This window comes from Streptomyces sp. NPDC040718, from assembly GCF_055593565.1.
Genome location: NZ_JBVIXO010000002.1, coordinates 500,586 through 556,076, shown reverse-complemented (window position 1 = coordinate 556,076; position 55,491 = coordinate 500,586). Strand labels below are relative to the sequence as shown.

Below are 55,491 nucleotides of genomic sequence, written 5' to 3'. Positions count from 1 at the left end.
CGGGGTGCGCAGCTCGTGGGAGGCGTCGGCGACGAACTGCCGGACCTGCGTCTCGCTCTGCTGGCGGGCCGTCAGCGCGGACGAGACGTGCCCCAGCATCCGGTTGAGGGCGGCGCCGACCTGCCCCACCTCGGTGCGGGGGTCGGCCTCGGCTTCCGGGACCCGCTCGTGCAGGGCGGGTTCGCCGCTGTGCAGGGGGAGTTCGGACACCCTGGTGGCGGTGGCGGCGACCCGGCGCAGCGGACGCAGGGCGACCCCGACCAGGGCCTGTCCGGCGAGGGAGGCGGCGATCAGTCCGGCGAGGGTGACGCAGACCTCGACGGCGATCAGGGTGCTCACGGTGGAGTCGACGCCCTGGAGCGGGAAGGCGAGCACGAGGGTGCCGTCGGGGGCCGCCAGCACCCGGTAGGCGCCGAGGCCGGGCAGGTCCGCGTCCACGGGTCCGGTGCGGCCGTGGCCGGCTTTGCGGGCGGCGGCCGCGAGGGCGGCGGTCTGGGTTTCGGTGAGGGACTCTCGGTGGTCGAGGCTCTGGCCGGACACGGGGACGATCCTGGCGCCACCGATCACCGTGCGCGCCGGGTCCAGGCGGATCCCGGCGGCGCCCATCGGGGAGCCGGGGGCGAAGACGAAGCCGAGGCCGCTGTCGCGGGCCGACTTGGCCGCGCCGGGGCCCCGGACTGCCATCTCGACGGAGGTGGTCAGCTGCTTGTCCAGCTCACCGACCAGGCGCGAACGCATGGCGAGGGTGGTGACGGTCCCGATGGCCGCGCCCACGACCGCGATCAGCGCCACCGCCGAGACGACCAGCCGCGTCCGCAGCGACCAGGGACGCCGGAGCGCCACTAATCCGCCGGCTTGATCAGGTAGCCGGCGCCGCGCCGGGTGTGGATCAGCGGAGGCAGGCCGGTGCCACCCTCCAGCTTCCGGCGCAGGTAGGAGATGTAGAGCTCCACCACGTTCGCCTGGCCGCCGAAGTCGTAGGACCACACCCGGTCCAGGATCTGCGCCTTGCTGAGCACCCGGCGCGGGTTGCGCATCAGGTAGCGGAGCAGCTCGAACTCGGTGGCGGTCAGGTGGACCTCCTGACCGCCCCGGACCACCTCGTGGCTGTCCTCGTCGAGGCGCAGATCGCCGACGGTCAGGACCGAGCCGCCGCGGGCGGCCTGCGCGGCGCCGGAGCGGCGCACCAGCCCGCGCAGCCGGGCCACGACCTCCTCCAGGCTGAACGGCTTGGTGACGTAGTCGTCGCCGCCCGCGGTCAGGCCCGCGATGCGGTCCTCCACGGAATCCTTGGCGGTCAGGAACAGCACCGGGACCTGCGGGATCTCGCGGCGCAGGCGTCCCAGGACGGCCAGCCCGTCCATGTCCGGGAGCATGATGTCGAGCACCACCACGTCCGGCCGGAACTCCCGCGCGGCCCGCACGGCTCCCGCCCCGTCGCCGGCGCTGCGGACCTCGCAGCCCTCGTAGCGCAGGGCCATGGAGAGCAGCTCGGAGAGCGAGGCCTCGTCGTCGACGACGAGGACCCGGCAGGGTCCGCCGTCGGGCCGCCGCAGGGCCTCCGGGGTGCCGGTGGACGTGGACGCGTGGGAGGTGGTCGTCGCGGTCATGACCCCACGCTGGCGGCCGCCTCTGAGAGCGTTCTTGCCCCTGCCTGTGAATCTCCTGAGAAAGGGCGGTGCCCGGCGGGTACTCGGAGAGCGCTCAGGGGGCGAGGCCGAACAGGCGGGCGGCGTTGTCGTGGCAGACCGCGCGCAGCCAGTCGTCGCCGAGGCCGAGCCGTTCCAGTGCGTCCAGCTGGTGCTCGTAGGGGTAGGGGATGTTCGGGAAGTCGGTGCCCAGCAGGATCCGGTCCCCGAGTCCGGCGAGGCGCCCCAGCTCTCCGGGCGGGAAGGCGCTGAGCCGTTCCGAGAAGTCGGTGAAGGCCATGGTGGTGTCGAGGCGCACCTCCGGGTACCGGTCGGCCAGGTCGAGGAAGTCCGTGAACTCGGGCATCCCCATGTGCGCGATGACCAGCGGCAGCCGAGGGTGGCGGGCCAGCAGCCGGGCGACCGGCCCGGGTCCGGTGTACTTGCCCGGGGAGGGCCCCGAACCGCAGTGGACGACGGTCGGGATCCTCGCCTCGGCCAGCAGTCCCCAGACCGGGTCGAGCCGGTCGTCGTTGGGGTCGTAGCCGCCGACCTGGAGGTGCGCCTTGAAGACCCGGGCCCCGTCGGACACGGCTTGCGCGGTGTACGCCGCCACGTCCTCCTCGGGGAAGAAGGTCGCGGTGTGCAGGCAGTCGGGGGTGCGGGCGGCGAAGTCCGCGGCCCATGCGTTGAGCCATGCGGCCATCGCGGGCTTGTGCGGGTAGAGCATGGAGGTGAAGGCTCGGACCCCGAACTCCCGCAGCAGCGCCACCCGCCGCTCCTCCTCGTGGCGGTAGGTGATGGGCCATTCGACGCCGGTCAGCGGGCCGACCGCGTCGAAGTAGTCCCAGACCTTCGCCAGCACCCGCTCCGGCATGAAGTGCGTGTGGACGTCCACCAGTCCCGGCAGGCCGAGCCGCTCGCGGAAGGCGCGGACAGCCTCAGCCGTTGCGGGCAAAGCCGTGGCTCCGCTCGACGGTCGCGACGTGCAGGGTGTAGCTCTCGTACCAGTGGGCGCGGCCATGCTTCATGGCCGCCTGGTGCTCCATGTCCTCCCGCCAGACCCGAAGGGACTCGTGGTCGCGGAAGTACGCGACGGTGATGCCGAGACCGCCGGGGGTGCGGGCGGATTCGTAGCCGAGGAACCCGGGGTTCTCCTTGACGATCTCGTCCATCCGGGCGTTGCTCTCCGGATAGCCGCTCTCGTCAGAGGTGCGGACGTTGGTGAATACGGCCATGACGTAAGGCGGTTCGAACGCCGGAACGGGCTGAATGCTCATGCCCCCACCCTCGGCGGAAGGTCCTTGGCATGTCCATCGGAATCAGCCCCGGGAGCCCAAAGGGATCCAAGTTTTGACCTTGCTCCCGGGTGCGGCCCGGGCCGCCGGGCCGCACCCGGGCACCTTGCCGCGCCCGTCCGCTCCCGGGGTCAGAACAGTCCGCCCTGCTCGGCCCCGGGCGCCGCCGGCGCGATCACGGTGACCGGTACGTCGGTGAGCGCCCCGTCGGGGGCGGCGGACAGCTCCCATCCGGCCAGCAGCCGGGTGTCCACCACGAGCCCGTCCGCGAAGTGCAGGTCGGGCCCGGCGGCCCCCGCCAGCCGCCCCACGACGGTCCCGCCGGGCACCAGCTCCGCGACCACCCGGACCGGCTCCGGCAGCCCGGCCAGCCCGAACGCCCCGGCGTGGTCGGTGATCTCGCACCCCACCCGCTCCAGCGACTCCGGCCACCCGGGCAGCGCGGCGGCCCGCGCGTGCAGCTCGGCGACCTCCCGGGCCCGCTCGGGCTCCGACGGCAGCCGGGCCCGCACGGCGCGCTTGCGGGCGTACGCGATCCGGTCGGGCACCCCGAGGGCGGCCCGCAGCAGCTCCTCGGTCCGGCGCGCCGCCATCAGCGGCCCGCGCCCCAGCCACGCCCAGGTGACCGCACCCTGCTCCAGCAGCCGGACCGGACCGCGCTCCTCGGCGGTGATGCCCACCTTGACCATCCCGGGCCCGAACCACGCCAGGTAGACGCGATAGGTGCGCGGGTCGGCCGCGTTGGTGTCCGCGGCCACCGAGAAGGACCGGTCCAGCCGGGCGCACTCGGGGCACTGGGCGCTCCCCGCGCGACCCGGCACTGACCGGGCCGCCGGGCACGGGGTCCGCTTCCCTGCCCGCCACACACCCAGGCAGTGCCGCTCGCCGCGGGCGCTGAAGGCCAGCAGCTGCCCCGGCGCGAGCGCGCTGCCGCGTTCCCCGCGCCCGCACCATCCGATGGCGGGCCCCCGCACGCTCCACCGGATCCCGGTGCACCACCAGCTCGCGGCGGGGGCGGTCACAGGGGGAGCGGCCGCTCGAAGAAGGTCTCCAGGACCACGGTGGCCTGCGTCCCGCTGACCCCGTCGATGGCGTAGAGCCGCCGCAGGACGTCCTGGAGCTGCTCGGTGGTGGCCGTGCGCACCTTGACCAGCACCGAGGCGCTGCCCGCGATGATGTGCGCCTCCTGGATCTCGGGGATTGCCGCGAAGTCCTCCGCCGACTCGCCCATCCAGGCGTTGGAGTCGACCATCACGTAGGCCAGCACCCCGCTGCCGACGGCCGCCGGGTCCACGTCGACGGTGGTCCGCCGGATCACCCCGCGCTCGCGCAGCTTGCGTACGCGCTCGTGGGTGGCCCCGGCCGAGAGCCCCACGGCCGCGCCGAGGGCGGCGTAGGACTGGCCCGCGTCCTGCTGGAGGCGCAGGACGAGCGCCCGGTCGATGTCGTCCACGCCGTCTTCCTCCCACGGGCCCGACGGCCCCTCGGGCCCCTCGGGCCGGTTGAGCCCGTCGGCTCTTGCGAAGACGGTACCTGATCCTGCAATCTCACCATCACGCCGAACATCATTCGGCGCTTCACCAATCTGGGGGAATCATGTTGGGCACAGCCGACCTCACCTTGTACGAGATCCTGGACGAACGCTTCCGGACCGGACGCTGCGCCAACGGAGACGCCCGCCTGGAGCGGCTCTACGACGACTGTCGCTGGGCCGAGGGCCCGCTGTACCTGCCCGCCTGGCGCCAGCTCGTGTGGAGCGACATCCCCAACGACCGGATGCTGCGCTGGGACGAGGCGACCGGAGCGGTCTCCGCCTTCCGCTCCCCGGCCGGCCACTCCAACGGCAACACCCTCGACCGCGAGGGCCGCCTGATCACCTGTGAGCAGGGCAACCGGCGCGTCACCCGCACCGAGCCCGACGGGAGCCTCACCGTCATCGCCGACCGCTACGACGGCAAGCGGCTGAACAGCCCCAACGACGCGGTGGTCCGCTCGGACGGATCCGTCTGGTTCTCCGACCCGGACTTCGGGATCACCAACGACTACGAGGGCCGGCGGGCGCCGAGCGAGATCGGCGCCTGCAACCTCTACCGGGCCGAACCGGCCACCGGCGAGGTCCGCCTCGTCGCCGACGGCTTCCTCGGGCCGAACGGCCTGGTCTTCTCCCCCGACGAGAGCGAGCTGTACGCGGCCGACACCCGCGCCGGCCACATCCGCGCCTTCAAGGTCGGCGACGACGGCACCCTCAGCGGCGACCGCGTCTTCACGGACTGCCCCTCGGTGGACAACATCCGCTTCGACGACGAGGGCCGGCTGTGGGCGGCCGCGATGACGTCGGGCGTGCACTGCTACGCGGCGGACGGAGACCTCATCGGCCGCCTCCGCGTCCCGGAGCCCGTTTCCAACATCGCCTTCGGCGGTCCGAAGAACAACCGCCTCTTCATCACCGCCACCACCTCGCTGTACTCGCTGGTGCTCTCGGTGACCGGCCTCCCGCGCGTCCTGCCCGGCCGCCCCTGAGGCCCCGGCCCACCCCGCCCGCCGCCGCTCCGGCGGGCGGACGTTCAGCCGGACGGGTCAGCCCGCGTCCCGCTAGCGCGCGACGAACTGCGTCAGGATCGCCTGCATCTCGTAGATGTCGACCCCTTTGGTGAAGGTCTTCTCGATCGGCGCCGGGCTGCCGGATATCCATATCTTCAGCTCGGCGTCGAGATCGAAGTGCCCGGCCGTCTCCACCGAGAAGTGCGTGATGCTCCGGTACGGGATGGAGTGGTACTCCACCTTCTTGCCCGTCAGCCCCTGCTTGTCGACGAACACCAGCCGCCGGTCCGTGAACAGGATCGTGTCGCGCACCAGCAGGTACGCGGCGTGGACCTGCTCCCCGTTCCCCAGCAGCCGCGCGTAGTCCCGCTGCGCCGACGACGGGTCGACGGTGTGCGCGTTCCCGAACAGTCCCATGAGAGCCCCCATCAAGGTTCGAACGATCTTCGAAAACCGTAACCGGGGGGCCGCCTGGTCCACGTCCCCCTCAGGAGCCATCCCGCCCCTGAGCTCTTCCGGGGTACCCCTCCCCCCTGAGTACCTGACCGGACATACGAAAGAGGCCCTCAGGACTGGTCCTGAGGGCCTCTCGGCTGTGCACTCGGCAGGATTCGAACCTGCAACCTTCTGATCCGTAGTCAGATGCTCTATCCGTTAAGCTACGAGTGCTTGGGCTTCCCGGGTTTTTTTCGCCCCGTTGGCCTTGCGAGAACAACAATACATGGACCTCGCCGGGACGCGAAATCCATTAGCCCCAGGGCCTCTGACCTGCGAAAACGCCCTGGAAGAAGATCGTCCGGAAGGATCCGCGCCATGGGTCCGGGCCCGGCGGGCTACCCACGGCGGGCCATCCGAAACCCCTCCAAGCCCTGAACGCACCGGTGCGGCACGCCCGGCACCCACTCGTCCGGCCCACACCCCCGCCCGGCCCCCGAACGCACCGAAGCCCCGGTCCATCAGGACCGGGGCTTCGGTGAGGTGCGGAGGCGGAGGGATTTGAACCCTCGATGGGGTGTAAGCCCCAAACCGCATTAGCAGTGCGGCGCCATAGACCGGACTAGGCGACGCCTCCAGCACACCCTCGCGTACGAAGGTGCGTGCAGATGATGACACAGGCGCGGGGCCGGTCACCAATCCGCTCCCAACGGTACAAGGAGCCGGGGCCACAGGGCAAAGGCTTAAGCACGCAACGTCCGAGCGGGAAAGTCGTTGGTGAGGCGTACGACGTACGGACGACCTGGAGTGCCCCATGCTGCGTCTCGCCGCCTTCGCCGTCACCTCCGCCCTGGCCGCCGCGGCTGCCGGACCACTGCCGCCCCTGCCCCTGGGGCGCCTGCTGTCCGCACCCGACCGGCTCACCATCGAGATCTCCAAGAGCGGCAACCGCCTCGTCGACGGCACGCACCGGCTGGAGTGCCACCCCGCCGGCGGCGACCACCCCTTCGCCGAGGAGGCCTGCGCCCGTCTCGACACGCTGGCGAAACAGGGAAAGGACCCGTTCGCCGAGTCGGACGCCAAGAACTGCTCGTTCCAGTACGGCGGGTCGGCCGTCGCCCGCGTCACGGGAACATGGCGCGGCCAGAAGGTGGACAGCACGTTCCAGCGCAGGAACGGCTGCGACATCGCCCGGTGGAAGAACCTGGAACCTGTGCTTCCGGGGGAGCATTCCTGACCTGGGACGATACGGCGGATGCACGTTTTCCCCCGTACATCCGCCACCTCGCGGCAGGACCGTGCCCTTAGACTCCTCCCGTGACATGCCGGTAGTCGTGGTCAGGGAGGAAGCTCGTCGTGAGCAGCAGGCCATCCCGAGGCGCTGCTCGCCTCGCAGCAATACTCGACGCGCTCCCGGACGCGCTGTTGCTCGTCAACGCCAACGGCACGGTCGTCAACGCCAATTCGATCGCCCTCGAAGTCATGGAGAGCCCCGGTACCGGGCTCGTCGGCCGCGGGGTGCTCGACCTCCTGCCGGAGTTCGACTCCAAGCAGATCCCCGGTTCGATGCGCCGCCCCGGCGACCGCGAAGAGGGCCGCTCCCGGCCGAAGCGGATGACCGCGCGCCGGACCGACGGCAGCGAGTTCCCCGTCGAGGTCACCAGCGCCCACCTCGACGGCCGTGACGCCTACCGCGAGCCCCAGCCGTACACGGGCGACGAACTGCTGATGCTCGTCGTCCGGGACCTCTCCGAGACCGTGGACACCGAGGCCGAGCTGGCCCGCTCCCAGCGGCAGACCGAGATGATCCTGCGCGCCGCCGCCGAGGGCGTCGTGGGCACGGACACCGAGGGCCGCGTCGTCCTCGTCAATCCGGCCGCCGCGCAGATCCTCGGGTACCGCGCCACCGATCTCGGCAACCGTGAGCTGCACGGACTGATCCAGCACTCGCGCGCCGACGGCTCGCCCTTCCCCTTCGACGAGTCCCCGCTCGCCGACACCCTGCGCAGCGGGCGCAAGCACCGGGTCCGCGGCCAGGTGCTGTGGAACAAGGCCGGCCAGTCCGTCGCCGTCGACCTGACCACCTCACCCGTACGGGACGGCGAGCTGCTCGTCGGCGCGGTGATGACCTTCACCGACCGGCGCCAGTACGACGCCCTCGCCGCGCGCCACGCCCAGCTGCTGGCCGTCCTCGGGGACTCCCTGCGCGGCCCTCTGGAGGAGCTGCGCGGGGAGCTGGCCACGCTGGCCGCCGACGACGGGGGCCAGCTGTGGCCCGAGGCCAACCAGCTGCTGCACCATCTCGCCGCCGGCTACTCGCGGATGACGACCCTCGTGGACAACGTGCTGGAGTACCAGCGCCTGGACGCGGGCAGCGACAAGCTCAAGAAGAAGAACGTCCTGATCAACACGGTCGTCGCGGCGGGTGTCGACGGCGCCGTCGACCTGATCGGCCCCGGACGGGTGCAGTTCGCCGTCCACGCCCCGACCATCGAAGCCGAGGTGGACGAGGGCCGCATCGCGGCCGCCCTCGCGCACCTGATCGCAGACGTCGCCGGGGTGGACGCCACCGGCAAGACCGCCCAGGGCAGCGGGTACGGTGACTCCACGATCGTGGTGGCCGCGGCCCAGCGCGGCGATGTCGTACGCATCGAGGTGCGCGGCCCCTACGACGGCGGCGACCCGGTGCACGAGCCGATCGTGCGGGGCATCGTCACCGCGCACGGCGGGGTCCTGCAGACGGTCGAGGTGCCCGGTGCGCCCGGCGGGGCGTACGTGCTGGAGCTGCCGCTGGGTTCGGGCGCCGGGACCGTGACCCTGCCGGAGCCGGAGGAGCAGCCCGCGCCGGAACCCGAGGCCGCCCCCGCGACGGTCTCCGGCGGCCGGCGGGGCCGGCGCGGGGTGGACGCCTTCCTGGAGGACGAGGCCGCCGGGCCGAAGGCCCCCGGGGCGCGCGAGGGCGGGGGCGCGCTGGCGCTGCCGTCCGGACGCCGCAGGGCTGAGGGCGAGGCCGCCGCGCCCGGTCCGGCGGAACTGGCCCAGTCCCCGGTGAACCCGGCGGGGCTCGGTACCGGGCGCCGACGGGGCCGCGACGGTGACGACGCCCCGTACGACCGGCCCGTACCGCCGCAGGGCACCGCCATGCCCGCGCTGCCGCCCGTGCCGTCGGTGCCCCCGGTTCCGGTGACCGAGCACCCGGCGGGCCGCCGCAGGGCGCTAGGGCCGGCCGGGGCGGCCGCGCAGCCCGCCGGCCCGGTGCCGGCGGCCGGGCTCCCGGCGCCGGCCGCGCCCCGGCCCGTCGCCCCCGAGGGCGGATTCGCCCTGCCCGCCGGGCCCGCCGCGGGTTCCGGTTCCGCCGAGGCCGACTCCGATGGCCCGGGCGGACGCCGGGGCCGGCGGGTGCTCGGCGCGCCTGCGGACCCCGAGCCGCCGCACCCCGCGGACGGTGCGGAACCCGCGCTCCCGACCGGGCGGCGCCGTGCGCTGCCCGCGACCCCCGCCTGGCCGGTGCCCGCCGCCCGCACGGCCCCTGAAGACGGCGAGACTGCCGGGCAGCCCTCCGTCCCCGGTGCCCGCCGGCCCGGCGAGGCCCCGGCGGCTGCGGGGCAGCCGATCAGCGTGCGCGCTCTGGGGACCCTGGGCCAAGGCATCGCCGTGGACCCGGGCGCCGCGGGCGCGGAGGGTTCCGGTTCCGGCCGGCGCCGTCGGCTCTCCGAACCCGTGCCCCAGGGGCGGGCCTTCGCCATAGGGGCCCCCGAGGCGGGCGCGGCCGAAGGCCCGGAGCCGCTGGACGGCCCCGGGGGAGCGGTCGAGGTGGTCAACCGGCCCGTGCCGCAGCCCGTGGACGACGAGTTGCCTCCGGAGCCGCTGGACAACCCGCGCCGACTCCTGGTGTGGCCGGCGCCGGACGCGCAGACCCAGCAGGCGCTGAGCGACCGCGGCTACCGCCCGGTGATCGTGCACTCTCGCGAGGAGGTGGACGCGCAGATCGCCGCGTTCCCCGCCGCGCTGTTCGTCGACCCGCTGACCGGGCCGATCACCCGGACCGCCCTGCAGTCCCTGCGCCAGGCCGCGGTGGCCGCGGAGGTTCCCGTACTGGTGACGGCCGGGCTGGGGCACGCCACGCGCGAGGCGGCGTACGGTGCCGATCCGGCCGTCCTGCTCAAGGCGCTCGCGGCGCGCGACAGCGAGCAGCACCCGTCCCGGGTCCTGCTGATCGAGGAGCACGACGAGATCGCCACCGCGCTGACCGCCGCGCTGGAGCGGCGCGGCCTCCAGGTCGCCCGGGCGGGCGCGGACACCGACGCCGTGGAGCTGGCGAGCCGGATGCGGCCCAACCTGGTGGTCATGGACCTGATGCAGGTCCGCCGCCGACGGGCCGGGATCGTGGACTGGCTGCGCGCGAACGGGCTGCTGAACCGCACTCCGCTGGTCGTCTACACGACCGCCGGGATCGTTCCCGCCGACCTGCCGCGGCTGGCCTCGGGCGAGAGCGTGCTGTTCCTCGCCGAGCGGGCCACCACGGCCGATGTGCAGGGCCGCATCGTGGACTTGCTGGCCAAGATCGGGACCAACTAGCGATCCTGGGCCCCATGGCCATCACCGACACGTCCGAGCACACCGTTCCCGCCGACAACGGGGAGGTCAACCTCCTCATCGCCCGGCAGGTGGAGCCCGGCCACGAGGAGACCTTCGAGGCCTGGGCCCACGGGATCCTGGAGACGGCCGCCGCCTTCCCCGGGCACCTCGGGTACGGGCTGTTCCGGCCCGCCACCGAGGGCGGCCCGTGGTTCCTGGTGCACCGCTTCCGCGACCAGACGGCCTTCCAGCGCTGGCAGGACTCCCCCGAGCGGGCCCAGTGGTTCTCGAACTGCCTGGGCCACCACCACACCGAGATAGCCCGGCGTGAACTGCACGGGATGGAGACCTGGTTCGCCAAGCCGGGTACGACCCGGCCCGCGCCGCCGCGCTGGAAGATGGCGATCAGCTCGGGGCTGGCCATCTTCCCGATCTCGCTCGCGGGCAACGCGCTGCTCGGGCCGTACCTGGTGGACCTGCACTTCGTGGTGCGGACGGCCGCCTTCGCGGTCGTCTTCAGCACCCTGATGACCTACGTGGCCATGCCCGCCGTCAGCAGGCTGCTGCGGCCATGGCTCACGCGCGGGTGACGCCCCTAGGCGAGGGTGGTGACCTCCAGCTGGCCGTCCGCGTACTGCTTGCGGATCACCTTCTTGTCGAACTTGCCGACGCTGGTCTTCGGCACGGCCTCGACGACCGTCCAGCGCTCCGGGAGCTGCCACTTGGCGATGGACTCGCCGAGGAAGGCGCGCAGGCCCGCGTAGTCCACGGTGGCGCCGTCCTTGAGGACGACCGTGGCCAGGGGGCGTTCGCCCCACTTCTCGTCCGGTACGGCGACGACCGCCGCTTCGGCCACCTCGGGGTGGGCCATCAGGGCGTTCTCCAGGTCGACGCTCGAAATCCACTCGCCCCCGGACTTGATGACGTCCTTGGCCCGGTCGGTGAGGGTGAGGAAGCCGTCAGGGCTGATCACGCCGACGTCCCCGGTCTTGAGCCAGCCGTCCGCGCTGAACTTGTCCTCGGGACGCAGGGCTTCGCCGGACGCTCCGTTGTAGTAGGAGGCCGCGATCCAGTTCCCTCGGACCTCCAGCTCGCCCGCCGACTCCCCGTCCCACGGCAGGACGTCGCCGGCGGGGCCGATGAGGCGGGCCTCGACGCCTGCCGGGAAACGGCCCTGGGTGACCCGGTACGGCCACTCCTCCTGGGCGGTCAGACCGGCCGGCGGGTGGGCCATGGTGCCCAGCGGGGAGGTCTCCGTCATGCCCCACGCGTGGCAGAGGCGGACGCCGAGCTTGTCGTAGGCCTCCATCAGGGAGGGCGGGCATGCCGCGCCGCCGATGGTGACCTGCTTCATCGAGGTCAGGTCGCGCGGCTTCGCGGTGACCTCGGCGAGCAGGCCCTGCCAGATGGTGGGGACGGCCGCGGCGTGCGTGGGCTTCTCCTGCTCGATCATCTCGGCGAGCGGGGCCGGCTGGAGGAACCGGTCCGGCATCAGCATGTTGATGCCGGTCATGAAGGTGGCGTGCGGCAGGCCCCAGGCGTTCACGTGGAACTGGGGCACCACGACCAGGCTGGTGTCGTGGTCGGTGAGGCCCATCGACTCGGTCATGTTGACCTGCATGGAGTGCAGGTAGATCGAGCGGTGGGAGTAGACGACGCCCTTGGGGTCCCCGGTGGTGCCGGAGGTGTAGCACATGGCCGCGGCCTGGCGCTCGTCCAGCTCGGGCCAGTCGTAGCGCTCGGGACGGCCTTCGAGGAGCTCCTCGTACTCGTGGACCTGCACGTCCGTGCCTTCGAGGACGGAGCGGTCGCCTATGCCCGCGACCACGACGTGCTCGACCGTCGGCAGGTGCGGCAGCAGCGGCGCCAGCAGCGGCAGCAGGGTGCCGTTCACCAGCACGACCCGGTCCGCGGCGTGGTTGACGATGAAGACCAGCTGCTCGGGAGGCAGACGCAGGTTGAGCGTGTGCAGGACCGCGCCCATGGACGGGATCGCGAAGTACGCCTCGACGTGCTCGGAGTTGTTCCACATGAGGGTCGCGACACGTTCGTCCTGCTGGACCCCGAGCTCGTCGCGCAGCGCGTGTGCGAGCTGCGCGCTGCGGACGCCGATCTCGGCGAAACTGCGCCGATGCGGCTCGGCCTCGCCGGTCCAGGTCGTGACCTGGGACTTCCCGTGAATCGTCGACCCGTGGGCCAGGATCCGCGAGATCAGCAGCGGTACATCCTGCATGGTGCTCAGCAAAGCGTCCTCCCGGTGAGCGCTGCGGCGCTGCGGCGGCTGTCGGATGCTGCCGATTCTGCGCACGTACCGGTCGGCATGTCACTACCCGGGAGTAGAAACAGGCTGGCCAATCACTGTCCGGAGCCGTTCCATGGCCGATGTTTCACGTGAAACACGCAGGCCGCCACCGGAGGAGCAGGGGCCGGCCTTCAGCGCACCGGGGTGAGTTCGGGGTCCTCTCGCAGCTTGACCAGCGCCCGGGAGACGGCGCTCTTGACCGTGCCGACCGAGACTCCGAGCAGCTCGGCGGTCTGCGCCTCGCTCATGTCCTCGTAGTAGCGCAGGACGACCATGGCCCGCTGCCGGTCGGGCAGCCGGGTGACCGCGCGCCACATCGCGTCGCGCAGCGCCTGTGCCTCCGCGGGGTCCGTTCCCGCCGGGGTCTCGCTCTCCGGGATCTCGTCGCAGACGAACTCGTCGACCTTGCGCTTGCGCCACTGGGAGGTGCGGGTGTTGACCAGGGCCCGCCGGACGTAGCCGTCGAGGGCCCGGTGGTCCTCGATGCGGTCCCAGGCCACGTAGGTCTTCGTCAGGGCCGTCTGGAGCAGGTCCTCGGCGTCGCAGGGGTTGGCGGTCAGGGAGCGCGCGGTGCGCAGGAGGACGGTGCCACGGGTCCGGACGTACGCCGAGAACGACGGGTACTGCGTCGGATTCGAGGCGAGCGTGCACACAGGCGTGGTCATGGCTCCACGCTAGAAGCGGCGCGCCCGTCTGGGATCGGCCCCAGGTGCCGGAGCAGGGTCCCTCTCAGGTTGTACGGCCGGGCCGCGCCCCACCTCCTGAAGGTGGAGGGCGCGGCCGGCCACTGGGACCGGAGTCAGAGACCGGCCCCCAGGATCAGGCCGGAGGTCGGCACCCCCGTACCGGCCGTGACCAGCACGTGCTCCGCTCCGGGGAGCTGGTTGACGGAGGTGCCGCGCACCTGGCGGACGGCTTCGGCGATGCCGTTCATGCCGTGCAGGTACGCCTCTCCGAGCTGGCCCCCGTGCGTGTTGAGGGGGAGAGCCCCGGCCGCCGTGAAGTCCGCGGCCTCCCCCGGGCCGCAGAAGCCGAACGCCTCCAGCTGCATGAGGACGAACGGGGTGAAGTGGTCGTAGAGGATGCCCACGTCGATGTCCGAGGGCCGCAGTCCGCTGGTGCGCCACAGCTGGCGGGCGACCACGTCCATCTCCGGGAGGCCCGTGAGGTCGTCCCGGTAGAAGGAGGTCATCGCTTCCTGGCGGCGGCCGGCGCCCTGCGCGGCAGCGGTGATCACGGCGGGCTTCTGCCGCAGGTCCCTGGCCCGCTCTGCCGTGGTGACGACGAGGGCCTGACCGCCGTCGGTCTCCTGGCAGCAGTCCAGCAGCCGCAGCGGCTCGACGATCCAGCGCGAGGCGGCGTGGTCGGCGAGGGTGATGGGCTTGCCGTGGAAGTACGCGGCGGGGTTGTTCGCGGCGTACTTGCGGCCGGTGACGGCGACGTGGCCGAAGGCCTCGGGGGTCAGGTTGTAGGCGTGCAGGTAGCGCTGGGCGGCCATGGCCACCCAGGACGCGGGCGTGAGCAGCCCCCAGGGCAGGGACCAGCCGAGGGCGGCGCCCTCCGCGGAGGGTTCGCGCTGCTGGACCCCGGAGCCGAAGCGGCGGCCTGAGCGTTCGTTGAAGGCGCGGTAGCAGACCACGACCTCGGCGACCCCGGCGGCGACGGCGAGGGCGGCCTGCTGGACCGTGGCGCAGGCCGCGCCGCCGCCGTAGTGGATGCGGGAGAAGAAGGACAGCTCCCCGATGCCGGCCGCCTGGGCCACGGTGATCTCGGGGCTGGTGTCCATGGTGAAGGTGACCATGCCGTCGACGTCGGCGGGGGTGAGCCCCGCGTCGTCGAGGGCGGCGTGCACCGCCTCGACGGCGAGCTTCAGCTCGCTGCGGCCTGAGTCCTTGGAGAAGTCGGTCGCGCCGATGCCGGCGATGGCGGCCCGGCCGCCGAGGCCGTCGCGCGTGCGGACGCTCATGCCGCGGCCCCCAGGGTGACGGTCACGGTGCCCGTGACGTGGTGGCCGAGACGGTTGGTGCCGACGACCTCTATTTCGGCGGTGTTCCCGTCGACGGCGGTGACCGTGCCCGTGAGGGTCATCGTGTCGCCCGGGTAATTGGGGGCGCCGAGGCGGATCGCGACCTTCCGCAGCACCGCGCGCGGGCCGAGGTGGTCGGTGATGTACCGGCCGACGAGGCCGTTGGTGGTCAGGATGTTCATGAAGACGTCCGGGGAGCCCTTCGCGCGGGCGAGCTCCGCGTCGTGGTGCACGTCCTGGTAGTCGCGGGAGGCGATCGCCCCCGCCACGATCAGGGTGCGGGTGACCGGGATCTCCAGCGGCGGCAGCGCGTCGCCGACGTTCATGCGTGTTCCCCCTCTTCTTCCCCCTCGGATATGAGGGCGCCCAGTTCGGCCAGCAGCTCGCTGCCGCAGCCCAGGTAGGCGTCCAACTGGCGGCCCCACAGGAAGTGCCGGTGGACCGGGTGGTCCAGGTCCGCGCCCGTCCCGCCGTGCAGGTGCTGGCCCGCGTGGACGACCCGCTTGCCCGCTTCGGAGGCCCACCAGGCCGCCGTGAGCGCGTGGTCGCGGGCGGGGAGTCCCTCGTCGGCGCGCCAGGCCGCCTCGTACGCGGTGACCCGGATCGCCTCCGTGTCCATGTACGCGTCGGCCGCGCGGAGCATGACGCCCTGGTTCGTGGACAGCGGCCGGCCGAACTGCTCGCGGGTGGAGGTGTACTCCACGGCCCGGGCCAGCGAGCCCGCGCAGACCCCTGCCTGGAGTCCGGCGAATGCGGTGCGGGCGGCGCCGAGCACCTGGTCGTAGGCCTCCGGGCCGCCGAGCCGCTCCGCCGGCGCCCCGTCCAGGGTCAGGCTCCCCGAGGCCCAGGGCGCGGTGGTCTCCACCGGCCGGACGGCGGCTCCGGGCACGTCGGCCCGTACGAGCCACAGGGCCCGGGCGGTGTCGGGGACCAGCATGTGCGTGGCGTCGCGCAGCCAGGGAACGGCGGGGGCGGTGCCTGTGAGGCGGCCGTCGGGCGTGGCGGTGAACCGGCCGCGCTCGGGGAAGGCGCCGGTGGCCACGGCCTCGCCGGAGCCGAAGGCGGGCAGCAGTCGGGCGCGCTGCTCGGGGCTGCCGTGCGCGGCCACCGGCAGGACCCCGTACGCGCAGGTGGCGGCGTACGGGACCTGCGCGGTGGTGCGGCCCTGCTCCTCCAGCAGCAGGACCAGGCCGAGCAGGCCGACGTCCTCGACGGCGGCGGTCAGTCCGGCGGAGGTCAGGGCCTTCCAGAGCTCGGCGTCGCTTCCGGTGCCGGCGGCGGCGAGGCGTTCGTGGGTGGCCAGGTCGCGGAAGATCCGCGCGGCGAGGCCGGCCGCGGCGGCCTGTTCCTCGGTGGGGTGGAAGTCCATGTCAGCCCGCCTCCCCTCGGAAGACGGGGAGTTCGAGGGTGTCGTCGACGCGCAGGAACTCCAGCCGGACGGGCATGCCGATGCGGACCTTGTCGTAGGGGACTCCGGTGATGTTGCCGATGATCCGGACGCCCTCGGCCAGCTCGACCAGGGCCACCGCGTAGGGGCCCCCCGCGGCAGCGGGATCCTCGTGCGCGGTGAAGGCGGGGAAGCGCGGGTGGTGCATGACGACGTACGAGAAGACCGTGCCGGCGCCGCTCGCGCCGACGGTGTCCCAGTCGGGGGAGGAGCAGGCGTTGCAGCCGGGCAGCCAGGGGAAGCGCAGGGTCGCGCAGGCCGTGCAGCGCTGGATCAGCAGCCTGTGTTCGCGGACCCCGTCCCAGAACCCCTGGTTGTCGCGGTTGATCACCGGGCGCGGTCGGGGAGGGGCCTGCGGGGCGGGATCCGGCCGGGCAGCGGGGGCGTACTTCAGGATGCGGAAGCGGTGGGTGCCGGCGAGTTCGCCGTTCGCCCGGACGTCCATGCGGGTGGTGACGAAGTGCCCGGTGCCCAGTTTGGTCGTCTTGCGCGGCGAGACCGATTCGATCACGGCGTCGAAGCTGATCCCGTCGCCCGGGCTCAGAGGACGCAGGTACTCCTGCTCGCAGTCGGTGGCGACCACGGAGGTGCAGCCAGCGCCGTCGAGGAGCTCGAACAGTTCGTCGTAGGCGGAGGAACGGTCGGTGTGGCCGGAGAGGCCGCCCATCGTCCAGGCCTGGAGCATGGTGGGCGGGGCTATGGCGTCCGGTCCGGTGTAGGCGGGGTTGGTGTCGCCCATCGCCTCGCACCAGTGGCGGATCATCGGCTCGTTGACGGCGTCCTTGGCCCGGCCCGCGGTGGCTGCGGGCCGCCCCTCGAAGGCCTTGAGCCTCTCGTGGAACGGGTCGCTCTCCCCGGCGGTCATCGCTTCCTCCCCTTCATTCCGAGCCGCATCATGGCGACGATCTCCCGTTGGACCTCGCTGACCCCGCCGCCGAAGGTGTTGATCTGGGCGGCCCGGTTCATCCGCTCCAGCTCGCCGCCGGCGAAGGCGTCCGGACCGCGTACGAGGGCCTCCTCGCCCACCGCCTCCTGGCAGATCCGGTAGACCTCGACGGTGGACTCGGTGCCGAGGAACTTCACTCCGCTGGCGTCACCGGGGGCCAGGGTGCCCGCTCCGACGTCTTGGACGAGGCGCCAGTTGAGGAGGCGTACGGCGGCCAGCCGGGCGTGGGCCTCGGCGAGCCGGGACCGCACCCAGGGGCGGTCGGCCGGGCGCTCGCCGGTGGCGGGGTCGGGGGTGCGGGCGTGACGCAGGGCCCGCTCGTAGAAGTCCTCGGCCTGCATGCCGATGGCGGCGAGGGCGACGCGTTCGTGGTTGAGCTGGTTGGTGATCAGGCCCCAGCCGCCGTGTTCGGGGCCGACGAGGTTGCCCTCGGGGACCCGGATGGCGTCGTAGTACGTAGCCGTGGTGGTCAGCCCGCCGACGGTGTCGATCGGGGTCAAGGCGAAGCCGGGGCTGTCGGTGGGCACCAGGATGATCGAGATGCCCTTGTGCTTGGGGGCATGCGGGTCGGTGCGGCAGGCCAGCCAGATCCAGTCGGCGTTCTGGGCGTTCGAGGTGAAGATCTTCTGCCCGTCGATCACCCAGTCCCCGCCGTCGCGGACGGCCCTGGTGCGCAGCGAGGCCAGGTCGGTGCCGGCCTCGGGCTCCGAGTAGCCGATGGCGAAGACCGTCTCGCCGCGGAGGATCCGGGGCAGGAAGTAGTCCTTCTGGCGCTGGGTGCCGTACTTCATGAGGGTGGGGCCGACGGTGTTGAGGGTGACCATGGAGACGGGGGCGCCGGCCCGGTAGGCCTCGTCGAAGAAGACGAACTGCTCGTCGGGGCCCCGGCCCCGGCCTCCGTACTCGACGGGCCAGCCGAGGCCGAGCAGGCCGTCGGAACCGATCCGGCGCAGCAGTGCGCGCTGGGCGGCCGGGTCCTCGGGGACCCCGTCGGGGAGCAGGTCGCGGAAGTACTCGCGCAGTTCGGCGCGCAGTCGCGCCTGGCCTTCGGACGGGGCGAGGTGCACGGCGCTGGCCTCCCGGCATCGCATCGGACGAGTGAAACTGACTGTCCGTCAGATTCACTGCCGATGTCAAGGTCGGGAGGGCGGGGGCATGGGCACGCGGAAGGGCGCCCGCACTACCGGACCCCAGCCGGTCCGGTCGTACGGGCGCCCTCATCGGTCAAGCGGTCCCGGCGGCGCCGTCTACCACCAGGGGAAGAAGTTCACCGCGACGTTGGAGTTGGCCTGGTGGATCGCCGTGTACGCCGAGCCGTTGACCTGCGCGGTGTTGTTCTGGTTCGACGCTCCGGAGCCGGTCGCCACCTGCTGCGAGGTGGAGGAGTTCCCGCTGTTGCCGCCGCCCACACCGCTGCCGACGATGCTCGCGACGCTCGCGTTCGATCCGTCGTTCGCGAAGGAGCCGTTGTCGGCCGCGGCGACCCCGCTGAAGACGGCGACGGCGAGGGGGAGCGAGGCGACGGCGGCGATGACGCGGGCGGTACGGATGCTTGCCATGTCTGATTTTCCTCCAGGAAACCGAAGTCGGGTGTACTCCAAGGCAGTTGGCCGACCGCCTCGGTCGTTCGTGCTGCTGACGACGTCGCGAGACCAGAGTTGCCCACCGAATCCCCGGCGAACCACCCCGCAGCCTGCTATTCCCCCGCAAGCATGACCAACTGCGGATAAACCCAGTTCGCGCCCCGGCCGCCCCACGCGGCTCACCCGCATCGCGCGAAGTCCCGCGCACGCACGAGGTGAATCGTTCCGCCAAACCGGCCCGCCCCGAACATGCCGAAGAGGGCCGCACCGTCCGGAAACCCCGCCGTCTCCCGGCCCTGCGGCCCTGCCGTACCAAGCTTCACGCCCCCGCACGCCCCGGACGAACACCGGTGCGACCCCCTGTGCCCCATCCCCGGGGGCACTGCGCGGCGCGCCTGCGCCGCATCCTGCCGTTCCTGCTGCTGTGGATACTGCCGTTCGTGCTGCTGTGGATGCTGCCGTGCGCGTGCTCCCGCTAGGCGGCGAGGGCGAGCCGGACCTGAACCGCACGGGGAGCGATGGGCGCTGCGGCGGGGACCGCATCGGGGGCGAGGGCCGCGGCGGTGGTCGATCGCCGGACGGACGGGGCCTTGCCGTGTGCCTCGGCCCGGATCCGCTGCTTGATCGTCGGCGGGAGCGAACCGCCCCGCATCATCGCCCGCCAGGTACGCCGCGCCACCACGGCCGGCCGGCGACGCACCGCGGGAGCCACCGGGGCGGCGACCGCCTCACCCGCGGCAACCGGAGCCGCCTTCCCACCGAGGCCGAGGGCGGCCAGGAGCGCCACGAGCGCGGCGAGGACGGAGGTCCAGATCGAGGTGAAGCTGCGGCGGGTCATGACGGGCCCCTCTTTTCGCGATGTTCCGACGGGCGGATCTGCATACATTCGTCATGATGTGGCCGCAACCGCACGACCCCCGCCACGCGCGCCGATCTTCCGACAAACACCACCCGGAAGGCCCAGGGCCCCCTCCGCCGGCCCCCCCTGCCCCTGGAACGGCGCCCACACCCAAGCAGAAGGGGCGCCCCGCGAACGGGACGCCCCTTCTGGTCAGCGCGTGCGCTGGGGTGTGGCGGTGGGTGTGGGATTTGAACCCACGGTGACTCGCGCCACGACGGTTTTCAAGACCGTTCCCTTAGGCCGCTCGGGCAACCCACCTGGCCGGTACAGAGTACCGGGATGTGGGGGTGGGTGGGGTTGGAGTTTCGGTCCGCCGGGTCAGGAGGTCTGGGCCTTGTCGTAGGCCGCCTTGGCCTCGTTGCCGAAGTAGGGGCCGAACATCGTGTTGGGCAGGAAGTTGTAGCCGAAGCTGTTCACCGAGACCTGGGTGCCGAGGCCCGTGGACTCGTTGAAGTCCTGGAACCAGGGGCCCCCGCTGGAGCCGCCCGTCATGTTGCAGGCCATGCTGTGGTCCTTGGTCAGCAGGAAGTCCTTGCCGGTGTTGGCGCTGCAGTAGACGAGCTTGGTGCCGTCGTACGGAGCCGCCGCGGGGAAGCCGAAGGAGTACATCCGCTTGTTGTAGCCGCCGTTGAACAGGATGCCCTGGGCGCCGACGACCTGGCTGAGCTTCTGGCCGTTCAGCGGGGCGACGACGGCGAGCCCCACGTCCATGTTCATGTCCTCGCTCGCCGCCCACTGGTCGGTGGCGAAGGTCTTGACCGCCGACCACTGGCCGTACGGGGCGTTGCCGTTGTCGTAGGCCGGAACGAAGATCCAGTTGGTGTGCCAGGCTCCCTGGTACTTCACGCAGTGGCCGGCCGTGATGACGGTGCTGCCGTTCTGGCTGGTGACCGAGTCGCCCGAGCAGGAGGCCGTACGGCCCTGGAAGGTGAAGAACACCCGGCCCGAGGTCTTCACTACGGCCCCGCCGGCCGTCCAGGCCCCACCCGCCTGGGGGAACGCCATGACGGAAGCGGGAGAGGTCGGAGGCACCCGGGTGGGGAGGGCCGTCTTCGCGGGCGCCGTACGCGCGCCGCCCGGGGTCGCCTCCAGGTCGAGCGGGGTGGCCTGGCGCATCCGCTCGGCGGTCCAGAAGCCGGAGGTCTGTCCCGGCCGGAACGAGGAGGGCGACTCGGCCGCCGCCGAAGGGGAGGCCGCCGTCAGGGCCCCCGCGAGCAGGGCGCCCGCGGCCAGGAGGACGGACGCCGCCGTGCGATGACGATTCACGCAGGACTCCTTCTGCCGTGCCCGTGCCGGAGCGACCCGGGCAGGGGTGGGGGTGAAGAGCTGTCGGTGCGGATCGGCTGTTCGGCTTGCGGGGGCAGAGTCGCACGGGGGCCCGGAGATGTCAGGGGGCAGCCCGGACGTTCGGTCGGTTCCGGCCAGGAAATGGCCAACTCCCCCTGTGTCTAACCGTCATGTGGTCACGAGGACGCCGGCGTAGGAGACCCCCGCCACCACCACCCAGGCCCCGAGCCCGAGCAGAGCGGCGCGCCCGCCGGTACGGGCCAGGGTCGGCAGGTGGACCGCACTGCCCAGCCCGAACAAGGCCGCCGCCAGCAGGGCCTCCTGCGCCGTGTGCGCCCAGTCCAGCGCCACTCCGGGCAGCAGCCCGGTGGCGCGCAGGGCGGCCGCCGCCAGGAACCCGGCGACGAACAGCGGCACCGGAGCCGGACGCCGTCCCGAGGAGGTGCGTACGCCGCGCCGCCGGGCCCGCATCGAGAAGGCCACCGCCGCCACCAGGGGGGCCAGCAGGGCCACCCGCATCAGCTTGACCAGCACCGCCTCGCCGAGCGCCCCGGGGCCCGCGGTCTGGGCGGTCGCCACCACCTGGCCCACGTCGTGGACGCTCGCCCCCACCCATCGCCCGAAGGCCGGATCCGAGAGGCCCAACGGGCCCTGGAAGAGCGGGAGTACCGCGATGGCCAGCGTCCCGCAGAGGGTGACCAGCGCCACCGAGGCGGCCACGTCCTCCTCGTCACTGCCGGAGACCTCGCTCACCGCACCGATGGCCGAGGCTCCGCAGATCGAGTATCCGGTGGCGATCAGCAGGGGCTGGTCCCCCGGGAGCCCGAGACGGCGGCCCAGCCACACCGTGCCGAAGAAGGTGGCCGCGACCACGGCGCAGACCATCGCCACCGTCGCCCAGCCCAGCCGGAGCACCTGGTCCAGCCCGAGGCCGAGGCCCAGCAGGACGATGCCGATCCGCATCAGCCGCCGCCCGGCCAGCGAGAGACCCGGGCGGGCGGGTCCTCGTACGACGGTCCGTACGCCGGGAAGGTGGGCCACGGCGATCCCGAGCACCACCGAGGCGGTCAGCATCGGCACACCGGGCACCAGCCTGTGCACGCCCCACGCCACCAGCGCGCCCGCGGCGGCCATCCCCAACCCGGGCCAGGGGCTGGGTGTTTCACGTGAAACATGGCGGACCGCCTCGCCCTGGGGGCGGTGGAGGAGGGCCATCAGTCGACGGGGAGCGTGTAGACGCGGCGGATGCTGCTGCCCAGGCGGGAGACGTCGGCCCCGTAGACATGGATCGATATCGCCTTGCCGGTACAGGAGTTGCGCACCTTGTGGATGTCCCCGGGCGGCGCGAAACCGCAGACCTCGCCCTGGGCATTGACCACGTCCTCGGTGGCCACCAGACGGGCGGCGCCCGCGCCGGGGGCGAGCCGGTAACGCCGCTCGCTCTCCTCGCCCTGGTGCACACCGGCCACGCACCACGAGACGTGGTCGTGGATGCAGGTCTCCTGGCCGGGCATCCAGACCAGCGCCACGACCGAGAAGCTGCCGTCGGGCTCCGCGTGCAGGATGTGCTGCCGGTAGTGCTCCGGGTCGCCCTCCTGCTGCTCCGCGCTCAGCAGATCGGCCGCGCCCAGGTGCGGGGCGAGCCGCTCGCCGACGAGGTAGGAGGTCAGGTCGGGGGCCAGGCCCCGGTCCACGACGCTGCGGATCTCGGTGACGAGGGCGGCCATCCTCGTGGTCGTACGGGCCGGCGTGGTGGTGGTCATGGAAGCAGCGTCCGTCGGCGCATCCATCACGTCCAACGACAGTTATGACCTGAAATCCCAAGCAGAGCTTATGGATCGGGGACCGCGAAGGTTTCCGGATCAGCAGCCGACGCGGTTCGACGCGACCTTCTTCAGCTCGTCCAGCACCACCGCCGTCGCCGGGATCCGCAGGTGGTCCCGGTAGACGTACGCGGCGATGTGGCGGCGGGCGGCGGGCTCCAGAACCCGCCCGCAGACCCGGCTGAGGGAGAGCGAGGGCAGCACCAGCGCGGGCATCATCGCCACGCCCAGACCCTGTGCGACCAGGCTCTGCACCACCAGGTTGTCGTCGGTCGCGAAACGGATGTCGGGTACGAAGCCCAGTTCCGCGCACTCGTGCAGCAGGTTCGCCCGGCAGCGCGGACAACCCGCGATCCACCGCTCCTCGGCGAGGTCCGCGAGGTGCACGGCCCGGCGCCGGGCCAGCGGATGGCCGGTCGGCAGCAGCACCGTGAGCTGGTCCTCCAGCAGCCTGACCTCGGCGACTTCCTCCGGGACCTCCTCGTGCAGGCCCGGGTACGTGAAGGCGAGGGTGATGTCGCACTCGCCGCGCTGGAGCCGGCGCAGGGACTCCGGCGGCTCGCCTTCCAGCAGCTCGACCTGGACGCCGGGATGGTCCTTGGCCAGGCCACTGAGGGCTTCGGGGACGAGGGTGACATTGGCGCTGGGGAATCCGCAGACCCGCACCCGCCCGGTGCGCAGCCGCGTGTACGCCTTCAGCTGGGCCTCGGCGGCGGAGAGGCTGCCGAGGATGGACTCGGCGTGCCGGGCCAGGGACTCACCGGCCTCGGTGAGCTTCATACGGCGGCCGACACGGGTGAACAGCGGTGTGCCGACGGCGCGTTCGAGCGCCTTCATCTGCTGGGTGATCGCGGGCTGGGTGTAGCCCAGGACGCGAGCGGCCGCCGAGTACGAACCCGCTGCGACCACTTCATGGAATGTCCGTATGTGCCGTGAATCGAACACGAGCGAAGCATAAGCAGATATTGGGAGGGGCCGTAGGCGGAATCCCGCCCACGGCCCCTCCCATCAAGCCACTGTCGAGCGCCCGTTCACACCGGCGCCCGCAGCCCGCCCGAGGCTACTTGTCGCCGACGCGCGAGCCGAGCGTGATGTCGACCGTGGTCGGCTTGCCCGCGCGCAGGTAGGTCAGCTTCACCGTGTCGCCCGGCTTGTAGGTCCAGATGAGGCTGATCAGGGTCGGGCCGCTGTCGACCTGCTTGCCGCCGAACTCGGTGATGATGTCACCGGGCTTGAGGCCCGCCTTGCCGGCCGGGCCGTTGGGGTCGACCAGCTCGTTGGCGGGGGCTCCCTGCTCGGAGATCTTGGCGCCGTCCGCCTTCGCCTGGAGGTCCACGGAGACGGAGATCACCGGGTAGACCGGCTTGCCCGTCTTGATCAGGGACTCCGCGACGTTCTTGGCCTGGTTGATCGGGATGGCGAAGCCGAGGCCGATGGAGCCGGCCTGGCCGCCGCCGCCGAAGCCGCCGCCTCCGCCCGCGGACTGGATGGCGGAGTTGATGCCGATGACGGCGCCGCGGCCGTCGAGCAGCGGGCCGCCGGAGTTGCCCGGGTTGATGGAGGCGTCCGTCTGCAGGGCGCTCATGTACGAGTTCTTGCCGCCGGAGCCGTCGCCGGAGGCGACGGGGCGGTTCTTGGCGCTGACGATGCCGGTGGTGACCGTGTTGGACAGGCCGAAGGGGGCGCCGATCGCGATGGTCGGGTCGCCGACCGCGACCTTCTCGGAATCGCCCAGCGGCAGCGGCTTGAGGCCCGCGGGCGGGTTCTTCAGCTTGATCACGGCGACGTCGTAGCCCTGGGCCCGGCCCATCACCTCGGCCTCGTACTTCTTGCCGTTGGAGAAGGTCGCGGAGAGCTTGCCGCCGTTCGCGGCGGAGGCCACCACGTGGTTGTTGGTGAGGATGTGGCCCTCTTGGTCGTAGACGAAGCCGGTACCGGTGCCGCCCTCGCCGTCCCCGGCCGAGGCCTCGATGGTGACGACGCTGGGCAGGGCGTTCGCGGCGAGGCCCGCGACGGAGCCGGCGTCGCGCTTGAGGTCCTTGGGGGTGTTGCCCGCGGTGATGGTGGTGGAGCCGAAGCCGCCGCCGCTGTTGCGCTCGGCCGCCCAGTAGCCGACGCCGCCGCCGACGCCGCCCGCGAGCAAGGCCGCCACCAGGACGGCCGCGACCATGCCGCCCTTGCCCTTCGGCTTGGGCGGCGGGGTTCCGTCGGTGCTGAGCGGGGCACCCCAGGCAGCACCGCCGTGGCCACCCTGGCCGCCGTACGCGGGGACCGCGGGCGGCGGCGGGGGCCAGGCCTCGGCACCGTACGCCGTCTGCGCGACGGGGGCCTGGGGCTGGGCCGGGTTCTGGACATGGGCCTGCGTCTGGTCGTAACCGTAGGCCGGGGTCGCTGCGGGCGGCGCCGCCGGGGCGGGGGGCAGCTGCTGCGTCTGCTCGGCACCCTGCGCGGGGGCCGGGGCCTGCGCGCGCCCGGCCGGGGCCTCGGGCCGGCCGGGCGCGTACCCCTGGTAGGCCGGGGCCGCGGCGGGCTCGGCCGGGGCCTTCGTCAGGTCGGGGGTGGAGGCGGCCGGCGCGGGGGGTACGGACGGGGCCGCGGGGGGCGTCGGGGCCGCGGTGCCCTCGTTCTCGGTGCTCACAGCGCTCTCTCCTCGTCACACACGGCTTACAGGCTTACACGGCTGCACAGGCTCTGACGTCTCAGCTTTTGGGCATTTCGGGCGAAACCGGCCCGACATCCACCTGGCATCGGTCCGACTGAACGTTCGAGGTGCCGTACAAGTTCCAGGACGAAGCCTTTCCCATGGCCCGTCAGGGCACTGTAAGCCGGACCTGTGCATCCACCCCCATCCTTTATATCCGACATATCAGACGCACCCGCAGGACTCACCCCGACGCGCCAGGCCTTCTCGGTGGCACCATGACCGGGTGACCCACGCATCGCCGAGCCCCATCCAGGTCGTCGCCCACCGCGGCGCCTCGGAGGACGCCCCCGAGCACACCCTGGCCGCGTACCGGAAGGCCATCGAGGACGGCGCCGACGCCCTCGAATGCGACATCCGGCTGACCGCGGACGGACACCTGGTCCTGGTCCACGACCGCCGCGTGAACCGCACCTCGAACGGCCGCGGCGCGGTCTCCGCCCTGGAGCTCGCCGACCTCGCAGCCCTCGACTTCGGCTCCTGGAAGGACCGGGAGGAGTCCCCCGACTGGGACGCGGACCCCGAGCGCACCTCCGTGCTCACCCTGGAACGGCTGCTGGAGCTGGTGTCCGACGCCGGGCGTCCCGTCCAGCTCGCGATCGAGACGAAGCACCCCACCCGCTGGGCCGGACAGGTGGAGGAGCGCCTCCTCTTCCTCCTCAAGCGCTTCGGACTGGACGCCCCGCCCGCCGGGGGCCCGCACCCGGTCCGGGTCATGAGCTTCTCAGCCCGTTCCCTGCACCGGGTCCGGGCGGCCGCACCGACGGTGCCGACCGTGTACCTGATGCAGTTCGTCTCTCCCCGGATGCGCGACGGGCGGCTGCCCGCGGGGGTCCGGATCGCCGGCCCGGCGATGCGCATCGTGCGCAACCACCCCGGCTTCATCCGCAAGCTCCAGGCCGCCGGACACTCCGTACACGTATGGACGGTGAACGCTCCCGAAGATGTTCAGCTATGCGCTGATCTGGGTGTAGAAGCGATCATCACGAACAGGCCACGTCAGGTTCTGTCACAACTCGGACGCTGACGTCCCCTTTTGCCCACCCGTCACACACGCCCCGTGCGTGACAGGGAGTGCACCGGCGCATCCGCTCCGCATCCGGCAGTCATGAATGCGTCAGGACGGCGCCAGAGGTCCTCGTCATGGCGGTTTCCGGTCCAGGCCATCGGGGCATCCAGACCATGGCGTGGGGCTAAGGAGGTTCCGGGGGTGGCGTTGGTGATGGCACAGGAAGTGCCCACGTCGTCGTGCATGGACATACGCCATGGTCCTGCGGGCGTGGGCGAGGCAAGGCAGCGGATGCGCGAACAGCTGCGCATGAGCGGCCTGTCCGAATCGGTCGTGGACGATGCCGTACTGATCCTTTCCGAACTGCTCAGCAATGCCTGCCGCCACGGCCGGCCGCTGGGCCGGCACGAGATCGGAGACGGAGAGATACGCGCCGCGTGGCGCGTCGACACCGCGGGACGGCTGACGGTCGAGGTCACGGACGGCGGCGGCCCCACCCGCCCGATCCCGGCCACGCCCTCGGTCACCGCGCACGGCGGGCGGGGGCTGAACATCATCAGCGCCCTGGCCCAGGACTGGGGTGTCCGGGACGGAGCGGCGGGTGAGGTCACCGTCTGGGTGATCGTCGCCCGGGGGCCCCGGCACGACGATTTCGCTACGCGCGTCACCGCCCCGGCGATGGACTTCGCATCGGCCTTCGACGATCTGGATCCGTGAACCGGATCCGCCTGTACGACCAGTAGCACCGGCCATCCGCACAGGCGGCCGTCCGGGAGCGCACGCCGACCGTGCTCCCGGCCGCACCCCACCGGTTCCGGCGGTACGAACGGCTAGGCTCGCGCCCAGAGACACCGCCGTACCGCCGCAACCGGGAGACACCCACGATGGCCAAGAAGCGCCCCGCCGCGAAGACCGCGAAGCCCCAGCTCGAGAACGGGGAGATCCCGGTCGTCGGCGCGCGCGAGCCCTGCCCCTGCGGTTCCGGGCGCCGCTACAAGGCCTGCCACGGCGCGGCCGCCTCGCACGCCGCCACCGAGCACGTGCAGCGCCCGTTCGAGGGACTGCCGGGTGAGTGCGACTGGGTGGCGCTGCGCGAGCTCGTCCCCGCGGCCACGATCCCGCTGACCCTCAAGGGCGGTCTGCCCGAGGGCGTCCCGTCCGTCACCCTGGTGACCGTACTGCCCATGGCCTGGCCGGCCCTGCGGCGCGAGGACGGCTCGGTCCTGCTCGGCCTCCAGAACGAGTCGACCACCGGCGACCTGGCCCGCGACATGGCCGACACCCTGGAGCGCGCGCTCGCCGCCGAGCCGGGCACTCCGGTCCCGGCCCGACGGGTGCCGGCCGAGGGTCCGCGACTTCAGGATCTCCTCGACCTGGACGGCGTTTTCGAGCCGGTTGTGCACACGGGGTTCGAATTCTGGATTCCGGAGGCGGAAAACGCCCAGAACGCCTCCCCGGAGATCGCCGCCTCGCTGGAACGCGCCAACGCCGCCGCCATCCCGACCGTCAAGCTGACGGGCGTGGACGCGGCCTACTGGTGCGAGACCCCGGACAAGAACCACCTGCGCTGGGTCATGCCGCACCCCGAGGAGACGCTGCTCGACGCCCTCGCCCGGCTGCACGCGGCGGGCACGTCCTCCCTCGGCGAGGGCACCAAGCTCGTCGGTTCCTTCCGCGCCCACGGCCTCGTCGTCCCCGTCTGGGACCTGCCGACCGGGGTCTCCGCGGAGGACGTGGAGAAGCCCGCCGCCGAGTTCGCGGAGCGCCTGGCAGCCGCCCTGTCCGCCGACGCGCCGCTGACCGCCGAGGAGCGCCGCGCGCGCGGCGGGCTCACCAACCGCCAGATCACGCTCAGCTGACGGACGGGCACGCGCGGGTCCGGTGACTGGGGTCACAACTCCCGCTAATCGCCTGCAAATCGATGTCTGAATATCAGAGATCGAATTTGCGAACAGGCGATCTCTTGTTACCGTTCTTGTAGCCCGGTCGCTGGTGCATCCCCCGTCGCCAGCGACCGGGCCCTTGTCTTTCCGGTGGCGCTCAACCTTCGGACGGGCCCGGTGAGTTGCTCCCGGACCGCAACAGCAGTCGCCCTTCCTCATCCGGAACTGCAAACTCCGCTACGGCCGAGTAGTCCTCCGGCGCTGCCACCGAATCGCCCCGCGGCGTCTCGCACAACCCCGGCTCGTCCCCCGCGCCCACCGCACAGCGGATCTGCACCGTCCGCCCGGCCGGCCCCATCACGGTCAGTACGGCGTCCAGCGCGCGCCCACTGGTGTTGCGGTAGTAGCTGCGGCCCCAGGTCTGTCCCGCGCTCTCCAGGACGCACGTCTGCGCCTCCAGCCCTTGCGGAGCGGAAAGTTCGGGCCCGCACCGGGAGTCGGTACGCGGCTGTTCGACAGGCCCCGGCCGCGCGGGCGCCGCGGCGGGCCGCGTCCCGTCCGGCGCACCGGAAGCGCGGGAAAGGCCCAGCGAGGAGAGCAGCCCCCCGCCTTTTCCGTCACCCTGACCGGCGAAATCCGGCCCGGCGATCGCTCCGGCCAGGGGAAGCGACAAGATGATCAGCACGCCGGCGCCGATACCGATCAGGCGGAGATTCATTCGCCGAAGATAGCGACGCGGGAATGGGGCACGGAGATCCCCGCGCCCAATTCCCTTGGAAACCCGTCGCGCTGGCACCCGTACGAGTGATGCGGCGGCCCGCTGCCGCCGGCTGACGTTCAGTACGCGAGCCGACTGCCGCCGCCGGGCGCGCCGCTGCTCGCCTCGACGAGCGCGTCCACGACCGCCTCGACCTCCGGCAGCCACAGACCCTCGGGTCCGGGCCCGGCCGCGGGCTCCCGCTCCCAGCGGACCTGCCCGCCGCCGCCGGCCGTGGACGGTGGCAGCAGCAGGTAGCCACCCTCGCCGTGGAAGCGCAGCGAGGAGGGCACGTGGTCCTTCGCGTAGAGGAGTTCGCCGAGCCGCTCCAGCGAGTACGGAGCCACCAGCAGGGACCACCGGGTGGGTGTGGCGACGACCGGGCCGAGCCGCATGCCCTGCGCCTCCAGCCGCACGACGGCGCGCGCGGCCGCACCGGCCGGCAGGCTCACCGCGCACGGAGCCCTGCCGCCGGTGGCCAGCAGCACCGGGGCGGCGGGCCGCCGGTTCCACCACCAGGCCACCATCCGGGCGTCGGCCGTGGCGGCGAGCAGCCCGGGGTCGAAGGGATGCGCGCCGGGCACCACGCAGTCGGGGTCGGGGCAGGCGCACCGCGCACTGTCGGCGCCGACCCGGCCGACGCCCGGGAGCACGGGCCAGTTCCAGACGGTGGCGCAGGTCAGCGCCCCGTCGAGCAGGGAGGCGCCCGCCGCGCCGTCCGCACCCGCCGCGGCCGGGCGGGAGGCGGCCGCCCGCGGGAATTTCAAGCGATCGCGGAGCCGCTGGAGACGCCTTCCGAGGATCTCGCGCATGAGCGCTCGTTCCTTTCCGTTGAACGCCGAAGGGCCACATCACACCATGTAACCGGTGTTTCACCACACGTACACGTTTCGCGTCACTGTCCGCCAGAAGCAGGTTCACACGGTTCGTGCAGTTTTCTTACGGGTCCGTCAAACGTCCGGCGGGGACCCGGAGCGAGCGGTCCGGGCGACCCGCACCGGTCTCGAAACCGGCTGCCGCCGCTAAGGACGGCTACCCGCGCCGGGTGGTTCCCCGGCGGTGCGCGGGAGGGCGTCAACTGACCCCGGGCACCATCGATTACGTACCCGGCAGCCCTGGAGCGCCCCTCCAGTCGATCGCAAAAACCGTCTGCTTGGCGCTTTTTCCGGCCAAGTTTTAGCCTCGGCTGGACAGTGAGTTGCCGTCCCACGGACACCAGTATTCCCGCCTGGGCAATGCTGGACATCGATCCTCGTGTGCGTGTAGATGTGGATCCATTGATGGCGGCGCAGCACGATCTGGGGGTTTGCGATGCTATATGGCGAATCGCACCAGGTGGAAAGGCGGACGCCATGAGCGCCCCGCATCTGCCGAAAGTGGCTGGAATCGATCCAGCGGTTACAGCGTCAGCGCACACTGCGGCGCCCGCGCCCGGCTCCACCTCCGCTACATCCACGTCCACGGCCTCGCCGGGACTCTCTGCCGGCTCCGCCCGGACCGCCCCCGCCCAGGGCGCCCCGCCCGCGGCGAGCAGCGTCATCCAGGACCGGCTGGCGGGCATGGTCTCCGACCTCACCACCCTCCACGAACTCACCGAGCGCCTCGCACGGGCCGACGACCTCGACTCCTCCCTCCGGGAGTTCCTCCGCGCCGGAGCCGCCCTCGTCGGCGCGCGCCGCGGACTGGTGGTCCTGGAGCCCTCCGACGGGCTCGGCCCCGCCACCACCATCGGCCTGGGCCTCGGCCGCGCGGACCTCGGGCACATCGAGACGGTGCCGCGCAGCGCCACCTCGTACGGCCGCATCCTCGACGGACTCCCCGACGCCCACGGCGGCTCCGAGGTGCTGCCCGAGCCGGGCGCTCCGGCGGTGCCCGGGCCCGGCGGCCACGAGCCTCCCGTCGACCCCCGCCACCGGGAGGTCGCGGCCCGGCTCGGTTACGCCGCGAGCTACGCGCTCCCGGTGACCGCCGATGCCACGGGCCGGCTCGGCGCCGCCGTCTGGCTGTACGACGAACAGGCCGAACCGAGCGACCGCCAGCGCGACCTGGTCGGGCTGTACGTCCGGCACGCCGCCGAGCACCTGGCCCGGATGGTGGAGGTCACGCGCTCGCGCGACCGGCTGGCCACCATCGCCGAGGAGCTGCTGCCCAGCCGGCTGCCCCGGATCCCCGGGGTCCAGCTCGCCGCCCGGCACCGTACGGGGCCGCGCGGCGGCGGCGACTGGTACGACGCGCTGCCGCTGCCCGAGGGCGCCATGGGGCTGGCCGTCGGATCGGTCACCGGCTCCGGCCCGAGCGCGGTCGCCGCGATGGGGCGGCTGCGGGCCTCGCTGCGCGCGTACGCCGTGATGGAGGGGGAGGACCCCGTCGCGGTCCTGTCCGACCTGGAACTGCTGCTGCGCCTGACCGAGCCCGCGCGCTCGGCGACCGCGCTCTTCGCGTACTGCGAGCCCGCCGCCCGCAAGATCGTCCTGGCCGGCGCGGGGCACACCCCGCCGCTGCTCATCGGCGAGCGCCGGACCGAGTACGTGGAGACCTCGCTCTCCGCCCCGCTGGGGATGCTGGCGTGCTGGGAGGCACCGAGCGTGGAGATCGAGCCCGCGCCCGGAGAAACGGTGCTTCTCTACACCGACGGGCTGCTGCGCCGTACCGGCGACTCCATGGACCGGGCCTACGCCCGCCTGCACGCGGCCGCCGCGGGGGTTCCGCGCGGCGCGCGGGAGGACCCGGCGGCCATCTGCGACCACATCCTGAAGACGGTGCTCCCGGAGGAGGGCCCCGGCGCGGCCGAGGACGAGTCCGAGGACGTCGTACTGCTCGCGGCCCGGTTCGACTGAGGCCCGCCCCCTGCGCCACCGCGGAAGCCTGCGCCCGGTTTGACTGATATGTCACAGGTCGAGCCGGGGGCCTTCCCTTCGCACATACGATGGACGGGGTCCGCACCCGGTCCTTGCATGTCGTAGTAGCTGAGGAGAAGACGTGGCTGACGAGCTCACCCCGGAGACCCCGGAAGAAGAGCAGCCCCAGAAGAAGCACAAGCAGCGCAAGAACGGGCTGTACCCGGGCGTCAGCGACGAACTCGCGGAGAACATGCGCTCCGGCTGGGCCGACACCGAGCTGCACGGCCTGGAGCCCATCGCCCAGGCCGGCCACACCGCCGACCGCCGCGCCGCGCTGTCCGCGCGCTTCCCCGGCGAGCGCCTGGTCGTCCCGGCGGGCCGTCTGAAGACCCGCTCGAACGACACCGAGTACCCCTTCCGCGCCTCGACCGAGTACGCCTACCTCACCGGCGACCAGACCGAGAACGGCGTCCTGGTCCTGGAGCCCACCGGGGAGACCGGCCACCAGGCCACCGTCTACCTGCTGCCCCGCTCCGACCGCGAGAACGGCGAGTTCTGGCTGTCCGGCCAGGGCGAGCTCTGGGTCGGCCGCCGGCACTCCCTCACCGAGGCCGAGCAGCTCCTGGGCATCCCCGCCAAGGACGTGCGCGAGCTCCCCGAGGCCCTCACCGAGGCGACCGGCCCGGTACGCGTCGTCCGCGCCCACGACTCCGTCATCGAATCCGCCCTCACCGACAAGGTGACCAAGGAGCGCGACGAGGAGCTGCGCGTCTACCTCTCCGAGGCCCGCGCGGTGAAGGACGCCTTCGAGGTCGGCGAGCTGCAGAAGGCCGTCGACTCCACCGTCCGCGGCTTCGAGGACGTCGTGAAGGTCCTCGACAAGGCCGAGGCCACCTCCGAGCGCTACATCGAGGGCACCTTCTTCCTGCGCGCCCGCGTCGAGGGCAACGACGTCGGCTACGGCTCCATCTGCGCCGCCGGCCCGCACGCCTGCACCCTCCACTGGGTCCGCAACGACGGCGCCGTCCGTTCCGGCGACCTGCTCCTGCTCGACGCCGGCGTGGAGACCCACTCCCTCTACACCGCCGACGTCACCCGCACGCTGCCCATCAACGGCACGTACACCGACATCCAGCGCAAGGTCTACGACGCGGTGTACGAGGCCCAGGAGGCCGGCATCGACGCCGTCAGGCCAGGTGCGAAGTTCCGCGACTTCCACGACGCGGCCCAGCACGTGCTGGCCGAGAAGCTCGTCGAGTGGGGCCTGCTGGAGGGCCCGGTCGAGCGGGTCCTGGAGCTCGGGCTCCAGCGTCGCTGGACCCTGCACGGCACCGGCCACATGCTCGGCATGGACGTGCACGACTGCGCCGCCGCGCGCACCGAGGCGTACGTCGACGGCACGCTGGAGCCGGGCATGTGCCTGACCGTCGAGCCCGGTCTGTACTTCCAGGCCGACGACATGACCGTGCCCGAGGAGTACCGCGGCATCGGCGTCCGGATCGAGGACGACATCCTCGTCACCGAGGAGGGCAACCGGAACCTGTCGGCCGGGCTGCCCCGCACCTCGGTCGAGGTCGAGGCGTGGATGGCGCGGCTGAAGGGCTGACGCCGGCGCGTGAGCAGGGGTGGGCGGGAACCGGGTGCGGCTCCCGCCCACCGCCGTACTACGACGCCTTCAGCAGGGCGCCGTCCCGCCACTTCAGCATCTTGTCGAAGCTCACCACGGCACCGCGGCCCGGCCGGTTGCGGAAGCGGACGTGGTCGGAGAGCTGCTCGATCAGGTGCAGCCCCCGGCCGTTCTCCGCGAGGCAGGAGCCGGCGGATCTCGGACGGGCCACCGTCGAGGGCGGGAATCCCGGACCCGAGTCGGCCACCTCGATGCGGCAGCGGTCCCCGTCCAGGTAGGCCGTGACGCGGTACGCCTCGGTCCCGTCCGCGGCGCCGCCGGCGGAGCTCCCGCCGGGGCCTGCGCCGGTGTCGGCGCCGGGACGGCCGGCGCGGCCGCCGTGCTCGACCGCGTTCGCGCAGGCCTCGCTCAGCGCGACCGACAGGTCGTGGCAGATGTCCGGGTCCACCCCCGCGGTCTCCATCGTCCCCAGCAGCAGCCGCCGGGCGAGCGGCACGCTCGCGGCTTCGCGCCTCAAGTGGAGAGACCACCAGATGCTCATACGGGTACCTATTGCCGCCCGCACCGGGCCGTAAGCCCCCGGCGGCCGGCACAGCCCTCATTCGGCCGATGTGCGTTTCGCGGGCGGCGGTGTACGCGGGCGCGGGGGCGGCGGCGGGACCCCGGCCGGACCCGGTGCCGCGCCCCCGGCCGGGGGCTTCCCACCGTCCCGTCAGCGCAACGTCAGTGCCCGGCCCGCACGGCGTGCGGGCTGACGGCGGGCTGACCCGGCACGGACCGGACGCCGACCGGCGACCGGAACCCAAGGGTCCCTCCAGCACCTGCCGTAGGCAGGGCCCGGGCCCAGTGCGATGATTGCCCGGCCATGACTGCCACCCACACGACACGCGCCGGAGCAGGCCTCCGGATGACCCGGGCCGCGGTGTTCACCGCGGTCTGCGTCGTGCTGTCCGCGGCCGGCCACGCCGTGGCCTCCTGCGCGACCGTGCCGTGGTGGGCGCTGGCCCTGGCCTTCATCGCCGTCTTCGCGGTCGCGGCCACCCTCGCGGGACGCCGTCGCCCGCTGCCCGGCATCGCCGCCGGACTGGCCGTCGGCCAGCTGGGGCTGCACACGCTGTTCGGCCTCGGCCAGCACAGCGCCGCGGCCGCCCAGGCGCCGGCCGGCAGCGCCGACGCCTCGCTGGCGGCGCTCGCCGCCCAGCTGGTCTGCGGGGGCAACTCCGTACCGCTGAGCCCGGCCGACGCCCGGCAGATCCTGGAGACCGCCGGACTGGACCCGGCCGCCGTGGCCGCCCAGGCCGCCGCTCAGGGCCACATGGCCCACGCCCACCTGGCGGGGGGCGCCGCGGCACCGGCGACGGGCCTGTTCAGCCCGGCCATGCTGATCGGCCACCTGCTGGCCGCGCTCGCGGCCGGCTGGCTGCTGGCCCGGGGCGACGCCGCGCTGTTCCGGCTCGTCGAACTGTCCCGGCTCTCCGCCGAAGCCGACCCCGTACGTCCGCTGCGCGCAGCGCTGGCCTTCGTACGCGCCCTCGCGGCCGGGCTCCCCGGCGCACCCGCGCGCGGCCCCCGGGCCCGCCGGAGCGCTGCCGCGCCCGCGGCCTCGACCGGCCGGGACGCACTGCAGCACACCGTGGTCCGGCGCGGGCCTCCGACGGCGTCGTTCGCCCTCGCAGCCTGACGCGGCACCCCACTCCCCGGAACACCGGCGGGAGCACCGGTGCCGCGACCTCCGCGCGCGCCCGCGTGCGGAGACGACGTCACCACTGCTTCCGTGGAGTGTTCCTGCCGTGAAGACCTCTCGCGTCTCCTTCGCCGCCGCCCTCGCCGCCGGCTCCGTCCTCGCCCTGTCCGGTACCGCCTTCGCGCACGTCAGCGTGCAGCCCGCCGGAGAGGCCGCCAAGGGCGGCTACGCGACGATCAACTTCAAGGTCCCCAACGAGCGGGACAACGCCTCGACCACCCAGGTCGAGGTCAACTTCCCGGCCGACCAGCCGCTCACGTCCGTCATGCCGCAGGAACTCCCCGGCTGGACGTCCACCGTCGAGAAGACCAAGCTCGACAAGCCGCTGTCCGTGCACGGCAAGCAGATCAACGAGGTCGTCACCAAGGTGACCTGGACCGGCGGGAAGATCGAGCCCGGCAAGTTCCAGCAGTTCCCGGTCTCCGTCGGCAAGCTCCCCGAGAACGCCGACAAGATGGTCTTCAAGGCGATCCAGACGTACGACAACAACGAGATCGTCCGCTGGATCGAGGAGCCCAAGGAGGGGGCCCCGGAGCCGCAGACCCCGGCGCCCGTGCTGAAGCTGACCGCCGCCAAGGGCGGGGACGACCACGGCGCCGCCGCCAAGCCGGCCGCCGACGGGGCCAAGAACGGCGACAAGACCGACGGCGAGGAGAAGGGCGGGCACGACGAGGCCGCCAAGAGCGCCTCCGACACGACCGCCCGCACCCTCGGCATCGTGGGCATCGTCGTCGGTCTCGCCGGCGTCGCCTTCGGCATCACCTCGCGCCGCCGCGCCGCCGAGTAAGGCGGCGGGCCTCCGGGCCCGTCGCTCCGCCGTCGTACGCACGACATCCGCACCATCCCCGATTCCCAGGGACATTTCCTCATGCGCACCACACGTGTGACGGTCGCCGCCCTCGCGGTGGCGACCGCGCTCGCTCTCACCGCCTGTGGCAGTGAGACGGCCAAGAACACCGGTTCGGTCACCCAGATCACCGGCCAGAAGAAGGCCGGATCCGCGACCGTACTCGATCGCCCCTTCGACAAGCCGGAACTCGTCCTCACGGACACCACCGGCAAGCCGTGGAACCTGCGCGAGCAGACCAAGGGACGGCCGACCCTCATCTACTTCGGCTACACCAACTGCCCCGACGTGTGCCCCCTGACGATGAGCAACATCGCCGTCGCCAAGAAGGCACTCCCCAAGGGGGACCAGGACAAGCTCCAGGTCGTCTTCGTCACCACGGACCCGGAGCGGGACACCCCCGACTCCCTCGGCGCGTGGCTCAGGGCCCAGGACCCGTCCTTCACCGGACTGACCGGGGACTTCGCCACCATCCAGGCCGCCGCCCGATCTCTCGGCATCGGTATCGAGGCCCCCAAGAAGGAGGCCGACGGCACCGTCGTCTCCATGCACGGGGCCCAGGTCATCGCGTTCTCGCCCAAGACCGACGAGGGCTACGTCCTCTACGGCGAGGGCACGACCGTCGACGACTACACCAAGGACCTGCCGAAGATCATCAAGGGAGAAAACCCGTGAACGCCCGCACCATCCGCACCATCGCCGCCGCCCTCTCCCTGACGGCAGCGCTCGCCATATCCGGCTGCTCCTCCTCCGACTCGGACTCCGGGTCCGGCTCCTCCGCCGACACGAAGGCCTCCGGTGCCCAGGAGGCCGGCAAGCCGGCCATGACGGTCGACGGGGCCTTCATGCCCGAACCGGTCAACGACAAGATGGCCGGCGCTTTCATGGTCATCAAGAACGACTCGAAGACCGCCGACAAGTTGGTCTCCGTCACCAGCCCGCTCTCGGACGATCTTCAGATCCACGAGACCAAGGACCAGAAGATGCAGCAGGTCCAGTCGATGGACGTGCCTGCGGGTGGCGAGCTCCGGCTGCAGCGCGGCGGCAACCACATCATGTTCATGGGGCTCAAGAACCAGCCGAAGGTCGGTGACAAGATCACCATCGAGCTGCGTTTCGAGAAGGCAGACCCGGTCAAGGTCGAGCTGGACGTCAAGGAACGGACGTACAACGCGCAGAACTCCACCGCCCACTGACGGACCGAGGAACTGACACGCCATGACGGCCACCGCCCCCGCTCCTTCTTCGGCCCGCGTCCGCGCCGCGGCACTCCTGCCGCGCCTCGCGCTGGTTCTCGCAGCCCTGCTGGCCACCCTGTTCACCGCGGCCGGCCCGGCCACGGCACACGCGGCACTCACGGCGAGCGACCCCCAGGACGGGGCGGTGGTCGCCACGGCGCCCGCCCAGGTCACCCTCTCCTTCTCGGAGCAGGTCGCCATGGGCGACGACTCCATCCGCGTCATGGACCCGCAGGGCAAGCGCGTCGACACCGGCGAGCTGAGGGACATGTGCAGCGGATCGACCATCCGCTACGGCACCGCCCTGCACCCGGGCCTGCCCAACGGCACGTACACCGTCGCCTGGCAGGCCGTCTCCGCCGACAGTCACCCGATCTCCGGCGCCTTCACCTTCTCCGTCGGCGCCCCCTCGGCCACCAGCGTCGCCCTGCCCGACCAGAAGGTGGGCGGCGGCCCCGTCGGCATCGCGTACGGCATCGCCCGCTACGCCGCCTACGCCGGGTTCACGATCCTCGTCGGCGGCGCCGCCTTCATCCTGCTGTGCTGGCGCCGGGGCTCCGCGGAGCGCCCGCTGCAGAAGCTGGTGGTGCGCGGCTGGGTCACCCTCACCGCGGCCACCCTGGCGATGCTGGTGCTGCGCACCCCGTACACCGGCTCGGGGAAGTTCGCCGACGCCTTCGACCTCGACGGGCTCAAGGCCGTCCTGGACACCAAGACCGGCGCCTCCTTCCTCTCCCGGCTGCTGCTGCTCGGCGCGGCGGCGCTGTTCATCGCCGTGCTCTTCGGCGCCTACGCCCGGCGGCAGAAGGCCGCCGCGGACACGACGGGGGCCGACGGCGCCGAGGACCGGGCCGAGGACAAGGGCGCCGAGGACCGGGCCGAGGACAAGAAGGAGACGAGCGACCTCGCCTTCGGGCTCGGCATCGGCGGCTCGGTCGTGGCCGGCGGCATCGCCGCCACCTGGGCCCTTTCCGAGCACGCCTCCACCGGCATCCAGCCCGCGATCGCGATGCCGGCCGACATCCTCCACCTGCTGGCCGTGGCCACCTGGCTCGGCGGGCTCACGGCGCTGCTGGTCGCCCTGCGCAAGGTGCCGGACATCGAGCGGGAAGCCGTCCGGCGCTTCTCCCGGGTCGCCTTCATCAGCGTCCTGGTCCTCGCCGTCACCGGCGTCTACCAGTCCTGGCGCCAGGTCGGCAGCTGGTCCGCCCTCACCGGCACCAGCTACGGCAGGCTGCTGCTCATCAAGGTCGCGCTCGTCGCCGTCCTCGTCGGCATCGCCTACCTCTCGCGGAAGTGGACCGCCCGACTCGGGGAGGCCCGCGCCGAGGAGTCGGCGAAGGTGCTCGCGGGAGCCGATGTTTCACGTGAAACATCGACTCGGAGCACCTCGGGCGATGCCGCCGGAGCCCCTGAAGCGGGCACGGGCGACTCTGACTCCTCCGACGCCTCTGACTCTTCCGACGCCGACCCGAAGCGGGCCGCCCAGCTCGCCCGGCAGCGCGCAGCCCGTGAGAAGGCCCGCGAGACCCGCGTCCGCGACGCCGATCCGGGCCGCGCCGGCCTGCGCCGCTCCGTACTCGCCGAGGCCGGTGTGGCCGTCGTACTGCTGGCCGTCACCACCGTCCTGACCAGCACGGAACCCGGGCGCGCGGTGGAACAGGAGGCCGGCCGGGGCGGCGCGTCCACCACCGCCGTACCCAACCGGCCGGTCAAGATCACCCTGCCTTTCGACACCGGCGGCCAGAACGGAAAGGGCAACGTGCGGCTGGAGCTCGACCCCGGCCGGGTCGGCGCCAACACCCTCCACCTGTGGGCGGACGGCCCCGACGGCAAGCCCCTCGACCTCCCCGAGGTCAAGATCTCCTTCACCCTGCCGGCCAAGGAGATCGGTCCACTGCCGCTCGCCCCCGACCGGGCCGCTGCCGGACACTGGACCGCGTCCGGGGTCCAGCTGCCGCTCGCGGGCGAATGGCGCATCGACGTGACCGTACGCACCTCCGACATCGACCAGACGACCGTCCAGAAGAACGTGAAGATCGGCTGAACAGCGTGACCGACAGCACCGGTAGCACCCCCGACATCGAGATCTCCCGGCGCCGACTGCTGGGCACCGTCGGCGCCGCGGGCGCCGCGGGGCTCGCACTCGGCGCCACGGGCGGCGCGCTCGTGCAGTCAGCGGTCTCCGACTCCCCGGCCGGCTCCCCCGGAGCCACCGGGTCGCTCGCCTCCCTCGGCGCCACCCGGGTCGCCTTCCACGGGGACCACCAGGCCGGAATCACGGACCCGCTCCAGGCCAAGGGCCACGTCCTCGCCTTCGACCTGGCGCCGGGGGCCGGGCGCAAGGAGGCCGCCGCTCTGCTGCGCCGCTGGTCCGACACGGCCAGGCGGCTCATGGCCGGAGAGACGGCGCCGACCGCCGACAGCGGGATCGCCCTGGACGCGGGACCGTCCTCCCTCACCCTCACCTTCGGCTTCGGCCACTCCTTCTTCGACCGCACCGGCCTCACCGCCCGGCGCCCGGTGGCCCTCGATCCGCTGCCCGACTTCTCTTCGGACCGGCTCGACCCCCAGCGCAGCAACGGCGACCTGTGGGTCCAGATCGGCTCCGATGACGGGCTGGTCGCCTTCCACGCCCTGCGCGCCGTTCAGAAGGACGCCGGAGAGGCAGCCCGCGTGCGCTGGCAGATGAACGGCTTCAACCGGTCCCCCGGCGCGACGGCCTCGCCCATGACCGCCCGGAACCTGATGGGCCAGGTGGACGGCACCGGGAACCCCCGGCCCAAGGACCCCGACTTCGACAAGCGGATCTTCGTGCCGGGCGCAGGCCCCGGGCCCGCCGAGCACTCCTGGATGGCCGGGGGCTCGTACGCCGTCGTCCGCCGGATCCGGATGCTGCTCGACGACTGGGACAAGCAGTCCCTCGCCCAGCAGGAGCAGGTCATCGGCCGGACCAAGGCCACCGGTGCGCCGCTGACCGGTGGCGACGAGAAGACCGCGATGGCCCTGGACAAGCTCGGCCCCGACGGCAAGCCGGTCATCCCGTCCAACGCCCATGCGCGGATCTCCGCCCCGGCGCAGAACGGCGGCGCCGCCATGCTCCGGCGGCCCTTCTCGTACCACGACGGCATCGGTCCCGACGGCACCCCAGACGCGGGCCTGCTCTTCATCTGCTGGCAAGCCGACCCGCTGCGCGGGTTCGTGCCGGTCCAGCGGAAGCTCGACCGCGGCGACGCCCTGTCCGAGTTCATCCGCCACGAGTCCAGCGGGCTGTACGCCGTCCCGCCGGGCCCGCGCGACGGGGAGTACGTCGGGCAGCGCCTGCTCGAAGGGTGAACAGCACCGCAGCGGCGGGTGGCCCGGCATTAGGCTGACCGCATGTCGGCCACCCGCTTCACGTATCTCGGTCCCGAGGGCACTTTCACCGAAGCCGCCCTGCGCACACTGCCGGAAGCCGCCACCCGGGAGCTCGTCCCGATGGTGTCGGTCCCGGCCGCCCTGGACGCCGTGCGCAGCGGCGAGGCCGCGGCGGCGCTGGTGCCGATCGAGAACTCGGTGGAGGGCGGGGTCACCGCCACGCTCGACGAGCTGGCCTCCGGCGAGCCGCTGATGATCTACCGCGAGGTGCTGCTGCCCATCGCGTTCGCGCTGCTGGTGCGGCCCGGGACCAAGCTGTCGGACGTCAAGACGGTCACCGGTCATCCCGTCGCCCAGCCACAGGTGCGCAACTGGCTGCGGACGCACCTGCCCGACGCGGTGTGGGAGTCGGCGGCCTCCAATGCCGACGGTGCCCGGCTGGTGCAGGAGGGCCGCTTCGACGCGGCCTTCGCGGGCGAGTTCGCCGCCGCCACCTACGGGCTGGAGGCGCTGGTCACCGAGATCCACGACGCGCAGAACGCCGAGACCCGCTTCGTGCTCGTCGGGCGCCCCGCCCGGCCGGCCGCGCCCACCGGTGCGGACAAGACCTCCGTCGTGCTGTGGCTCGGTGACGACCACCCCGGCGCGCTGCTGGAGCTCCTCCAGGAGTTCGCCGTCCGCGGGGTGAACCTGATGCTGATCCAGTCCCGCCCGACCGGCGAGGGCATCGGCAACTACTGCTTCGCCGTCGACGCCGAGGGGCACATCTCCGACCGCCGGGTCAGCGAGGCGCTGATGGGGCTGAAGCGGACCTGCCCCCAGGTGCGCTTCCTCGGCTCCTACCCGCGCGCCGGTGTGGCGCTGAGTGAGGTGCGGGCCGCGCGGCCGGGCACCTCCGACGGTGACTTCACCGAGGCTTCCGACTGGCTGACGCGCTGCCTCGACGGCCGGGCGTAGACCTTCGTCCACTGTCCACAGAGTTATCCACAGGCCGAGATGCCGACCTGGGGACAAGTCGACAGAGCGGCCCGACAAGGTCGACATATCGGCCGGGCGGCCCAGGTTTCGCGCTGGGGAGCGGCAGGTGAACGGCGTCACCCCCGCATCACCGATCAACTCTTTGGAGCGAGTCATTCCCACCCGAATGAGTGTGTGAGGGCGGTTTGAACCCCGATCGGCAGGGACCAGCCCCGGATGGCTATTGATCTAATTCGATGTCCACAGATCCGGCGCACAGCCTGTGGATAAGAGCGTCCCGCGAGGAATTCCTGTGGACAAGGGTCACCCCCTTCCGCCCCTCCGGCCCTGCTCAGACCCCGCGCACCGATCGCCGTTGCGCCCCTTTTCGGAGAAAGGGGCCGATTTTATCGGCCTGCCCTCAGGGGCTGGATCCAGCCGCCGGGCGAGTACCGGACAAGCCTGGGGCCGGCCATTTCCATTCGCCCGAATTGGGACATAGCGACACGCAGCGTGATATCGGTGTGAGCCCGGGAAGCCCAGCCCGGTAGCCTGGAGGGGTGATTGACCTCCGGCTGCTCCGTGAAGACCCTGACCGTGTCCGCGCCTCGCAGCGCGCCCGTGGAGAGGACGTCGAACTCGTCGACGCGCTGCTCTCCGCCGACGAGCGCCGCAGGTCTTCCGGCATGCGCTTCGACGAACTGCGCAACGAGCAGAAGTCGCTCGGCAAGCTCATCCCCAAGGCCTCCCCGGAGGAGCGGGCCGAGCTGCTGACCAAGGCCGAGCAGCTCAAGCAGGACGTCAAGGCCGCCGAGGCCGAGCAGAACGAGGCGGACGAGGCTGCCAAGCAGCTCCTGCTCAAGCTCGGCAACATCGTCCACGAGGACGTCCCCGTCGGCGGCGAGGAGGACTTCACCGTCCTCGAGACGCACGGCACGATCCGCGACTTCGGTGCCGAGGGCTTCGAGCCCAAGGACCACCTGGAGCTCGGCGAGTCCCTGGGCGCCATCGACATGGAGCGCGGCGCCAAGGTGTCGGGCTCGCGCTTCTACTACCTCACCGGTGTCGGCGCCCTGCTCGAGCTCGCCCTGGTCAACGCGGCGATCGCGCAGGCCACCGAGGCCGGCTTCATCCCGATGCTGACCCCCGCGCTGGTCCGCCCCCGCGCCATGGAGGGCACCGGCTTCCTCGGCCAGGCCGCGGAGAACGTCTACCACCTGGAGAAGGACGACTACTACCTGGTCGGCACCTCCGAGGTCCCGCTCGCCGCGTACCACATGGACGAGATCATCGACGCCGAGAAGCTGCCCCTGCGGTACGCCGGCTTCTCCCCTTGCTTCCGCCGCGAGGCCGGTACGTACGGCAAGGACACCCGCGGCATCTTCCGCGTCCACCAGTTCGACAAGGTCGAGATGTTCTCGTACGTCGCGCCGGAGGACGCCGAGGCCGAGCACAAGCGGCTCCTGGAGTGGGAGAAGCAGTGGCTGACCAGCCTGGAGCTGCCGTTCCAGGTCATCGACGTCGCGACCGGCGACCTGGGCGCCTCCGCCTCCCGCAAGTTCGACTGCGAGGCCTGGATCCCGACCCAGGGCAAGTACCGCGAGCTGACCTCCGCCTCGAACTGTGACGGCTTCCAGGCCCGCCGCCTCGCCATCCGCTACCGCGACGGCAAGAAGACCGCTCCGCTCTCCACGCTGAACGGCACCCTGTGCGCCGTCCCGCGCACCATCGTCGCGATCCTGGAGAACCACCAGCAGGCCGACGGGTCCGTGCGGGTTCCCCCGGTGCTCCGCCCCTACCTGGGCGGCCGCGAGGTCCTGGAGCCGATCGCCAAGTGAGCCCCGCTCCGTTCCCGTACAAGCTCGTCGCGACGGACCTCGACGGCACGCTGCTGCGTGGCGACGACACCGTCTCGGAGCGCACGCGTGAAGCGCTCGCCGCGGCCACCGCGGCGGGCGCGGCCCACATCGTCGTCACCGGCCGCGCCGTGCCCTGGACCCGGCACGTACTGGACGACCTCGGCTACCGGGGGATCGCGGTGTGCGGGCAGGGCGCCCAGGTGTACGACGCGGGAGCGCACCGGCTGCTGACCTCGGTGACGCTGGACCGCCAGCTCGCCGGTCTCGCCCTGTCGAAGATCGAGGCCGAGGTGGGTCCGCTGGCGCTGGCCGCCAGCCGTGACGGGGTGGAGGGCGAGGTCCTCTTCGGCCCCGGCTACCAGGTGCAGGAGGGCCTGCCGGCGCTCTACCTGGAGGACACCGCCGAGGTCTGGACCGCCCCGCTGAACAAGCTCTACATCCAGCACCCGGGAATGGGCGAGGACGAGCTCGTCAGGGTGGGCCGGGAGCTCGTCGGCAACCTGGTGGACATCGTCATGGCGGGCCCCGGCATAGTGGAGATCCTTCCGCTGGGCCTGAGCAAGGCCACCGGTCTGTCGCTCGCCGCACGCCGGCTGAAGGTCAAGGCCGCGGAGACGATCGCCTTCGGCGACATGCCCAACGACATCCCCATGTTCGGCTGGGCCGCGCACGGCGTCGCCATGGCCAACGCCCACGCGGAGCTCAAGGCGGTGGCCGACGAGGTGACGACCTCCAACCAGGAGGACGGCATCGCGGTGGTCCTGGAGCGCCTGCTCGGCGCCATGTAGTCATCAGGGATGCGGCGTACCCCAGGACGCAGCACCCGGGACCGGACGCACGAGAGGTCCGGGACGGCCCGCGCCGCGAGGCGCGCTCGAAGTGGCCGTCCCGGACCTTTTGTTACTCCCCGCACCACTCACTGTGCCCCGGCCTCACGGCCCTTACCAGCGAATTTCCGCCGGTCAGCCGTGGAGCCTGCGCCGCCGCCAGTAGGCCGCCGTCACGACTGCGAGGAGCGGCCCCCACAAGAGCAGCGGGGCGTAGCAGAGGGTCATGAACCAGTACGCGGCCCCGCTGGGAGCCGTCGGGCTCTGCGTGAAGTTGGCGTTCCACGCGAACGAGGAGAGCACGGTGACCGCGGTGACGGCGGCGGCGCCGAGGACCGCGGGAACCACCGCGACCAGCGGCGGGATGCGCCGGCCGCCCAGCCCGGGGATCCAGCGCGGCACCTCCTCGCCCCACCGTTGCACGAGGCCGAGGGTGAGCAGGCCCAGGCATTCGGCGAAGGCGCTGAGCGCTATGAGGTAGAGCGAACCGACGCCCGGGAAGTTGTCGGCGTGCAGAGCGTCGCCGGCTCCCCAGCCGACGGGGATCCCGACCGCGATCAGTACGCGCCACAGCCCGCTCGGCAGCAGGGTCAGGGCCGCGGCCTTCGCGGCCCAGCGGACCGGACGGGAGACGCCGGGTACCACCGAGACTGCGGAGACGGCGGGGGCGGGGGCGGTGAGAGTCATGGGTCCAAGTCCTGTTCGGCAGGCGGCTGGTGGTGCTTCAAGCCTCGTCCGGCGGGGTCCGCGGCACCATCGGCCGATCAGCAGGTTCGAGGCCGCCGGGAGCCGGATCCGCATCTGCCGAACGGCAGATGGAACGGCCCCGCCCCGGCTCGTAGGGTCGGCGGCATGACCGTGAACCCGCGTGCCCTGTACGCCCCGGCACTGGCCTGTGCCTCCGTGCTGTCCCTCGGCGGGTCCTACGCCCGGGTGCCCGGGGCGTGGACCCTGGCGGGGATGGCCCTGCTGCTGCCCCTGCTGGCGCTCGTGGCCCGGTGGTCTCCGGTGCGGCCCGGGGCGGTGACCGGCGTCCTGGGCGTCGCGGCGGTCTCGGTCTGGCCGGTACCGCTGCTGTGGGCGGACGGGGCGTCGTGGCTGGAGTGCAGCGGGGCGGCGGCGTTCTGGTCGGCGCCCGCTCTCGCCGCACTGGCCCTCGGCGGCCACCTGCGCAGGCAGGAAGGCAGGACGCGGCGGGCCGTACAGGACGCCCGACGCGGTCAGCAGATCGAACTGGCCCGCGATCTGCACGACTTCGTCGCACACGACGTGAGCGCCATCGTGGTGCAGGCCCAGGCGGCCCGGTTCGTCGCCGGGAACGATCCCCGCCAGGCGGTCCTCGCCCTGGAGCGCATCGAGGCGGCCGGCCTGAACGCGCTGGCCTCGATGGACCGGACGGTGCACGCGCTGCGCGCGGCGGCGGGCGGGCCCACCACCCCGGCACCCGGGCTCGCGGAACTGCCGGAGCTGGTCGCCCGGTTCGAGGGCGGGGTGCTGGAAGCCGAGGAGCAGGCTCTCGCCGCGCTGTCGCGCGAGGCGGACACCACCGCGTACCGCGTCGCGGTGGAGGCGCTGACGAACGTACGCCGGCACGCGCCCGGAGCGGACTCGGTACGGGTGACCGTCCGGCGGGCCCCGGCGGGGATAGAGCTGAGCGTGGCGAACACCGCCCCACCGCGCGGTCGCCGGGGTCTCCTCGGCCGCCGGAACGGCGGCGGGACGGGCCTCGGGGCCTTGCGGGAGCGGGTGGAGGCAGCGGACGGCACTCTCGGAGCGGGACCTGACGAGGCCGGGGGATGGAGGGTTTCGGCGGTCTTCCCGTCGGGCGACGCCCTTCAGGGGTGATCATGGCAGCGTGACCACGAGCATCCTGATAGCCGACGACCAAGAGGACATCCGCAGCGGATTCCGGCTGATCCTCGACTCCCAACCGGACATGACCGTGGTGGCGGAGGCCGCTGACGGGGAAAGCGCCGTGGAGCTGGCCCGGCGGCTGCGCCCCGACGTGGTGCTCGCGGACATCCGCATGCCGCGCCTGGACGGGCTGGAGGTGACCCGGCTGCTGTCCCCGCAGACCCGGGTCGTGGTGGTGACCACCTTCGACCAGGACGACTACGTCCACACCGCGCTGCGGAACGGGGCCTGCGGCTTCCTGCTGAAGCGGTCGGGCCCGACGCTGCTGATCGAGGGGGTGCGGGCGGCGATGGCCGGGGACACCCTGATCAGCCCCCAGATCACCGTCCGGCTGCTGAGCCGGCTGTCGGACCCCGGGACCGCCGCGGCTCCCGTGCCGCCCGGGCAGGTGCTGACGGGGCGCGAGCTGGAGATCGTCCGGCTGGTGGCGCGGGGGCGTACGAATGCCGAGATCGGGGCGGAGCTGTTCATCAGCGCCGGTACCGCGAAGACTCACATCGCGAACGTGCAGGCCAAGCTGGGAGCCCGGAATCGGGTGGGGATCGCCGCGTGGGCCTGGGAGCACGGAGTGGTCGGCCCCGAGTAGGGGTCGGCGAGGGGCCTGCCTGGTGTTTCACGTGAAACAAGGGGGGGTCAGGCTCGTGTTTCACGTGAAACATCGGCCGGCGGCCCGTGCCCGTGCGGATCGCGGTGCAGGGTCAGCGGCCAGGCGAGGAGCCCGACGGCGAGCGAGATGGCGTGACCGAGGTCGGTGAAGCTCCCCCCGGTGAGGAGGGGCAGTCCGAAGAAGGCGACCACGCCGAGGAGGTAGAACCATCTCCAGGGGTTCGGGAGCCGGTAGGTCAGCACCCCCATGGAGGCCGCCAGCCCGTAGCTGACGCCGATGTCGACGACGTGGGTCATGCTGTGCGGCGCGCGGTGGTCCTGGATGGCCATCAGGAGCACCTTCTGGCTGACGAGGGTGGCGACGACATGCGCGGTCGCGACGATCAGGAGCCAGCGCAGGGTGCCGAGCCATCGCTCCACGGGGGCGTGGAAGAACTCGAAGAGGACGGCGTAGAGGGCGAGCGAGGCCGGGTTCTCGATCCAGAAGGCGCTGCTGAGCAGTGCCCGGACGGGGTACTTGACCAGCTGGTGGATGTTGCTGCTGTTGCGGTGGAGCAGCACGTGGTCGAGCCGGTCCGGGGCGATGGCGACGACGAGGCTGGTGACGGCGACGATCAGCAGCCATATGTGCGTGCCGGGCGAGGAGCGTATCCAGGACCGCAGGGGCCTGGACGGCTCAGGCTCGGGATGCTGGATCATGCACCCGATGATGCCCGGCAAAGCCGTGCCCCGCCTGGCCGGTGGGCCGGGCGGGGCACGGTCGTGGACGCTGCCGACGGGCTCCTACTCCTCGCCGGCGAGGGTGAGGCGGCGCAGCTTCTGGCCCGCGTACAGGGTGGCGCCGACGGTCACCGCGAGGAGCAGGACCACTGCGGTGGGCAGGCCGACGCTGGAGTCGACGTAGCCCTGTCCGGCGACCTTCTCGGCCAGGGCCAGGGCCCACTGCTGGACGCTGAGCGTCTTGGCTCCGGAGACGAGGCTGCCGAAGAGGGACTCCCAGATGAGGGCGTAGACCAGGCCGAAGACGACCGCGTGCCGGCTGACGGTGCCCAGCAGCAGGAACAGGGCGCTGTAGGCGATCGAGGCGACGAGGGCGGCCACGGTGTAGGCGATGGCGATCTGCTGGCCGTTGCCGTTGAGGATGAAGCCCGCGATCAGGGTGGGGATCGCGGAGAAGGCCATCGTGACGGCGATCGCGACGATCAGCTTGGTCATGATGATCGTCGGCCGCTTCACCGGCTTGGAGAGCAGGTAGACGATCGAGCCGTCGTCGATCTCGGGGCCGATGGCGCCGGTGCCGGCGATGACGCCGATCAGCGGGACCATCGTCGCGAGGGCGAAGCCGCCGAGGAGGTCGGCCGCCACCTTGTCGTCCACGCCGGTGAAGAAGCGGACGGCGAGGGAGATGACGATCAGCAGCGCGGGGAGCGCGAAGAGGATCAGCGCGCGGCGCCGGCCGAGCAGGGCCCGGTAGGTGAGCCGGGCGACGGTGGGGTTGTACATGGGTGCCAGCTCCTTCAGGCCGCGACGAGGTAGGAGAAGACCGACTCGAGGGACTCGTCGGAGGGCGAGACCGTCAGCAGCCGGATGCCGTGCTCGCGGGCGACGCGCGGCAGCAGCTCGGTGAACCGCCCGAAGTCGACGGCCTGGATGCGCAGCGCGCCTTCCTTGAGGTCGACCTCGATGCCGGCCGTGGACGGGTCGGCGATCAGGGCCGCCGCGAGGGCCCGGTCGTCGGAGGAGCGGACGAGGTAGCGGTGCGGTCGGTCCGTCATCAGGCGGCGGATCTTGCGGAAGTCGCCGGATGCGGCGTGCCGGCCGGCGACGACCACCTCGATGTGCGAGGCGAGCTGTTCGACCTCCTCCAGGATGTGGGAGGAGAACAGGACGGTGCGGCCCTCGTCGCCCATCCGCCGCAGCAGGTCCATGAGCTGCATGCGCTGGCGCGGGTCCATGCCGTTGAAGGGCTCGTCGAGCAGGAGCACGGACGGGTCGTGGACGAGGGCGGAGGCCATCTTCACGCGCTGGCGCATGCCCTTGGAGTACGTGGCGATCTTGCGGTCCTGGGCGTACTCCATCTCGACCGTGGCGAGCGCCCGTTGGGCCGCCGCGTCGTCGAGCCCGTGGAGCTCGGCGTTGACGACGACGAACTCCCGGCCGGTGAGGAAGTCGTACATCGCCTCGCGCTCGGGCACGACGCCGATCTGCTTGTAGACCTGCTCGTTGCGCCAGATCGGCGCTCCGTCGAGGGTGACGGTGCCCGTGGAGGGGGCGAGGAAGCCGCCCATCATGTTGATGAGGGTGGACTTGCCCGCGCCGTTGGGGCCGAGGAGTCCGGTGACGCCGGGACCGATGCGCATGGTCACGTCGTTGACGGCGACGACGTTCCCGAACCAGCGGGAGGTGTGGTCGATGTCGATGATGGTCACAGCCCGGCCTTCCGGTAGCGGGACATCAGGGCGGCGTAGGAGCCGACGATGAGGCCGAGTACGACGAGCAGGTACACGATGCCGGTGGCGGTGGACGGGCCCTCGCCGCCGGGGAAGGCGGAGGTGGCGCCGAGGAAGGCGGTCTGCACCCCGTCGATCAGCGAGATCGGGGAGAACAGGCCCATCCACTCGATGGCCCCGGTGTTCCCCGTGGAGTAGGCGACGGCCTGGACGGTGGAGACGGCTCCGTAGGGGATGAGCAGCAGGGCGATGACGGCGGCCACGCCGAAGCCGCGGCGCGGGGTGAGTGCGGCCATGACGAGGCCGAGGCCGGCGAAGAGCAGCGACAGCAGCAGTACGGACACCAGCCCCTGCCCGAATCCCTTGGTCTGGTGACCGAAGTCGAACTTCGCCAGCAGCGAGCCGATCCACATGATCAGCAGCGGGGTGGCGGTGAGGATGAAGAGGGCCGAGGCCATGGCGGCGTACTTGGCCAGCACGTAGTCGACCCGCTCGATGGGCCGCGAGAAGTACAGCGGCACCGTCTTGAAGCGCAGGTCGCGGGAGACCGACTGGGGTGCCTGCGAGGCGAGGTAGAGGCCGATGACCACCTGCGTGGTCAGGGCGTACGTCGTGTACTTGATCGGCAGGTCGCTGGAGCCGGGGACGGCGATGGCCACCGCGACGATGATCAGCGCGGGAACGCACATCACCGCGAAGAGGATCATCGGCAGCACCTTGGACTTGGCGGAGCGGCCGAGCCCGTACGCGCCCCGCAGGGACTGCGAGAACAGCGAGGTACGGGCGTAGCCGCGGCCGAGCCGGGGTCCGTCGTAGGACCGGTAGCCGATGTTGTGGATCTGGGTCGAGGTCTCAGGCGCCATCGGGGCCGGCTCCCTTCGGGTGGGCGTTGGACGAGGGCCGGTCGCTGTCGCGGAAGACCTCGGCGATGTGGTGGCGGCGCTGTTCCATGCGGACCAGGCCGAGACCGAGGTCGGCGACGGTGTCGCGGACGGTGTCGTACGTCTCCTCGCCCGTGGCCTCGACGAGGAGGATGTGGCCTGCGCCGGGCAGGCCCTGCTCCTCGCCCGCGTGGAGGGTGATGCCCGCCGCGGTGAGCGCCTTGCGCAGGGCGGCCGTGCCGTCCGGGTACGCGTCGGAGTCGGTGACCTCGACCGCGAGGGTGGTCGTGGTCTGGGTGAAGTCGCTGGTGGAGCTGGAGCGCAGCAGCTTGCCGCCGTCGACGACGACCACGTGGTCGCAGGTCCGCTCCAGCTCGCCGAGGAGGTGGGAGGTGACCAGGACCGAGATGCCGAAGTCGGTGTAGACGCGGCGGATCAGGCCGAGCATCTCGTCGCGGCCGACCGGGTCGAGGCCGTTGGTCGGCTCGTCGAGGAGGACCAGCTGCGGGTCGTGGACCAGCGCCTGGGCGAGCTTGACCCGCTGCTTCATACCCGTGGAGTAGCCGCCGATGGGGCGGTAGCGCTCCTCGTACAGCCCGACGTGGCGCAGCGTGTCGGCGGTGCGTTCACGGGCGGCGGTCGGCGGGAGGCCGGACATGCGCGCCATGTGGACGACGAACTCGGTGGCCGAGACGTCGGGCGGCAGGGCGTCGTGCTCGGGCATGTAGCCGACCCGCTCACGGATGGCGCTGCCATGCGTGGCGACGTCCAGTCCGAGCACGGCGGCACGGCCCTCGGTGGCGGGGGACAGTCCGAGCAGGATCTTGATCAGCGTGGACTTGCCGGCTCCGTTGGCACCCACGAGGCCGGTAACGCCGGGCCCGATGTCCAGGGAGAGCCGGTCGAGGGCGGTCACTCGGGGGTACCGCTTGCTCAGGCTTTCGGTCGCGATGACAGTCACGGCTTCGACGTTAGTGCCGTGGGGGCCGCGGATCGTCAGACCTGGAGCGGGATCGCGTATCCGCCTTGAGGACTACGGACCCTGACGGAAGGCTGATGCCGCCGAAGTTTGTCCACAGGTCCGTGTACGGGCCTTGACGTGATCTCCGCCCATTGTCACATTCATCAGTGGCAGGTTTCGGGAGCGTTGGGCGACAGGGACGGACGGCCGGCATGACTGGGGACACCAAGCAGCGCACCGCGCACGACTCCGGGCAGCTTTCCGCCGGGCTGCACGGCTTCAGGGAGGTCCAGCGGCTCGCGTACGAGTGCGCGGAGACCGTGGCGGCGCAGCTGCGCCCCGGAGTGACCGAGCGCGAGGCGGCGCGGATGCAGCGCGACTGGCTGCGCGAGCGCGGGGTGCGGGACTGGTTCCACCTGCCCTTCGCCTGGTTCGGGGACCGTACCGCCTTCGCGAACTTCAAGATCCCCCTCCAGTTCTTCCCGACCTCGCGGCGGCTGGAGCCGGGGATGCCCTTCATCCTCGACATGGCGCCGGTCTACCGGGGCTACGCGGCTGACATCGGCTACTCCGGCAGCCTCGGCCTCAACCCGGTGCAGGACCGGCTGATGTCGGACCTGCGGCCGCACCGGGAGCTGATCCTGGAACAGGTGCGCGAGCGCCGGCCGCTGCGGGAGATCTACGAGAACGTCGAGCGGCTGATGACCCGGCAGGGGTACGCCAACCGGCACCGGGCCTACCCCTTCGGCGTCATCGCGCACAAGATAGACCGGGTCAAGGAGCGCCGCTGGTCCCCGACCGCGTTCGGCTTCGGCACCCAGTCCCTCAAGGGGCTGGCCTCCGACGCCCTGCACGGGCACCGGGAGGGCTGGTCGCCGCTGTGGAGTCCGTACCACTTCTCCGACCACCCGCCGCAGCCGGGCCTGTGGGCGGTGGAGCCGCACCTGGGCTTCCGGGGCACGGGTGCGAAGTTCGAGGAGATCCTGGTGGTCACCGACTCCCGGGATCCCGGAGAGAGCGCGTTCTGGCTGGACGACGACCTGCCGCACGTGCGGCGCTGGGCTGAGGAGAAGGCGGCATGAGCGGGATGAGCGGGACGGCTCTGGAGGGTGCGCGCGAGCGCCGGGTGAGCACGGGCGGGATCGAGCTGTGCGTCGTCGAGCTCGGGGACGCGGCCCGGCCGACCGTACTGCTGGTGCACGGGTACCCGGACAGCAAGGAGGTCTGGTCGGAGGTGGCCGAGCGGCTCGCGGACCGCTTCCACGTGGTGCTGTACGACGTACGCGGCCACGGGCGTTCCTCGGCCCCGGTGCCGCTGCGCGGGGGCTTCACCCTGGAGAAGCTGACCGACGACTTCCTGGCCGTGGCGGACGCGGTCAGCCCGGACCGTCCGGTGCACCTGGTCGGCCACGACTGGGGCTCGGTCCAGGGCTGGGAGTTCGCGACGGTCGCCCGTACGGAGGGCCGGATCGCCTCCTTCACCTCCATGTCGGGGCCTTCCCTCGACCACTTCGGGCACTGGATCAAGCAGCGGATGAGGCGGCCCTCCCCGCGCCGGACCGCCCAGCTCCTGGGCCAGGGCGTCCGGTCCTGGTACGTGGGCATGCTGCACACCCCGGTGCTGCCGGAGCTGGCCTGGCGCGGCCCGCTCGGCAGGCACTGGCCGAAGCTCATGGAGCGCAGCGAGGGGATCCCCGTCGGCGGGTACCCGACGGCCTCCCTGTCCTCCGACGCGGCGCACGGCGCCTGGCTCTACCGGGACAACGTGAGGGCCCGGATGAGCCGGCCCCGCACCGACGCGTACGCGCACGTACCGGTGCAGCTGATCGTCCCGACGGGGGACGTCTTCCTCTCCGAGCGGCTCTACGACGACGTGGAGCGCTGGGCACCGGGACTCGTGCGGCGGACCCTGCCCGCGAAGCACTGGATCCCCAGGACCCGGCCGGACCAGGTCGCGGCGTGGATCGCCGACTTCGTCACGGCCCGCGAGGAGCCTGCCGCGCGGGCGCCGGAGCAGCGGGCCCCGGGCAGGTACGCGGACCGGTTCGGCGGTCAGCTGGTGCTGGTCACCGGGGCCGCGAGCGGCATCGGGCGGGCCACCGCGTTCGCGTTCGCCGAGGCCGGGGCGCGGGTCGTGGCGGTCGACCGGGACGGTGAGGGCGCGGCCCGCACGGCGGAGATGGCACGGCTCGTCGGTGCCCCGGAGGCCTGGGGCGAATGCGTCGACGTCAGTGACGAGCAGGCGATGGAGAAGCTCGCGGCGAAGGTCGCCGCCGAGTACGGCATCGTCGACGTGCTGGTCAACAACGCGGGGATCGGCCTGTCGGGGCCCTTCCTGGAGACCGGCTCCGAGGACTGGAAGAAGGTCCTGGACGTCAACCTGTGGGGCGTCGTCCACGGCTGCCGGATCTTCGGCAAGCAGATGGCCGAGCGCGGGCAGGGCGGCCACATCGTCAACACCGCCTCCGCGGCCGCCTACCTGCCCTCGCGGACGCTGCCCGCGTACAGCACGTCCAAGGCCGCGGTGCTGATGCTGAGCGAGTGCCTGCGCGCGGAGCTGGCGTCCCAGTCGATCGGGGTCTCGGCGATCTGCCCGGGCATCGTCAACACCAACATCACGGCCACCTCCCGGTTCGCCGGGGTGGACGCGGCGGAGGAGAAGCGACGCCAGAAGCGCTCCTCGCGGCTGTACGGACTGCGCAACTTCCCCCCGGAGAAGGTCGCGGACGCGATCCTGCTGGCCGTGGTGAAGAACCGGGCCGTGGTCCCGGTGACGCCCGAGTCCAAGGCCGCCCTGTGGATGTCGCGCTTCGCGCCGAATGCCCTGCGCCGGATCGCACGGCTGGAGCCCCGGCTGTGATGCCGTGCGACGGCATGCGCGGCATGGCCATACCCCGCTCCTGCCCGCGGTCGTACCATCCCTCGCAGGAGGGCTCGCTGCTCAACGCGGTCGAGTACCTGGCGGCGTCACCAGCTGCCCGGACCGCGGCGGGCGCGGTCGGCCGAGCCGCCATGTCGTAGGGAGCCGGGATTGTCCGATCAGGCGGTAGCCGAGTACAGGATCGAGGATCTGGCCCATCACAGCGGGGCGACGGTGCGCACGATCCGGGCGTACCAGGACCGCGGCCTGCTGCCGAAGCCGGAGCGGCGGGGCCGGTCCAACGTCTACCGGGACACGCACCTGGCACGGCTGCGCCAGATCGCCGACCTGCTGGACCGCGGCTACACCCTGGCCTCCATCAAGGAACTGCTGGAGGCCTGGGACGCGGGCCGCGGGCTGGGCGGCGTACTGGGCCTGGTCGCCGAGGTGCACGGGCCCTGGACCGACGAGGAGGCCGACCGGATCAGCCGGGAGGACCTCAACGCGCGGTTCGGCGGCCTGCCCGACGACGACGCGGTGGACGAGGCCTGTGAGCTGGGGGTGCTGGAGCGGATCCCGGGCCGGCCGGACGAGTTCCTCGTGCCCTCGCCGCAGGAGCTGGCGGTCGCGGCCGAGCTGTACGCGGCGGGGGTGCCCCTCGGGGCAATCACGGGGCACCTGCGCGAGCTGCGCGGGCAGGTGGAGCACATCGCCTCGCGCTTCCTGGAGTTCACCACCGAGCACGTCTTCGCCCGCTACCTCGGGCAGGTGCCGCCGACCGACGCGGACGCGGCCGAGGCGGCGACCATGGTGCGCAGGCTGCGGCCCCTGGCCCAGCAGACCGTCGACGCCGAGCTGGCCCGGGCCATGCGGTTGTTCGCGACCCGGCACCTCCAGCGGCACCTGGGTGCGCCGGGTGCGGCGCAGCCGACGGGCCCCGCCCCGGTGGCCCTGCCCGCCGGGACGGTACGGGCGGTGCAGGAGCTGGTGGGGCCGGAGCACGTGGCGGAGTTCGTCCGGGCCGCGACGGAGCGGGAGCTCCAGGCCCGGACGATGAACGATCTGGCCAGCCGGGGCGGCCGGTAATGCTCGATCGGTAGTCCACAGGGGGTCCCCGGGGCGAATCGCTCAGATGTCGCCGAAACCCGCCGAAACGGCTGTGGACAACTCCCGTCCGCCTGTGGGCAACACAGGTGATCGCCTAGACGATGGCCTCGAACGCCGAGCCCGTGCGGGGCATATCGGCCACCACGGCCTCCGTCTCCGGCTGTCCGGGGCGCGGCGCCCCGGTTCCGCCGTCACGGTGCTCGCGGCCGTAGAGCAGCGCGGCCAGGGCGAGGCCGAGGACGCCGCCGAGCAGCTGCGCCGCGACGAACCC

54 protein-coding genes, 3 tRNA genes and 1 pseudogene (2 of these 58 running past the window's edge) are annotated in these 55,491 nt (G+C 72.2%); 24 read left to right on the top strand and 34 right to left on the bottom strand.

Annotated features, from left to right (window positions below; genetic code table 11):
• From ACZ597_RS08005 to ACZ597_RS07980, 6 genes are all read right to left on the bottom strand, one after another.
• Window positions 1–843: the 5' portion of a sensor histidine kinase gene (locus ACZ597_RS08005; protein WP_471326450.1), read on the bottom strand. Its footprint begins 672 nt before the window's first position; 843 of the gene's 1,515 nt are visible here — the first part of the coding sequence; it begins with the start codon at window positions 841–843; its stop codon lies off the left edge, out of view.
• Entirely contained in the window at window positions 843–1,610 is a 768-nt protein-coding gene (locus ACZ597_RS08000; RefSeq protein WP_471326447.1) for a response regulator transcription factor, read from the bottom strand. Before ACZ597_RS08000 ends, ACZ597_RS08005 begins: the two co-directional genes overlap by 1 nt.
• Before the next feature lie 94 nt (window positions 1,611–1,704).
• A complete protein-coding gene (locus ACZ597_RS07995) occupies window positions 1,705–2,586 on the bottom strand; it encodes an amidohydrolase family protein (RefSeq protein WP_471326444.1) in 882 nt (293 codons plus the stop codon).
• The gene (locus tag ACZ597_RS07990) at window positions 2,570–2,908 is read right to left on the bottom strand and encodes an antibiotic biosynthesis monooxygenase family protein (protein WP_471326441.1); all 339 of its coding nucleotides are present in this window, start codon (window positions 2,906–2,908) and stop codon (window positions 2,570–2,572) included. Before ACZ597_RS07990 ends, ACZ597_RS07995 begins: the two co-directional genes overlap by 17 nt.
• A 149-nt stretch (window positions 2,909–3,057) precedes the next feature.
• Window positions 3,058–3,948 carry a DUF2797 domain-containing protein gene (locus ACZ597_RS07985; RefSeq protein WP_471326438.1) on the bottom strand — a complete coding sequence of 297 codons (891 nt, stop codon included), beginning with the start codon at window positions 3,946–3,948 and terminating at the stop codon, window positions 3,058–3,060.
• Entirely contained in the window at window positions 3,945–4,379 is a 435-nt protein-coding gene (locus tag ACZ597_RS07980; protein WP_007265336.1) for an Lrp/AsnC family transcriptional regulator, read from the bottom strand. Before ACZ597_RS07980 ends, ACZ597_RS07985 begins: the two co-directional genes overlap by 4 nt.
• A gap of 143 nt (window positions 4,380–4,522) precedes the next feature.
• On the opposite strand from ACZ597_RS07980, the gene ACZ597_RS07975 reads away from it, so the two are divergent.
• Entirely contained in the window at window positions 4,523–5,446 is a 924-nt protein-coding gene (locus ACZ597_RS07975; protein ID WP_471326434.1) for an SMP-30/gluconolactonase/LRE family protein, read from the top strand.
• Window positions 5,447–5,518: 72 nt separating this feature from the next.
• On the opposite strand, the gene ACZ597_RS07970 is transcribed toward ACZ597_RS07975, so the two are convergent.
• The 3 genes from ACZ597_RS07970 to ACZ597_RS07960 form a co-directional block, all read right to left on the bottom strand.
• On the bottom strand, window positions 5,519–5,884 hold the full coding sequence (locus ACZ597_RS07970; RefSeq protein WP_164720918.1) for a PH domain-containing protein: 366 nt from the start codon (window positions 5,882–5,884) through the stop codon (window positions 5,519–5,521).
• 179 nt (window positions 5,885–6,063) lie between these two features.
• Window positions 6,064–6,136, bottom strand: a tRNA-Arg gene (locus tag ACZ597_RS07965).
• A gap of 312 nt (window positions 6,137–6,448) precedes the next feature.
• Window positions 6,449–6,539, bottom strand: a tRNA-Ser gene (locus tag ACZ597_RS07960).
• 177 nt (window positions 6,540–6,716) lie between these two features.
• Between ACZ597_RS07960 and ACZ597_RS07955 the strand changes: the two genes are divergently transcribed.
• From ACZ597_RS07955 to ACZ597_RS07945, 3 genes are all read left to right on the top strand, one after another.
• Complete coding sequence (locus ACZ597_RS07955) at window positions 6,717–7,139, top strand: SSI family serine proteinase inhibitor (protein ID WP_471326431.1); 423 nt, start codon at window positions 6,717–6,719, stop codon at window positions 7,137–7,139.
• Window positions 7,140–7,258: 119 nt separating this feature from the next.
• Complete coding sequence (locus ACZ597_RS07950; protein ID WP_471326428.1) at window positions 7,259–10,480, top strand: PAS domain-containing protein; 3,222 nt, start codon at window positions 7,259–7,261, stop codon at window positions 10,478–10,480.
• 14 nt (window positions 10,481–10,494) lie between these two features.
• Complete coding sequence (locus ACZ597_RS07945) at window positions 10,495–11,070, top strand: antibiotic biosynthesis monooxygenase (protein ID WP_471326426.1); 576 nt, start codon at window positions 10,495–10,497, stop codon at window positions 11,068–11,070.
• Between the two features lie 5 nt (window positions 11,071–11,075).
• On the opposite strand, the gene ACZ597_RS07940 is transcribed toward ACZ597_RS07945, so the two are convergent.
• The 15 genes from ACZ597_RS07940 to ACZ597_RS07870 form a co-directional block, all read right to left on the bottom strand.
• Window positions 11,076–12,725: a long-chain fatty acid--CoA ligase gene (locus ACZ597_RS07940; protein WP_471326423.1), complete on the bottom strand. Its 1,650-nt coding sequence runs from the start codon at window positions 12,723–12,725 to the stop codon at window positions 11,076–11,078.
• 188 nt (window positions 12,726–12,913) lie between these two features.
• Window positions 12,914–13,447, bottom strand: coding sequence for a SigE family RNA polymerase sigma factor (locus ACZ597_RS07935; RefSeq protein ID WP_471326420.1), 534 nt, complete (start codon window positions 13,445–13,447; stop codon window positions 12,914–12,916).
• 134 nt (window positions 13,448–13,581) lie between these two features.
• A complete protein-coding gene (locus ACZ597_RS07930) occupies window positions 13,582–14,748 on the bottom strand; it encodes a lipid-transfer protein (protein ID WP_471326417.1) in 1,167 nt (388 codons plus the stop codon).
• A complete protein-coding gene (locus ACZ597_RS07925) occupies window positions 14,745–15,134 on the bottom strand; it encodes a MaoC family dehydratase (RefSeq protein WP_471326414.1) in 390 nt (129 codons plus the stop codon). The genes ACZ597_RS07930 and ACZ597_RS07925 overlap by 4 nt, the downstream gene beginning before the upstream one ends.
• Window positions 15,131–16,177, bottom strand: a complete 1,047-nt coding sequence (locus ACZ597_RS07920; RefSeq protein WP_471326411.1) for an acyl-CoA dehydrogenase family protein — start codon at window positions 16,175–16,177, stop codon at window positions 15,131–15,133. Before ACZ597_RS07920 ends, ACZ597_RS07925 begins: the two co-directional genes overlap by 4 nt.
• Before the next feature lies 1 nt (window position 16,178).
• A complete protein-coding gene (locus ACZ597_RS07915; protein WP_471326407.1) occupies window positions 16,179–17,120 on the bottom strand; it encodes a bifunctional MaoC family dehydratase N-terminal/OB-fold nucleic acid binding domain-containing protein in 942 nt (313 codons plus the stop codon).
• The gene (locus tag ACZ597_RS07910; protein ID WP_471326808.1) at window positions 17,117–18,268 is read right to left on the bottom strand and encodes an acyl-CoA dehydrogenase family protein; all 1,152 of its coding nucleotides are present in this window, start codon (window positions 18,266–18,268) and stop codon (window positions 17,117–17,119) included. Before ACZ597_RS07910 ends, ACZ597_RS07915 begins: the two co-directional genes overlap by 4 nt.
• A gap of 180 nt (window positions 18,269–18,448) precedes the next feature.
• Window positions 18,449–18,760: a hypothetical protein gene (locus ACZ597_RS07905; RefSeq protein WP_471326405.1), complete on the bottom strand. Its 312-nt coding sequence runs from the start codon at window positions 18,758–18,760 to the stop codon at window positions 18,449–18,451.
• Between the two features lie 499 nt (window positions 18,761–19,259).
• Window positions 19,260–19,622, bottom strand: a complete 363-nt coding sequence (locus tag ACZ597_RS07900) for a DUF6344 domain-containing protein (RefSeq protein WP_471326402.1) — start codon at window positions 19,620–19,622, stop codon at window positions 19,260–19,262.
• Between the two features lie 233 nt (window positions 19,623–19,855).
• Window positions 19,856–19,943, bottom strand: a tRNA-Ser gene (locus ACZ597_RS07895).
• A 60-nt stretch (window positions 19,944–20,003) separates the two neighbouring features.
• Window positions 20,004–20,951: a trypsin-like serine peptidase gene (locus tag ACZ597_RS07890; protein WP_471326399.1), complete on the bottom strand. Its 948-nt coding sequence runs from the start codon at window positions 20,949–20,951 to the stop codon at window positions 20,004–20,006.
• A 189-nt stretch (window positions 20,952–21,140) separates the two neighbouring features.
• Window positions 21,141–22,187 (bottom strand): YeiH family protein, encoded by a 1,047-nt coding sequence (locus tag ACZ597_RS07885; RefSeq protein ID WP_471326396.1) that lies wholly within the window; start codon window positions 22,185–22,187, stop codon window positions 21,141–21,143.
• Window positions 22,187–22,735, bottom strand: a complete 549-nt coding sequence (locus ACZ597_RS07880) for a cysteine dioxygenase family protein (protein ID WP_471326394.1) — start codon at window positions 22,733–22,735, stop codon at window positions 22,187–22,189. The genes ACZ597_RS07885 and ACZ597_RS07880 overlap by 1 nt, the downstream gene beginning before the upstream one ends.
• Window positions 22,736–22,834: 99 nt before the next feature.
• Window positions 22,835–23,740 (bottom strand): LysR family transcriptional regulator, encoded by a 906-nt coding sequence (locus ACZ597_RS07875; RefSeq protein ID WP_471326390.1) that lies wholly within the window; start codon window positions 23,738–23,740, stop codon window positions 22,835–22,837.
• A gap of 115 nt (window positions 23,741–23,855) precedes the next feature.
• Entirely contained in the window at window positions 23,856–25,433 is a 1,578-nt protein-coding gene (locus ACZ597_RS07870; RefSeq protein ID WP_471326387.1) for a S1C family serine protease, read from the bottom strand.
• Between the two features lie 289 nt (window positions 25,434–25,722).
• Here ACZ597_RS07870 and ACZ597_RS07865 point away from each other — a divergent pair, with 289 nt between their 5' ends.
• From ACZ597_RS07865 to ACZ597_RS07855, 3 genes are all read left to right on the top strand, one after another.
• Complete coding sequence (locus ACZ597_RS07865) at window positions 25,723–26,523, top strand: glycerophosphodiester phosphodiesterase (protein ID WP_471326384.1); 801 nt, start codon at window positions 25,723–25,725, stop codon at window positions 26,521–26,523.
• Window positions 26,524–26,604: 81 nt separating this feature from the next.
• Window positions 26,605–27,222 (top strand): ATP-binding protein, encoded by a 618-nt coding sequence (locus tag ACZ597_RS07860; RefSeq protein ID WP_471326806.1) that lies wholly within the window; start codon window positions 26,605–26,607, stop codon window positions 27,220–27,222.
• A 167-nt stretch (window positions 27,223–27,389) separates the two neighbouring features.
• Window positions 27,390–28,364: a DUF5926 family protein gene (locus ACZ597_RS07855; RefSeq protein ID WP_471326382.1), complete on the top strand. Its 975-nt coding sequence runs from the start codon at window positions 27,390–27,392 to the stop codon at window positions 28,362–28,364.
• Window positions 28,365–28,545: 181 nt separating this feature from the next.
• On the opposite strand, the gene ACZ597_RS07850 is transcribed toward ACZ597_RS07855, so the two are convergent.
• Together ACZ597_RS07850 and ACZ597_RS07845 are read right to left on the bottom strand one after the other, a co-directional pair.
• A complete protein-coding gene (locus ACZ597_RS07850) occupies window positions 28,546–29,106 on the bottom strand; it encodes a hypothetical protein (RefSeq protein WP_471326379.1) in 561 nt (186 codons plus the stop codon).
• Between the two features lie 119 nt (window positions 29,107–29,225).
• Window positions 29,226–29,957, bottom strand: a complete 732-nt coding sequence (locus tag ACZ597_RS07845; protein WP_471326376.1) for a bifunctional DNA primase/polymerase — start codon at window positions 29,955–29,957, stop codon at window positions 29,226–29,228.
• 423 nt (window positions 29,958–30,380) lie between these two features.
• On the opposite strand from ACZ597_RS07845, the gene ACZ597_RS07840 reads away from it, so the two are divergent.
• Together ACZ597_RS07840 and ACZ597_RS07835 are read left to right on the top strand one after the other, a co-directional pair.
• The gene (locus ACZ597_RS07840; RefSeq protein WP_471326373.1) at window positions 30,381–31,982 is read left to right on the top strand and encodes a PP2C family protein-serine/threonine phosphatase; all 1,602 of its coding nucleotides are present in this window, start codon (window positions 30,381–30,383) and stop codon (window positions 31,980–31,982) included.
• Between the two features lie 142 nt (window positions 31,983–32,124).
• The gene (locus tag ACZ597_RS07835) at window positions 32,125–33,591 is read left to right on the top strand and encodes an aminopeptidase P family protein (protein ID WP_471326370.1); all 1,467 of its coding nucleotides are present in this window, start codon (window positions 32,125–32,127) and stop codon (window positions 33,589–33,591) included.
• Between the two features lie 58 nt (window positions 33,592–33,649).
• On the opposite strand, the gene ACZ597_RS07830 is transcribed toward ACZ597_RS07835, so the two are convergent.
• On the bottom strand, window positions 33,650–34,153 hold the full coding sequence (locus ACZ597_RS07830) for an ATP-binding protein (protein WP_471326368.1): 504 nt from the start codon (window positions 34,151–34,153) through the stop codon (window positions 33,650–33,652).
• A 324-nt stretch (window positions 34,154–34,477) separates the two neighbouring features.
• Here ACZ597_RS07830 and ACZ597_RS07825 point away from each other — a divergent pair, with 324 nt between their 5' ends.
• The 9 genes from ACZ597_RS07825 (at window position 34,478) to ACZ597_RS07785 (ending at window position 44,402) form a co-directional block, all read left to right on the top strand.
• Window positions 34,478–35,293 (top strand): hypothetical protein, encoded by an 816-nt coding sequence (locus ACZ597_RS07825; RefSeq protein WP_471326365.1) that lies wholly within the window; start codon window positions 34,478–34,480, stop codon window positions 35,291–35,293.
• A 109-nt stretch (window positions 35,294–35,402) separates the two neighbouring features.
• Window positions 35,403–36,143, top strand: a complete 741-nt coding sequence (locus ACZ597_RS07820; RefSeq protein ID WP_471326362.1) for a YcnI family copper-binding membrane protein — start codon at window positions 35,403–35,405, stop codon at window positions 36,141–36,143.
• An 81-nt stretch (window positions 36,144–36,224) separates the two neighbouring features.
• On the top strand, window positions 36,225–36,878 hold the full coding sequence (locus tag ACZ597_RS07815; RefSeq protein WP_471326359.1) for an SCO family protein: 654 nt from the start codon (window positions 36,225–36,227) through the stop codon (window positions 36,876–36,878).
• Window positions 36,875–37,399: a copper chaperone PCu(A)C gene (locus tag ACZ597_RS07810; protein ID WP_471326356.1), complete on the top strand. Its 525-nt coding sequence runs from the start codon at window positions 36,875–36,877 to the stop codon at window positions 37,397–37,399. Before ACZ597_RS07815 ends, ACZ597_RS07810 begins: the two co-directional genes overlap by 4 nt.
• Before the next feature lie 22 nt (window positions 37,400–37,421).
• Entirely contained in the window at window positions 37,422–39,488 is a 2,067-nt protein-coding gene (locus ACZ597_RS07805) for a copper resistance CopC/CopD family protein (protein WP_471326353.1), read from the top strand.
• Window positions 39,413–40,777 carry an iron uptake transporter deferrochelatase/peroxidase subunit gene (efeB, locus tag ACZ597_RS07800; RefSeq protein ID WP_471326351.1) on the top strand — a complete coding sequence of 455 codons (1,365 nt, stop codon included), beginning with the start codon at window positions 39,413–39,415 and terminating at the stop codon, window positions 40,775–40,777. The genes ACZ597_RS07805 and efeB overlap by 76 nt, the downstream gene beginning before the upstream one ends.
• A 42-nt stretch (window positions 40,778–40,819) precedes the next feature.
• Window positions 40,820–41,755 carry a prephenate dehydratase gene (pheA, locus tag ACZ597_RS07795; RefSeq protein ID WP_471326348.1) on the top strand — a complete coding sequence of 312 codons (936 nt, stop codon included), beginning with the start codon at window positions 40,820–40,822 and terminating at the stop codon, window positions 41,753–41,755.
• Window positions 41,756–42,315: 560 nt separating this feature from the next.
• Window positions 42,316–43,593, top strand: coding sequence for a serine--tRNA ligase (serS, locus tag ACZ597_RS07790; protein WP_401245595.1), 1,278 nt, complete (start codon window positions 42,316–42,318; stop codon window positions 43,591–43,593).
• On the top strand, window positions 43,590–44,402 hold the full coding sequence (locus ACZ597_RS07785; RefSeq protein WP_471326345.1) for an HAD family hydrolase: 813 nt from the start codon (window positions 43,590–43,592) through the stop codon (window positions 44,400–44,402). The genes serS and ACZ597_RS07785 overlap by 4 nt, the downstream gene beginning before the upstream one ends.
• Before the next feature lie 174 nt (window positions 44,403–44,576).
• On the opposite strand, the gene ACZ597_RS07780 is transcribed toward ACZ597_RS07785, so the two are convergent.
• Entirely contained in the window at window positions 44,577–45,128 is a 552-nt protein-coding gene (locus ACZ597_RS07780; protein WP_471326342.1) for a hypothetical protein, read from the bottom strand.
• Between the two features lie 165 nt (window positions 45,129–45,293).
• Here ACZ597_RS07780 and ACZ597_RS07775 point away from each other — a divergent pair, with 165 nt between their 5' ends.
• Together ACZ597_RS07775 and ACZ597_RS07770 are read left to right on the top strand one after the other, a co-directional pair.
• On the top strand, window positions 45,294–46,286 hold the full coding sequence (locus tag ACZ597_RS07775) for a sensor histidine kinase (RefSeq protein WP_471326339.1): 993 nt from the start codon (window positions 45,294–45,296) through the stop codon (window positions 46,284–46,286).
• Between the two features lie 10 nt (window positions 46,287–46,296).
• Window positions 46,297–46,941, top strand: a complete 645-nt coding sequence (locus ACZ597_RS07770; protein ID WP_471326336.1) for a response regulator — start codon at window positions 46,297–46,299, stop codon at window positions 46,939–46,941.
• 47 nt (window positions 46,942–46,988) lie between these two features.
• Here the strand turns inward: ACZ597_RS07770 and ACZ597_RS07765 are convergent, their stop codons facing one another.
• From ACZ597_RS07765 to ACZ597_RS07745, 5 genes are all read right to left on the bottom strand, one after another.
• Window positions 46,989–47,660 (bottom strand): rhomboid-like protein, encoded by a 672-nt coding sequence (locus ACZ597_RS07765; protein WP_471326333.1) that lies wholly within the window; start codon window positions 47,658–47,660, stop codon window positions 46,989–46,991.
• 84 nt (window positions 47,661–47,744) lie between these two features.
• On the bottom strand, window positions 47,745–48,464 hold the full coding sequence (locus ACZ597_RS07760) for an ABC transporter permease (protein ID WP_471326330.1): 720 nt from the start codon (window positions 48,462–48,464) through the stop codon (window positions 47,745–47,747).
• A 14-nt stretch (window positions 48,465–48,478) separates the two neighbouring features.
• A complete protein-coding gene (locus ACZ597_RS07755) occupies window positions 48,479–49,390 on the bottom strand; it encodes an ABC transporter ATP-binding protein (RefSeq protein ID WP_471326327.1) in 912 nt (303 codons plus the stop codon).
• A complete protein-coding gene (locus ACZ597_RS07750) occupies window positions 49,387–50,274 on the bottom strand; it encodes an ABC transporter permease subunit (RefSeq protein ID WP_471326324.1) in 888 nt (295 codons plus the stop codon). Before ACZ597_RS07750 ends, ACZ597_RS07755 begins: the two co-directional genes overlap by 4 nt.
• Window positions 50,264–51,253, bottom strand: a complete 990-nt coding sequence (locus ACZ597_RS07745; protein ID WP_471326321.1) for an ABC transporter ATP-binding protein — start codon at window positions 51,251–51,253, stop codon at window positions 50,264–50,266. Before ACZ597_RS07745 ends, ACZ597_RS07750 begins: the two co-directional genes overlap by 11 nt.
• 212 nt (window positions 51,254–51,465) lie before the next feature.
• Here ACZ597_RS07745 and ACZ597_RS07740 point away from each other — a divergent pair, with 212 nt between their 5' ends.
• The 4 genes and pseudogenes from ACZ597_RS07740 (at window position 51,466) to ACZ597_RS07725 (ending at window position 55,199) form a co-directional block, all read left to right on the top strand.
• Window positions 51,466–52,335 (top strand): M24 family metallopeptidase, encoded by an 870-nt coding sequence (locus ACZ597_RS07740; protein WP_471326318.1) that lies wholly within the window; start codon window positions 51,466–51,468, stop codon window positions 52,333–52,335.
• A 5-nt stretch (window positions 52,336–52,340) separates the two neighbouring features.
• Window positions 52,341–54,113: an SDR family oxidoreductase gene (locus tag ACZ597_RS07735; RefSeq protein ID WP_471326803.1), complete on the top strand. Its 1,773-nt coding sequence runs from the start codon at window positions 52,341–52,343 to the stop codon at window positions 54,111–54,113.
• 20 nt (window positions 54,114–54,133) lie between these two features.
• Window positions 54,134–54,274 (top strand): annotated as a pseudogene (locus ACZ597_RS07730) (metal-dependent hydrolase); the annotation flags it as partial.
• Between the two features lie 10 nt (window positions 54,275–54,284).
• Entirely contained in the window at window positions 54,285–55,199 is a 915-nt protein-coding gene (locus ACZ597_RS07725) for a MerR family transcriptional regulator (RefSeq protein WP_471326315.1), read from the top strand.
• 115 nt (window positions 55,200–55,314) lie between these two features.
• Here ACZ597_RS07725 and ACZ597_RS07720 read toward each other — a convergent pair whose 3' ends face one another.
• A protein-coding gene (locus ACZ597_RS07720; RefSeq protein ID WP_471326312.1) for an aquaporin crosses the window boundary here: on the bottom strand, window positions 55,315–55,491 show its end. The gene runs 609 nt beyond the window's last position; the window shows 177 of its 786 coding nt (coding positions 610–786); its start codon lies off the right edge, out of view; its stop codon occupies window positions 55,315–55,317.

Excerpts from the sequence above, each read along its gene's own strand:
- ACZ597_RS07850 (WP_471326379.1), bottom strand. The coding sequence starts at position 29,106 with ATGAATCTCCGCCTGATCGGTATCGGCGCCGGCGTGCTGATCATCTTG.
- ACZ597_RS07930 (WP_471326417.1), bottom strand. The coding sequence starts at position 14,748 with ATGAGCGTCCGCACGCGCGACGGCCTCGGCGGCCGGGCCGCCATCGCC.
- ACZ597_RS07905 (WP_471326405.1), bottom strand. The coding sequence starts at position 18,760 with ATGGCAAGCATCCGTACCGCCCGCGTCATCGCCGCCGTCGCCTCGCTC.
- ACZ597_RS07775 (WP_471326339.1), top strand. The coding sequence starts at position 45,294 with ATGACCGTGAACCCGCGTGCCCTGTACGCCCCGGCACTGGCCTGTGCC.
- ACZ597_RS07765 (WP_471326333.1), bottom strand. The coding sequence starts at position 47,660 with ATGATCCAGCATCCCGAGCCTGAGCCGTCCAGGCCCCTGCGGTCCTGG.
- efeB (WP_471326351.1), top strand. The coding sequence starts at position 39,413 with ATGGCGCATCGACGTGACCGTACGCACCTCCGACATCGACCAGACGAC.
- ACZ597_RS07880 (WP_471326394.1), bottom strand. The coding sequence starts at position 22,735 with ATGACCACCACCACGCCGGCCCGTACGACCACGAGGATGGCCGCCCTC.
- ACZ597_RS07860 (WP_471326806.1), top strand. The coding sequence starts at position 26,605 with ATGAATGCGTCAGGACGGCGCCAGAGGTCCTCGTCATGGCGGTTTCCG.
- ACZ597_RS07975 (WP_471326434.1), top strand. The coding sequence starts at position 4,523 with ATGTTGGGCACAGCCGACCTCACCTTGTACGAGATCCTGGACGAACGC.
- ACZ597_RS07935 (WP_471326420.1), bottom strand. The coding sequence starts at position 13,447 with ATGACCACGCCTGTGTGCACGCTCGCCTCGAATCCGACGCAGTACCCG.
- ACZ597_RS07740 (WP_471326318.1), top strand. The coding sequence starts at position 51,466 with ATGACTGGGGACACCAAGCAGCGCACCGCGCACGACTCCGGGCAGCTT.
- ACZ597_RS07885 (WP_471326396.1), bottom strand. The coding sequence starts at position 22,187 with ATGGCCCTCCTCCACCGCCCCCAGGGCGAGGCGGTCCGCCATGTTTCA.
- ACZ597_RS07945 (WP_471326426.1), top strand. The coding sequence starts at position 10,495 with ATGGCCATCACCGACACGTCCGAGCACACCGTTCCCGCCGACAACGGG.
- ACZ597_RS07855 (WP_471326382.1), top strand. The coding sequence starts at position 27,390 with ATGGCCAAGAAGCGCCCCGCCGCGAAGACCGCGAAGCCCCAGCTCGAG.
- ACZ597_RS07825 (WP_471326365.1), top strand. The coding sequence starts at position 34,478 with ATGACTGCCACCCACACGACACGCGCCGGAGCAGGCCTCCGGATGACC.
- ACZ597_RS07970 (WP_164720918.1), bottom strand. The coding sequence starts at position 5,884 with ATGGGACTGTTCGGGAACGCGCACACCGTCGACCCGTCGTCGGCGCAG.
- pheA (WP_471326348.1), top strand. The coding sequence starts at position 40,820 with ATGTCGGCCACCCGCTTCACGTATCTCGGTCCCGAGGGCACTTTCACC.
- ACZ597_RS07840 (WP_471326373.1), top strand. The coding sequence starts at position 30,381 with ATGCTGGACATCGATCCTCGTGTGCGTGTAGATGTGGATCCATTGATG.
- ACZ597_RS07915 (WP_471326407.1), bottom strand. The coding sequence starts at position 17,120 with ATGACCGCCGGGGAGAGCGACCCGTTCCACGAGAGGCTCAAGGCCTTC.
- ACZ597_RS07805 (WP_471326353.1), top strand. The coding sequence starts at position 37,422 with ATGACGGCCACCGCCCCCGCTCCTTCTTCGGCCCGCGTCCGCGCCGCG.
- ACZ597_RS07830 (WP_471326368.1), bottom strand. The coding sequence starts at position 34,153 with ATGAGCATCTGGTGGTCTCTCCACTTGAGGCGCGAAGCCGCGAGCGTG.
- ACZ597_RS07750 (WP_471326324.1), bottom strand. The coding sequence starts at position 50,274 with ATGGCGCCTGAGACCTCGACCCAGATCCACAACATCGGCTACCGGTCC.
- ACZ597_RS07955 (WP_471326431.1), top strand. The coding sequence starts at position 6,717 with ATGCTGCGTCTCGCCGCCTTCGCCGTCACCTCCGCCCTGGCCGCCGCG.
- ACZ597_RS07920 (WP_471326411.1), bottom strand. The coding sequence starts at position 16,177 with ATGGACTTCCACCCCACCGAGGAACAGGCCGCCGCGGCCGGCCTCGCC.
- ACZ597_RS07845 (WP_471326376.1), bottom strand. The coding sequence starts at position 29,957 with ATGCGCGAGATCCTCGGAAGGCGTCTCCAGCGGCTCCGCGATCGCTTG.
- ACZ597_RS07815 (WP_471326359.1), top strand. The coding sequence starts at position 36,225 with ATGCGCACCACACGTGTGACGGTCGCCGCCCTCGCGGTGGCGACCGCG.
- ACZ597_RS07900 (WP_471326402.1), bottom strand. The coding sequence starts at position 19,622 with ATGACCCGCCGCAGCTTCACCTCGATCTGGACCTCCGTCCTCGCCGCG.
- ACZ597_RS07735 (WP_471326803.1), top strand. The coding sequence starts at position 52,341 with ATGAGCGGGACGGCTCTGGAGGGTGCGCGCGAGCGCCGGGTGAGCACG.
- ACZ597_RS07780 (WP_471326342.1), bottom strand. The coding sequence starts at position 45,128 with ATGACTCTCACCGCCCCCGCCCCCGCCGTCTCCGCAGTCTCGGTGGTA.
- ACZ597_RS08000 (WP_471326447.1), bottom strand. The coding sequence starts at position 1,610 with ATGACCGCGACGACCACCTCCCACGCGTCCACGTCCACCGGCACCCCG.
- ACZ597_RS07990 (WP_471326441.1), bottom strand. The coding sequence starts at position 2,908 with ATGAGCATTCAGCCCGTTCCGGCGTTCGAACCGCCTTACGTCATGGCC.
- ACZ597_RS07925 (WP_471326414.1), bottom strand. The coding sequence starts at position 15,134 with ATGAACGTCGGCGACGCGCTGCCGCCGCTGGAGATCCCGGTCACCCGC.
- ACZ597_RS07760 (WP_471326330.1), bottom strand. The coding sequence starts at position 48,464 with ATGTACAACCCCACCGTCGCCCGGCTCACCTACCGGGCCCTGCTCGGC.